Source organism: Salibacterium halotolerans (genome assembly GCF_900115625.1).
In the GTDB taxonomy this organism is placed as follows: domain Bacteria; phylum Bacillota; class Bacilli; order Bacillales; family Marinococcaceae; genus Salibacterium; species Salibacterium halotolerans.
This window is the reverse complement of record NZ_FOXD01000019.1, coordinates 1-57,671: the sequence shown is the minus strand read 5'-3', so window position 1 is coordinate 57,671 and position 57,671 is coordinate 1. Positions and strand designations below refer to the sequence as shown.

45 protein-coding genes (1 of these 45 running past the window's edge) are annotated in these 57,671 nt (G+C 47.5%); 31 read left to right on the top strand and 14 right to left on the bottom strand.

Going from position 1 to position 57,671, the window contains the following annotated elements:
* The 13 genes from BM124_RS14380 to BM124_RS14320 form a co-directional block, all read left to right on the top strand.
* Positions 1–1,093: the 3' portion of a mandelate racemase/muconate lactonizing enzyme family protein gene (locus tag BM124_RS14380; protein WP_093338561.1), read on the top strand. Its footprint begins 74 nt before the window's first position; the window shows 1,093 of its 1,167 coding nt (coding positions 75–1,167); the start codon falls outside the window, past its left edge; the stop codon is at positions 1,091–1,093.
* A gap of 440 nt (positions 1,094–1,533) precedes the next feature.
* Positions 1,534–2,883: an ABC transporter substrate-binding protein gene (locus tag BM124_RS14375; RefSeq protein ID WP_244504354.1), complete on the top strand. Its 1,350-nt coding sequence runs from the start codon at positions 1,534–1,536 to the stop codon at positions 2,881–2,883.
* 179 nt (positions 2,884–3,062) lie between these two features.
* Complete coding sequence (locus tag BM124_RS14370; protein ID WP_244504353.1) at positions 3,063–3,914, top strand: carbohydrate ABC transporter permease; 852 nt, start codon at positions 3,063–3,065, stop codon at positions 3,912–3,914.
* 18 nt (positions 3,915–3,932) lie between these two features.
* The gene (locus BM124_RS14365; RefSeq protein WP_093338542.1) at positions 3,933–4,781 is read left to right on the top strand and encodes a carbohydrate ABC transporter permease; all 849 of its coding nucleotides are present in this window, start codon (positions 3,933–3,935) and stop codon (positions 4,779–4,781) included.
* An 82-nt stretch (positions 4,782–4,863) separates the two neighbouring features.
* A complete protein-coding gene (locus BM124_RS14360; protein ID WP_093338541.1) occupies positions 4,864–6,168 on the top strand; it encodes a Gfo/Idh/MocA family protein in 1,305 nt (434 codons plus the stop codon).
* Between the two features lies 1 nt (position 6,169).
* The gene (locus tag BM124_RS14355; protein WP_093338538.1) at positions 6,170–6,823 is read left to right on the top strand and encodes a YesL family protein; all 654 of its coding nucleotides are present in this window, start codon (positions 6,170–6,172) and stop codon (positions 6,821–6,823) included.
* A 75-nt stretch (positions 6,824–6,898) separates the two neighbouring features.
* Positions 6,899–7,873, top strand: a complete 975-nt coding sequence (locus BM124_RS14350) for a bile acid:sodium symporter family protein (RefSeq protein WP_093338537.1) — start codon at positions 6,899–6,901, stop codon at positions 7,871–7,873.
* Between the two features lie 15 nt (positions 7,874–7,888).
* Positions 7,889–11,014: a histidine kinase gene (locus BM124_RS14345; RefSeq protein ID WP_093338535.1), complete on the top strand. Its 3,126-nt coding sequence runs from the start codon at positions 7,889–7,891 to the stop codon at positions 11,012–11,014.
* Entirely contained in the window at positions 11,007–12,560 is a 1,554-nt protein-coding gene (locus tag BM124_RS14340) for a response regulator (protein WP_093338533.1), read from the top strand. Before BM124_RS14345 ends, BM124_RS14340 begins: the two co-directional genes overlap by 8 nt.
* A 115-nt stretch (positions 12,561–12,675) precedes the next feature.
* Positions 12,676–13,749 carry a Gfo/Idh/MocA family protein gene (locus BM124_RS14335; protein WP_093338560.1) on the top strand — a complete coding sequence of 358 codons (1,074 nt, stop codon included), beginning with the start codon at positions 12,676–12,678 and terminating at the stop codon, positions 13,747–13,749.
* Between the two features lie 16 nt (positions 13,750–13,765).
* On the top strand, positions 13,766–14,959 hold the full coding sequence (locus BM124_RS14330; protein WP_093338531.1) for a Gfo/Idh/MocA family protein: 1,194 nt from the start codon (positions 13,766–13,768) through the stop codon (positions 14,957–14,959).
* Positions 14,960–15,218: 259 nt separating this feature from the next.
* Positions 15,219–15,977, top strand: coding sequence for a futalosine hydrolase (locus tag BM124_RS14325; RefSeq protein WP_244504351.1), 759 nt, complete (start codon positions 15,219–15,221; stop codon positions 15,975–15,977).
* 1 nt (position 15,978) lies between these two features.
* Positions 15,979–16,818 (top strand): 1,4-dihydroxy-6-naphtoate synthase, encoded by an 840-nt coding sequence (locus BM124_RS14320; RefSeq protein WP_093338529.1) that lies wholly within the window; start codon positions 15,979–15,981, stop codon positions 16,816–16,818.
* A gap of 601 nt (positions 16,819–17,419) precedes the next feature.
* Here BM124_RS14320 and BM124_RS14315 read toward each other — a convergent pair.
* The 4 genes from BM124_RS14315 to BM124_RS14295 form a co-directional block, all read right to left on the bottom strand.
* Entirely contained in the window at positions 17,420–18,778 is a 1,359-nt protein-coding gene (locus tag BM124_RS14315) for a PTS ascorbate transporter subunit IIC (RefSeq protein ID WP_093338527.1), read from the bottom strand.
* Positions 18,779–18,813: 35 nt separating this feature from the next.
* Positions 18,814–19,080 carry a PTS sugar transporter subunit IIB gene (locus BM124_RS14310; RefSeq protein WP_093338525.1) on the bottom strand — a complete coding sequence of 89 codons (267 nt, stop codon included), beginning with the start codon at positions 19,078–19,080 and terminating at the stop codon, positions 18,814–18,816.
* A gap of 1 nt (position 19,081) precedes the next feature.
* Positions 19,082–21,190 (bottom strand): BglG family transcription antiterminator, encoded by a 2,109-nt coding sequence (locus tag BM124_RS14305; protein WP_170841163.1) that lies wholly within the window; start codon positions 21,188–21,190, stop codon positions 19,082–19,084.
* Between the two features lie 511 nt (positions 21,191–21,701).
* Complete coding sequence (locus tag BM124_RS14295) at positions 21,702–22,214, bottom strand: MogA/MoaB family molybdenum cofactor biosynthesis protein (protein ID WP_093338520.1); 513 nt, start codon at positions 22,212–22,214, stop codon at positions 21,702–21,704.
* A gap of 129 nt (positions 22,215–22,343) precedes the next feature.
* Between BM124_RS14295 and BM124_RS14290 the strand changes: the two genes are divergently transcribed.
* From BM124_RS14290 to BM124_RS14270, 5 genes are all read left to right on the top strand, one after another.
* On the top strand, positions 22,344–23,042 hold the full coding sequence (locus BM124_RS14290; protein WP_093338519.1) for an AIM24 family protein: 699 nt from the start codon (positions 22,344–22,346) through the stop codon (positions 23,040–23,042).
* A 90-nt stretch (positions 23,043–23,132) separates the two neighbouring features.
* Positions 23,133–23,882, top strand: coding sequence for an SDR family NAD(P)-dependent oxidoreductase (locus BM124_RS14285; RefSeq protein WP_093338517.1), 750 nt, complete (start codon positions 23,133–23,135; stop codon positions 23,880–23,882).
* 83 nt (positions 23,883–23,965) lie between these two features.
* Positions 23,966–24,712 carry an SDR family oxidoreductase gene (locus tag BM124_RS14280; protein WP_170841162.1) on the top strand — a complete coding sequence of 249 codons (747 nt, stop codon included), beginning with the start codon at positions 23,966–23,968 and terminating at the stop codon, positions 24,710–24,712.
* 311 nt (positions 24,713–25,023) lie between these two features.
* A complete protein-coding gene (locus tag BM124_RS14275; RefSeq protein ID WP_170841161.1) occupies positions 25,024–25,917 on the top strand; it encodes a TetR/AcrR family transcriptional regulator in 894 nt (297 codons plus the stop codon).
* Entirely contained in the window at positions 25,898–27,382 is a 1,485-nt protein-coding gene (locus BM124_RS14270; RefSeq protein WP_244504350.1) for an MDR family MFS transporter, read from the top strand. The genes BM124_RS14275 and BM124_RS14270 overlap by 20 nt, the downstream gene beginning before the upstream one ends.
* 322 nt (positions 27,383–27,704) lie before the next feature.
* Here the strand turns inward: BM124_RS14270 and BM124_RS14265 are convergent, their stop codons facing one another.
* Complete coding sequence (locus tag BM124_RS14265) at positions 27,705–30,242, bottom strand: rhamnogalacturonan lyase (RefSeq protein ID WP_170841160.1); 2,538 nt, start codon at positions 30,240–30,242, stop codon at positions 27,705–27,707.
* A 284-nt stretch (positions 30,243–30,526) separates the two neighbouring features.
* Between BM124_RS14265 and BM124_RS14260 the strand changes: the two genes are divergently transcribed.
* From BM124_RS14260 to BM124_RS14205, 12 genes are all read left to right on the top strand, one after another.
* Complete coding sequence (locus BM124_RS14260; protein WP_170841159.1) at positions 30,527–32,605, top strand: sensor histidine kinase; 2,079 nt, start codon at positions 30,527–30,529, stop codon at positions 32,603–32,605.
* A gap of 213 nt (positions 32,606–32,818) precedes the next feature.
* The gene (locus tag BM124_RS14255) at positions 32,819–33,973 is read left to right on the top strand and encodes a M24 family metallopeptidase (RefSeq protein ID WP_093338510.1); all 1,155 of its coding nucleotides are present in this window, start codon (positions 32,819–32,821) and stop codon (positions 33,971–33,973) included.
* A gap of 12 nt (positions 33,974–33,985) precedes the next feature.
* The gene (locus BM124_RS14250; protein ID WP_093338509.1) at positions 33,986–35,497 is read left to right on the top strand and encodes a BCCT family transporter; all 1,512 of its coding nucleotides are present in this window, start codon (positions 33,986–33,988) and stop codon (positions 35,495–35,497) included.
* A 49-nt stretch (positions 35,498–35,546) separates the two neighbouring features.
* Positions 35,547–36,245 (top strand): TetR/AcrR family transcriptional regulator, encoded by a 699-nt coding sequence (locus BM124_RS14245; RefSeq protein WP_093338507.1) that lies wholly within the window; start codon positions 35,547–35,549, stop codon positions 36,243–36,245.
* Positions 36,246–36,322: 77 nt separating this feature from the next.
* Entirely contained in the window at positions 36,323–36,844 is a 522-nt protein-coding gene (locus BM124_RS14240; protein ID WP_093338505.1) for a M15 family metallopeptidase, read from the top strand.
* A gap of 121 nt (positions 36,845–36,965) precedes the next feature.
* A complete protein-coding gene (locus BM124_RS14235) occupies positions 36,966–37,961 on the top strand; it encodes a dienelactone hydrolase family protein (RefSeq protein WP_093338555.1) in 996 nt (331 codons plus the stop codon).
* A 38-nt stretch (positions 37,962–37,999) separates the two neighbouring features.
* The gene (locus tag BM124_RS14230; RefSeq protein ID WP_093338504.1) at positions 38,000–38,644 is read left to right on the top strand and encodes a YesL family protein; all 645 of its coding nucleotides are present in this window, start codon (positions 38,000–38,002) and stop codon (positions 38,642–38,644) included.
* A 75-nt stretch (positions 38,645–38,719) separates the two neighbouring features.
* A complete protein-coding gene (locus tag BM124_RS14225; RefSeq protein ID WP_093338502.1) occupies positions 38,720–39,544 on the top strand; it encodes an aldo/keto reductase in 825 nt (274 codons plus the stop codon).
* 51 nt (positions 39,545–39,595) lie between these two features.
* A complete protein-coding gene (locus BM124_RS14220; RefSeq protein WP_425288594.1) occupies positions 39,596–39,904 on the top strand; it encodes an HU family DNA-binding protein in 309 nt (102 codons plus the stop codon).
* A 270-nt stretch (positions 39,905–40,174) separates the two neighbouring features.
* Positions 40,175–41,644 (top strand): catalase, encoded by a 1,470-nt coding sequence (locus BM124_RS14215; RefSeq protein ID WP_093338499.1) that lies wholly within the window; start codon positions 40,175–40,177, stop codon positions 41,642–41,644.
* Between the two features lie 88 nt (positions 41,645–41,732).
* Positions 41,733–42,194 (top strand): gamma-glutamylcyclotransferase family protein, encoded by a 462-nt coding sequence (locus tag BM124_RS14210; protein WP_139217137.1) that lies wholly within the window; start codon positions 41,733–41,735, stop codon positions 42,192–42,194.
* Between the two features lie 122 nt (positions 42,195–42,316).
* On the top strand, positions 42,317–43,066 hold the full coding sequence (locus BM124_RS14205) for an SIMPL domain-containing protein (RefSeq protein ID WP_170841158.1): 750 nt from the start codon (positions 42,317–42,319) through the stop codon (positions 43,064–43,066).
* A 91-nt stretch (positions 43,067–43,157) separates the two neighbouring features.
* Here the strand turns inward: BM124_RS14205 and BM124_RS14200 are convergent, their stop codons facing one another.
* The 9 genes from BM124_RS14200 to BM124_RS14155 form a co-directional block, all read right to left on the bottom strand.
* Positions 43,158–43,784, bottom strand: coding sequence for a LysE family translocator (locus BM124_RS14200; RefSeq protein ID WP_093338496.1), 627 nt, complete (start codon positions 43,782–43,784; stop codon positions 43,158–43,160).
* Between the two features lie 476 nt (positions 43,785–44,260).
* Entirely contained in the window at positions 44,261–45,076 is an 816-nt protein-coding gene (locus BM124_RS14195) for a hypothetical protein (protein ID WP_170841157.1), read from the bottom strand.
* 115 nt (positions 45,077–45,191) lie between these two features.
* A complete protein-coding gene (locus tag BM124_RS14190; protein WP_093338492.1) occupies positions 45,192–46,172 on the bottom strand; it encodes a sugar phosphate nucleotidyltransferase in 981 nt (326 codons plus the stop codon).
* 206 nt (positions 46,173–46,378) lie between these two features.
* On the bottom strand, positions 46,379–48,211 hold the full coding sequence (gene glmS / locus BM124_RS14180) for a glutamine--fructose-6-phosphate transaminase (isomerizing) (protein WP_093338489.1): 1,833 nt from the start codon (positions 48,209–48,211) through the stop codon (positions 46,379–46,381).
* Positions 48,212–48,240: 29 nt separating this feature from the next.
* Complete coding sequence (locus BM124_RS14175) at positions 48,241–49,599, bottom strand: nucleotide sugar dehydrogenase (protein WP_093338487.1); 1,359 nt, start codon at positions 49,597–49,599, stop codon at positions 48,241–48,243.
* 46 nt (positions 49,600–49,645) lie between these two features.
* Positions 49,646–50,464 carry a response regulator transcription factor gene (locus tag BM124_RS14170; RefSeq protein ID WP_170841156.1) on the bottom strand — a complete coding sequence of 273 codons (819 nt, stop codon included), beginning with the start codon at positions 50,462–50,464 and terminating at the stop codon, positions 49,646–49,648.
* Positions 50,465–50,483: 19 nt separating this feature from the next.
* On the bottom strand, positions 50,484–51,914 hold the full coding sequence (locus BM124_RS14165) for a glycosyltransferase family 2 protein (RefSeq protein ID WP_093338552.1): 1,431 nt from the start codon (positions 51,912–51,914) through the stop codon (positions 50,484–50,486).
* A 15-nt stretch (positions 51,915–51,929) separates the two neighbouring features.
* Entirely contained in the window at positions 51,930–53,096 is a 1,167-nt protein-coding gene (locus BM124_RS14160) for a HEAT repeat domain-containing protein (RefSeq protein WP_093338484.1), read from the bottom strand.
* Positions 53,097–53,115: 19 nt separating this feature from the next.
* Positions 53,116–55,260, bottom strand: coding sequence for a glycoside hydrolase 5 family protein (locus BM124_RS14155; protein ID WP_093338482.1), 2,145 nt, complete (start codon positions 55,258–55,260; stop codon positions 53,116–53,118).
* Between the two features lie 374 nt (positions 55,261–55,634).
* On the opposite strand from BM124_RS14155, the gene BM124_RS14150 reads away from it, so the two are divergent.
* Complete coding sequence (locus BM124_RS14150) at positions 55,635–57,335, top strand: hypothetical protein (RefSeq protein ID WP_093338481.1); 1,701 nt, start codon at positions 55,635–55,637, stop codon at positions 57,333–57,335.
* Positions 57,336–57,671 lie beyond the last annotated feature (336 nt).

Below are 57,671 nucleotides of genomic sequence, written 5' to 3'. Positions count from 1 at the left end.
TAAAATGACAGCTTCCGTTGTGGCGGTGGTGACTGATGTTGTACGCGATGGAAAACGGGTGGTCGGCTACGGTTTCAACTCCAACGGCAGGTACGCTCCGAGCGGCCTGCTTCATGAGCGGTTTATTCCGCGGCTGCTTGAGGCTGATTCAGATGACGTGGTGGATGAGACGGGGGAGAACCTGGACCCGTATAAAATCTGGGACATTTTGATGACAGGAGAAAAGCCGGGCGGCCACGGGGAGCGTTCGGTGGCTGTCGGCACGATAGATATGGCGGTCTGGGACGCAGTGGCCAAAATGGAGGAAAAGCCGCTTTATCAGCTGCTTGCGGACCGGTATCGTGGCGGACAGGCGGATGACAGCGTGTTTGTTTATGCCGCCGGCGGCTATTACAAACCGGGAAAAGGGTATGATGCGCTTCAGGAAGAAATGAAGCAGTATCTGGATTCCGGCTACTCGGTCGTGAAAATGAAAATCGGCGGGAGTTCGCTTGAAGAAGACCTGCGCCGGATTGAGGCGGTTCTCGAGGTAGTGCCGGACGGGCAGTCGCTTGCGGTGGATGCCAACGGCCGCTTTGATCTCGAGACAGCGGTGCGCTACGCAAAAGCGCTGGAACCGTATCATCTGTTCTGGTACGAAGAGGCGGGAGACCCGCTTGATTTTGAACTCCAGAAAGAACTGGCTGACCACTATGCGCCCCCGATGGCAACCGGGGAAAATCTGTTTTCGATGCAGGATGCGAGAAACCTGATCCGCTACGGCGGGATGCGCCCGGAAAAAGACTACCTTCAGTTTGACTGCGCGCTTAGCTACGGACTCGTGGAGTACCGCCGGATTCTTTTGATGCTCGAAGAACACGGCTGGTCCCCGCGTAACTGCATTCCGCACGGCGGCCATCAGATGTCGCTGAACATCGCGGCTGGACTCGGACTGGGCGGAAACGAGTCGTATCCCGGCGTATTTGAACCATTCGGCGGTTTCGCAGATAACCAGCCGGTCGAAAACGGCCGCGTTTCGCTCCCGGACGTACCCGGCATCGGCTTCGAAGCCAAATCCAACCTGTACCAGCTGCTGAAAACTGTTGCGCAATAAAGGTGCAGGGATACGTTCATCCCAAATAATTGAAAAACGCTCCGGATGTCTTGTATGACAGCGGGGCGTTTTAGGTCTGTCCACTATCAGGTGAAAATCAGAAATTAGTGTCCACCGAAGCTGCGTCGGTGGATACTATACGCTCTCCCCGTCCATATAGTGTCCATACCCGCACCAGCAACTAATCCCATACCACCGCACTCACGACCAGCACCCATACCAACCTAAGACGTACAACGCCGGAAGCGGCAGCGGTTCCACGATTTCCCTTTTTCCAAACGCCTTTACGATTAAAAAAGCTCCTGAGCAGTTGTGTCTGATTTTTGAACATAAATGTCTGAATTTTTTATTACAAAATATAAACGGATACACTAACATGGTTATATGAACAGAAAGCGCTTTCAAATTTAAAGAAGGGGAGAGTGAAGCATTTGAAAAAAGTGTGGTTGCTGCTGTGTGCTGCTCTTATGATTGTATTTATTGCTGCCTGTGCCGGAAGCGGCACCGGCGGGGGACAGGAAGCCGGAAGTGACTCCGGCAGCTCCGGTGGAAGTTCGGACAGCGGAGGCGGATCGGATGAAGGCAGTTCCGAGGGCGAGATTGAACTGAGAATGTCCTGGTGGGGATCGCAGACCCGGCACGACATGACAGAAGAGATTATTACGATGTACGAAGAACAGAATCCAAACGTCACAATCAATACGGAGTTTTCCGGGTTTGACGGTTACTTTGAGCGGATGGCTGCCCAGGCATCCGGCGGCAATCTGCCGGACATTATGCAGCAGAACTTTGGAGAGTACGTAAACCAGTATGCCGCCGAAGGACTTCTTGCCGATCTCGGACCGTTTATTGAAGACGGCACCATCAACCTGGAAGGGGTGGATGACACGGTCATCGAGAGTGGCCAGGTAAACGGCACCCAGGTTGGGATACCGACCGGGACCAACGCTATGATGGTGGCATATAATCCTAAGCATTTTGAAGGAACAGATGTTGAAATGCCGTCCAATGACTGGACGTGGCAGGAGTATCTGGATATCACCTCAGGGATTTCCGAAGCAACCGGTCATTACGGCGTGAGTTACACAGAGCCTGACAACTTTTTTGAATACTACCTGCGCGAAAAAGGAGAGTCCTTGTTCAATGAAGATGGTACAGGGCTCGGTTATGAAAATGATCAGCTCCTGGCCGATTATTTCTCGATGATGAAGCAGCAGATTGATAATGGAGTAAGCCCGGATTACAGTGTTGTCGATCAGATTCAGGGACTTGAAGATGAATTGATTACAAGAGGCGAAACTTCCATTCATATTAAGAACTGGTCGAACCAGTTCCAGACATTGCAGCAGACGGCTGGCACACCGCTTGAAATTGCCATGCTGCCTGGCAAAAACAATGATCAGGGCATGTTCCAGAAGCCGTCCATGCTGTGGTCCATTGGGGAAAACTCCAAGCACAAAAAGCAGGCGGCGGACTTCATCAATTTCTACACCAACACCGTGGAAGTATTTGAAGTCATCGGAGGGGACCGCGGCGTTCCGATTAAACCGGATGTGCGGGAGGCACTGAGAGAGAATGGTTTAAGCGAAGCCCAGGAGAAAATTTTCGACTACCTGGATGTCGTAGCTGAAAACAGTTCAGCGCCTGACACCAACTTCCCGCCATCTGCATCGGAAGTACTGCAGGCTCTGAAAGACACGGATGAAATGGTCATGTACGGAGAAATGACACCGGAGGAAGGCGCAAAGCACTTCAGAGATGAAGCAGAGTCCATATTGTCTGAGCAATAGAGGGGAAAAAGGAGGGGTCCTGTACTCCAAACAAGTTCAGGACCCCTTTTCATTTACTGATGAAAGGAGTGGCATAGATGCAGGAGGCACACACAGAAGACACCAGGTTTCAGAATAATCCGCAGCCCAACCCCACATCGAAGAAGAGAAAGAAACCGGTTAAAGATATAGACAATAAGATGGGGTATCTGTTTCTTAGTCCGTTTATTTTCGGAACAATAGCATTTATGCTGTTTCCGATGGCGTATTCACTGTATCTGTCTTTCACGGATTTTAACCTTGTCGGCACACCGCAGTGGGCAGGGCTTGCGAATTACAAAGAAATGTTCACAAATGATCCGGTGTTCTGGGAGTCGATGAGAGTTACATTCTTCTATGCCGGAACGGCTGTACCGTTCAGGCTCATCTTTGCCCTGTTGATCGCCCTTGTTTTAAACAGAGTGGTGGAAATGGTTGGTGTTTACCGGACCCTCCTGTATCTGCCGTCCATCGTCGGCGGGAGCATCGGCGTATCGATTATGTGGAGACAATTGTTCGGCAATGACGGTGCGATTAATTCCATGCTGGAGAGCATTGGTCTTTCGGGCCATTCCTGGCTGGGGGATCCAAATACAGCGATTTGGACACTTGTTATTCTTTACGGCTGGCAGTTTGGGTCATCGATGATTATCTTTCTGGCAGGTCTCCGCAATATTCCTGGTATTTATTATGAAGCCGCAGAAGTGGACGGCGCGACACCGCTGCAGAAGTTTTTCAAGATTACGATACCAATGTTGACACCGGTTATTCTATTTAACGTCATCATGCAGGTGATTCACGGATTTATGGCGTTTACACCGGCCTTTATCATTACCGAGGGCGGGCCAATCAACAGCACCCTGCTGTATGTCCTGTACATGTACCGCCAGGCCTTCCAGTTCTTTGATATGGGCTATGCGTCTGCACTTGCCTGGGTGATGCTCTTGATCATTGGTATTTTCACAGCGATTATTTTCAAAAGTTCCGACTACTGGGTGCATTATGATGGGTAATATCAGGGGGTGTAACGCATGACGTACAAAACAAAGAACCGACTGAAAAAAATCACACAGCATACGCTGCTGGGACTGTTTACACTGGTTATGCTTTATCCTCTTATATGGATGCTGGCCAGTTCCCTGAAAGAGAGTTCGAATGTGTTTGTGAACGCCCACAGTCTCATTCCGCAGTCCTGGGAATTCTCAAACTATGTGCAAGGATGGAAAGGTTTTGCCGGAATTTCCTTTACTACTTTCTACAAAAACACCTTTATTATCGTGGGTATTTCGACCATAGGGAGTATTATTTTCTCGGCGGTAGCTGCATATGGATTTGCCAGGATTAATTTTACGGGGCGGAAAGTATGGTTTGCTCTCATGCTTATGACGATGATGCTTCCGTTTGAAATGGTGATGATCCCGCAGTATATCATGTTCAACTGGTTTGAACTGATTGATACGTATCTTCCGCTCATTCTGCCGACCTTTTTCGGGTATCCGTTCTTTATCTTTCTGATGATACAGTTTATCCGGACGATTCCGCCGGAACTCGATCAGGCGGCGCGTATTGACGGCTGTAACACGATTTCGATTTTTATACGCATTATCGTTCCCTTGATTGTTCCGGCGATGATGACATCAACCATCTTCTCTTTCTATTGGCGCTGGGACGACTTTATGGCACCGCTTATCTATCTGCAGACCCCGGAAAAGTACCCGGTTTCACTGGCGCTGAAACTGTTCTCGGACCCGCAGGCGGTGACGAACTGGGGCGCGTTGTTTGCCATGACAACATTAAGTCTGCTGCCGATTTTTCTTATTTTCTTTTTCTTCCAGCGCTATATCGTGGACGGCATCAGTACCAGCGGCCTGAAAGGGTAACCTTTTATTGACTTTCATTTGATAACGCTTACAATAAAAGGGGATAACCGTTTACTTTAAAAAGCAGAATGAGGTGTGTGATGTGAAACGATATGTAGTCTGCGGCATGAGTAACCGGGCACTCGGGATGTTTATCAAGCCGATGCTCAAGACATTTTCGGACTCCTGCCAATTGGCAGGAATGCTCGATGTGGATGCGGTGAGGTTTGACGTGTGCAGAGAGCAGTATCCCGAGACAGCTGAAGTTCCTGCATTCGGCGCGGGGGAATTTGACCGGATGGTGGAAGAAGTCCGACCGGATGCGGTTATTGTGACGAGCCGGGATGATACGCATGTGGATTTTATCGTTCAGGGGCTCAAGAATGATCTGGAAGTGATCTCGGAAAAACCGATGGCAGTCACAGCGGATGAATGCCGGCGCATCATGGAAGCGGAAGAAGAAAGCAAAGGGCACGTCAACGTCACGTTCAACTACCGTTACAATCCGTATCACATGAAGATCAAAGAATTGATTGACGCGGGAAAAATCGGACGGGTAACGTCGGTGGATCTGAACTGGTACATTGACACCTACCACGGGTCCTCCTATTTTCAGCGTTGGAACCGGTACCGCGAACACTCCGGGGGATTGTCCATCCACAAAAGTTCGCACCATTTTGATCTTGTGAACTGGTGGCTCGATCAGCAGCCCAAAGAGGTTTTTGCGTATGGCGCTTTGAATTATTACGGCAGTGAAAGTGTACACAATCCCCGGAAAGAAGACGGCAGACACTGTTCGACGTGTGATGTGAAGCTTGACTGCCCTTATTACATGCGGTGGAACACAAGAAGTAACACAGCTTCGGTAGAGGATGACCATATCAACGCGGATATGAAAAAAAGGGAAGGCTATACGGGATACCGGCCGGATAAGTGCGTGTTTGATTCGGACATTTCGATTGAAGATACGTATACGGCGGTCGTGAAATACAGCGGCGGGTCCCTTTTGAACTACTCGGTGAATTTTTCCGTGCCTTATGAAGGCTACCGTCTGGCCATTAACGGCACAGAAGGCCGTCTGGAAACGATGGAATATCATGCACCGTCGCGTGTTCCTTTCCCTGTGCCGGAACAGACGATTGACTATTTCCCCCTTTTTGGCTCCAAGGAGACGATTCATGTTGTCGAGCGGGAAGGCGGTCACGGCGGGGGTGATCCGGTTCTTCAGGAAGACATTTTTCTCGGGGAGAATCCGAAGCGCGAGTACACTATTCTGTCCGGAAGCAGGGACGGCGCACTTGCTGTCGCAGCGGGGGAAGCAGTCTGGAAATCAGCACATGAGAACCAACCGGTCCGGGTGGAAGATCTGCTGACTGCAGCCGGTGGGATAAAGGAAGGGGGAGATTGACGTGAAAAAAGACGGTCTGTTGTTCATGTTCATTATTTCTTTCTGCCGCTGGGTTTGTTACTTTTTCTACTTGAACGTGATGTGGGCGGCCTGTACGCTGCTCGGCGGCGTTGTTTTTGGTATCGGTCCGAGCACGGCGGCGCTCTTTTCCGTGGCGCGCAGGACCTGTCTTGGCGAGGAGGAAGTGAAAGTTTTCCGGACGTTCTGGAAAAGTTACAAAGCAGAATTTTTCAAGGCCAATGGTCTCGGGCTTTCATTAATCGGATTCGGACTGCTCTGGTATTTTAACCTGAACTTTTTCCGAAGCTATGATGGTGCTTTGTTCACAGGACTGAACGTCTTCATGACCGTTATCGGCATTGTCTTTATCTTTATGCTGCTCTATATTTTCCCAACGTACGTCCATTACAGAATGAGATTCTTTCAGTATATTAAATATTCCATCGCGCTCAGTTTCCTCAATATAGCCAATGTGTTACTGATTATTATTTCGCTGCTCGCAGCCTACTATTTTTTCATTTCGTTTCCCGGATTCATTCCCATCTGCGGGGTTAGTCTGCTTGCCCAGATTAACATGTGGCTGGTCTATCAGTCTCTGAAAAAAATGCAGGTGGAAAAAGCCGGCGGTACTTCTTATGAACACGTGCCGGCCTGATAGGACTGTAAGATAAAACGGCAGGACATAAAAGCCGGGATATATACGATCGATGTTGCAGGAAGAAGGGATGTTGTGTATCAACAAGTGAACCAATACCTCGAGAAAGCTCTGCCGTTTTTGATTCCTGCCGTCCTGCTGCTGGGTATCACGGTCTTGTCCGGTGCACAGGTGCTTTCGGACTGGGTGAAATGGATTTTTGCTTTTATCAGCTTTTCCAGCTGCCTCCGGCTCAATCTGCAGCAGATGAAAGAAGCCTTTCTGCGGCCGCTGCCCCTTATTACGGCCATGGTCCTGCTGCAGGTGGTGATGCCTGCAGCTGCGTACGGCGCCGGGGTTCTGCTTTTCATGGATGATATTCTTGTCATTACGGGACTGGTTTTGGCGTTTTCCATCCCCACGGGGGTCATCACTATTATGTGGAGCGGCATCTTCGGTGGCAATACCGGATTGACCGTAGCTGTCGTTATTATCAATACACTGGTTTCTCCGCTTCTTGTCCCTTCCATACTGGGTATTTTCGTTGGAACCGACGTGGCGATGGATGTTCCTGGGATTATGCTCGGACTGTTATGGATGGTCGTCGTTCCTTCTGCGGCCGCTGTTTTGTTCAACCGGATGAACGAAAAACGGGCCCGTCAGGCCGGCGCCGCAGCTGCTCCTTTTTCCAAAATAGGAGTGCTGTTCGTGATTTTGATAAACAGTGCGGTCACCGCCCCGTACTTTCAAACGATGTCGATGCGTTTGATTTTTTTGTTTTTCGTTGTGTTTCTCCTCGCCTGTGCGGCGTACGGTCTCGGATTCTGGTCCGCCAGGCTGTTTGGGTGGACGCGTGCCACGGCAGTCAGCCTCATGTATAATACAGGAATGCGTAACACCGGAGTCGGAGCCGCGATTGCTGTCACCTATTTTCCACCGGCGGCCGCTCTTCCTGTCGTACTGGCTGTTATTTTTCAACAGTTTCTGGCGGCATCCGCCGGCAGATTGGTAGGCAGAAACAATAAGGATGCAGACGGCAGTGGCATCCGTCTGCAGCAGCCAGAACCATAGAAGAAGGGATGCTTCGTGAGAAAGGAATGTTCCAGCCTGACGTATAAGACGCTTGCCGCTTTTTTTATTCCACTCGGCATTTCCTCCAGCTTAACCTCTCTGACCCATATTATTATTAACGGTACACTGAGCAGGGCGGACAATGCGGCCTTCATGGTAGCCTGTTATGCGGTCGCCTTTTCGATGTTCGGCATTGTGGAAAAACCGATGATTGTATTCAGACAGACAAGTTCCGCTCTTGTCCGGGATAAAAAGATGTTCCGGCCGCTGTTTATCGTGTTCCTGTATGTGACGGCTGTCATGATGACCATCAGTATGATCATCAGTTTCACTCCGCTTGGAACGTGGATGTTTATCCAGTTGTTTAATGCCGATGAAAATATGGTCCACACGATTTCGCTCACCTTCTTTGTTATCACGTTTGTCATTATTTTTTCAGGGATACGGGGTATCTATCAGGGTGTCATCATCCGGCATCTGCAGACGAAATGGCTCACGATCGGGGTGATTGTAAGAGTCGCCGCCATGTTTCTCATGGCCTGGTGGTTTACGGCGTCCGGCAGCATTACGAGCATGGCTGGTGCGGTCATTTTCCTGACAGGGATGTGTATCGAGTGTGCGTTCAGCGTCTGGAAAGGGCATGTCATACTGAAAAAAACACCGGAAAGCGGCTGGTCCCTGTACAAAAAAGAAATCATGCCGTTTTATCTCCCTATGGTCGTATACTTTTTGTTTCAGACGATGCTGCAGCCGCTCGTCTATATTTTTTTGGCCCAGAGCCGGGATATGGAACTTAGTATCGCTTCATTTGCGCTGGCCTTTACGATTTCCCAATTTCTGCTGAGTTTTTTTATGTATACCCACCAAATTGTGCTACAATTTTATCAAAGGGATCATTCCAAAGTATGGACGTTCACGATCGTCCTGAGTGTGATTCCGGTACTGCTGCTGCTCGCCGTCACGCTCACTCCGGCCGGAGGGTGGTTCATGAACGTGGTGATGGGGGCTGAACCCGGACTGGCTGGTCCCACACTGATTGTGCTGCAGTTCTTCATCGTGAAAGTCCTCGTGTTTCCGTGGGTGGACTTTTTCAACGGATTTATCATGCTTGAACGAAGGACACCGAGAATGATGGTCAGTCAGACCGTGAATATTGTTGTCGTATGTCTGGTTCTGCTTTTTCTTGTAAACGCTTTCCCTGAATGGAATGGAGCAAATGGAGCAATAGCTGCTTCAATTGGTGAGATGGCGGGACTGATTACGGTCATCTGCCTCGTTTACACACAGAAAAGCAGCAGCAGAACAATGTCCGGCAGCATGTCATCGGATGGGAGGGGGTCGATTCGGATAGGTACAGGGCGCAGACACAGGTTCCATCGATTAAAAACGTGGCTGAAACTATTTCACCCCACCACGATTTTTAACCAGTTCACCAAAATACGAAACAAACTGTTTTCTCTTACGTTTCTATTGATGGCTGTTTTCGGGGTGATCGGACTTTCTATTTTTTATTTATTATCGGAGATTTACGAAAATAAGATTTATGAAGAAGCAGCAAGCAACCTTCATCTGGCATCCAATGTACTCGATAACGAGTTGAAAAACATGGAGGATTATACTTTTCAGATTGTTACCAATCCAACCATACAGCTTCATATGGAACAGCTGAATGCAGACAATAATGATTACAATGCTTACCGGATACGGATGGAACTGATAAACCGGTTGAATCTGTACCTGAATCAGGAATCCTACATCTCTTCTATGCTTGTGGTGGATGGAAACGGCAATATCATTAATGCCGGATTCTCTCCGGATATTAATCTGAATATGGAGGAATTGATCAGCCGGATTGAAGAAGAGGGAGGAGGGAATGTGTGGAAGGGTTTTCCGGAGGAAGAAGTCCTCGTCTCCGCCAGAGAGATACGCAAAAAAGAAAATCTGTCTCTCGACCACCTTGGCTATATGATTACCATGATTGACCTCGAGGCGATGATTAACCGCACCCTCAACATCACGTCGGATAAAAGCTTTGTCATCACAAATGAGAGCGGAATTCTTCACTCGGATACATTCGAATCAGATACTATTGATACGTTTCTTGGTATCTCCGGTACAAGGAATTATGCTGTGACTGATGTGGGCAATGAAGAATTTTTTGTTACGCACGAACCATCCCGCTATTATGATTTAACATATTATAATACGCTTCCGTTTGAAGACGTAGACAGCCAGAAGAGCTTGATTTATCAATTGATGGCCGGTTATACGGTGCTGGTGGCGGCTATTACACTCTTTATCAGCCGGCAGTCGGCGAAAGCTATTTCAAGACCAATTGAAGAGCTGACCCGGCGGATGAAAAAAGTGCAGCAGGGTAATTTTGATCAGGTGGAGAACAGGGAACCTGCTTATCTTCGTGATGAAATCGGCGATCTGCAGCGCAACTTTCACATCATGCTGAATAAAATTAACGACTTGATCAAGGAGAACTATACGAAACAGCTTGTGATTAAGGAAACGGAGTATAAAGCGCTGCAGTCGCAGATTAATCCGCATTTTCTTTACAACACTCTGGACTCGATTCATTGGATGGCAAAAATGAGGCAGAAGACACAAATTTCGCAGATGGCGGAAGCTTTGGGGAACATGATGCGTAATATTATCAGCAAAAAGAAGCCGATGATTCAGGTGTCGGAGGAGCTTGAAATCGTGGAGAATTATATTACCATCCAGAAGTTCCGTTACGGGGAGCGGCTTCAGTTTTCGCTCGATCAGGAACCGGGGACCGGGGAATTAAGCATCCCGAAACTGACGATTCAGCCAATTGTGGAGAATGCCATTCAGCACGCTCTGGAAGAAATGATGGATCCATGCAGCATCCGTGTGGCAATCGCCCGGAAGCAGGAGGCGCTTGCTGTCATGGTGCGTGACAGCGGCCCCGGCATCGATGAAAAGAAAATCCGCCAGATCCATGACGGGGTGGTGAAGCCGAAAGGGTCCGGTATCGGCTTATACAATATAAACGAGAGGATTCATCTCATGTTTGGAGAAGATGGTGGTGTGACGATTGAGAATGCAGAAGAAGGAGGAACGGTTGTTACGATTACACTGCCTTATATAAGGGGGGAGCAGGATGTATGAGGTAATGGTCGTGGACGATGAATTGTTCATTCTTGAAGGTATCGCCTCCATGGTGGACTGGGAAAAATGCGGCACGCAAGCACCTGTTAAAGCATCCAACGGCCGGGAGGCGTATGATTTGATTCAGAAAAATCCTCCGGATATCGTGCTGACCGATATTAAAATGCCCGGCTTAAACGGCATTGAGCTCATTGAAAAGGTGCACGGCGTCTTCCCGGACGTCCGGTTTATTGTACTCTCGGGCTACGATGAATTCGAGTTTGCAAAAACAGCGATGAAATGCGGGGTGAAGCATTATCTGCTGAAGCCGAGCAATGAGGAAAAAATCGAAGAAGCCGTGGCAGAAGTCGTGCAGGAACTTGATCAGGCAGGGGAAAAAGAGGCGTTCATAGAAAGTATGAGAGACCATCTGAACAACGTCATCCCTAAGGCAAAGGAACAGTTTCTCCGCGAATTCATCATCAATAAAAAGTTTGATATAAAAGAATGGAAGTACTACCAGGAGTTGTTCGGCTTCGAGAAACAGTGGAACGCCTTCCGCCTTCTCGGGTTTGTTCTGGATGACGATGTGGAGTACGAATCCCTGTTTATGCTGAAAGAAATGCTGACAAGAGAAATGGCGGAGTGTCAGGACATTCTTCTTGCTGCGATTATTTCGGACCGGATCGTACTGCTTGTTGAGGACAGCGGGGTGGAGACGCTCATTGATCATATCAAACAAGTGAAAGAAGACTGGGAGAATCTGCAGCAGCCATCGTTTACGACGTCGGTCACGAGCACAGGCGGCATCACCGATCTTCATCTGCTCTATCAGGAGATTCTCGAAGGACTGTCGCACCGGTTTTATCTCGGAAAAGGCGGGATTATCACCTCCGAAGATATAAAACACGACAACTATGCATTCAAAGGACTGATGATGGACCACGAATCCCTTCTCATTGCGGTGCGAAGCGGTAATCAGGACGAAGTGTCGGAGTACCTGGACTATTTTTTTCAGGCTGTCAGGGCATGCAGGTTCGATGTGCAGGTCTTGCGCTCCCACTGCCTGGAGTTATACATGTCGTTGATACGTCAGACCGACAGTGCCTCCATGGAACAGTTATTTGATCATGTGCCTAAGTTTCATTCGTTCACCACACTTCCGGAATTGGAGACGTTTCTGAGAGATACAGCGGTTGGCATTGCCCAATCGAATTACAAGCAGCAGAAAAACACCCAGAATCAGCTTGTCAAAGAAGTGATGGAGTACGCAAAAGAGCATCTGCATGACGAGGCTCTTTCCATCTCAAGCATGGCCTCCGATGTGTTTTACATGAACTCGGATTACCTCGGCAAACTGTTCAAAAAAGAAATCGGAGAGAAGTTCTCCACGTATTTGATGAAAGAGCGGATGGAGAAAGCGAAAGTCCTCATGAATCAAACCGGGGAGGTGAAAATGTTTGAAGTCGCAGAAAAAGTCGGCTTCGGCAACAATCCCCGCTATTTCAGCCAGGTATTTAAAAAACATACCGGCCATACGCCTTCCGAATACAAAAAGGAAGGTTGAAAAGAAGCTTCCGAAATTGAGAATCAGATAATTCTTTAATAAGACAACGACTGGGAAAGAGTGTAGCATTCAACTATATAACCTTCGTGAAGGAAAGAAGGAGAGATCGGGTATGATGAATCATTCGGACACTCTTCATTTCGAACCGGAGCCAAAGCCTGAAGCCGCTGCCGGACCGGGAGAGTTCACAATCGCAGCCATCGGGCTGGAACACGGGCATATCAATAACATGTGTGCAAAACTTAAGCAGGCCGGTGCTGAAGTGAAATGGGTATATGACCCGGATACGGAGAAAGTGAAAGCGTTTCAGGAGAAATTCCCACAGGTGCAGGCGGCATCTTCCAAAGCGGAGATTCTGGAGGACGAGGAAGTACAGCTTGTGGCCGCCGCGCCAATAACATCCGAACGCGGAGATTTGGGGCTTGAAGTACAGGATGCCGGCAAACATTTTTTCACGGCGAAAGCGCCGTTTACGACGATGGAACAGTTGGAAAGAGCCCGGGTGAAAACCGCAGAGACCGGGCTGAAATGGGCCGTGAATTATAGTGAACGGGTGTCTGTGGAAAGCGCTGTCTTTGCGGAACAGATTATCAATAAAGGAGCGGTCGGCCGTGTCGTTCAGGTCATCGGCACCGGTCCTCACCGCCTGAATGCTCCCGCGCGTCCGGAATGGTTTTTCAAAAAGGATCAGTACGGCGGGATTTTGTGTGACATCGGCAGTCATCAGATTGAACAGTTTCTGACATTCACCGGGGCCAGGGATGCAAAAGTGCAGGCGAGCAGAACGGCCAATTACACCAATAAAGACTACCCGGAAATGGAGGACTTCGGGGATGCCACTCTGACAGGAGATAATGGAGCCGGGAGTTATTTCCGCGTCGACTGGCTGACGCCGGACGGTCTGCGTTCCTGGGGGGACGGCCGGACGATCATTCTCGGCACGGAAGGATTCATCGAACTGCGCAAGAATATCGATATAACCAACGATGAAAACGGCGAGCACTTGTTTCTTGTGAACCAGGCGGGAGAGAAGCATTATTCCCTGGCAGGAAAAGTCGGTTTTCCTTACTATCACAATCTGATTCTTGACTGCCTGGAACATACCGAACGCGCGATGACGCAGGCTCATGCGTTTAAAGCGGCGGAACTCTGCCTGACAGCCCAGGAAAAGGCGGTCCGCATGGAATAACAATGAGGAGGAGCTTATGGAACAATCGGTTTCGATCGTACTCGTCGGCATCGGCGGCTACGGCAACAATTACCTGAAAGTATTGTGGGAAGAGTTTATGTTTAACCGGATTCAGGGGGTTGTGGACATTGCCCCGGAGAACAGTGACTATCATGAACAGCTAAAAGAGGCGGACATTCCGGTATTTTCGTCGATGGAATCCTTCTATGAGAAATATGACGCGGATCTGGCCGTTATCTCCACACCGATCCATTTTCACACCGCGCAGACGATATGCGCACTGGAGAACGGAAGCCATGTGTTGTGCGAGAAGCCGATGACTCCTTCTCTGGAGGACGCGGAAACGATTATCCGGTTGAAGCGGGAGAAAAATGCGTTTGTGGCGATTGGATTTGACTGGTCTTTCAGCCGTGTTATCCAACAGGTGAAACAGGACGTTACGGCTGGGAGGTTCGGTGAAGCCCGGCGTATGAAGACGCTCGCACTCTGGCCGCGCACGGAAGAATATTATGAACGGGCTTCCTGGGCGGGGAAAAAATACGCCGCTGACCGGACACCAATTTTTGATAGTGTCGTCAACAACGCGACGTCGCATTTTCTCCACAACATGTTCTACATTCTCGGCTCCCGGCCGGAACGCAGCGCACCTTTGAAGGAACTCACAGCGGAACTGTACCGTGCCAACGATATTGAAACGTTTGATACGTGTGCATTAAAAGGCGAAACCGAGGGCGGCGTCCCGGTTTATTTTCTCGCCTCCCACGCCGTCACAGAGGAGATTGGTCCAATCATCTGCTATGAATTCGAACACGCCGTGCTGACGTACGTTCATCATGAACAGGAGCTTAAGGCGGAGTTTACCGATGGCACGGTGGTGACGTACGGCAATCCGGAAAACGAACGGAGTTTCAAGCTGTATCACTGTATGGAAGCGGTGCAGGAGCAGCGGACCGAAACACTATGCGGCCCGGAAGCAGCACTCAGCCACCTTCATGCCATCAACGCCCTGCATGAATCAGTGCCGGAAGCAGAACGTTTCCCGGAAGAAATAACAAAGTATGATCCGCAGACGCGGCTGCACTACGTGGAAGGTCTGGATGAACTGCTGAAGCAGTGCTACGAAGACTGGCAGCTGCCAAGTGAAAAAGGAACGGAAACTTGGACGAAGCAGGGCCGCACGATTTCCATCCCGGCAAACAGCCTTTCGTAGGAAGAACATGGAAAGAAATATATACGTTATAGAAACATCCGAACTGCAGGCTTTTCTGCCATCGTTCGGGTGTTTTCGTGTGTTTTTCGGCTTTTGGTCGTTCGAACGTGTGCAGCAAACCGGGCAGCTCGTGTCATGAGGCACTTTTTTCATTGACGGGCCGGACAAACGTCGTTATGAATCGTTCCCAGTTACGTTTAGGGCAGGTTGTTTTCTCGCAAACGTCACCAGGAACCTGCCATGGTTACGTTTGTTCCAAATGAAACAAGACAAACGTAACCATGACCGGCTTTTTGCTCCGGCAGGACAGAAAGAAGGATTCCGTGATAGGATAAAAGAGCAGCCCATCAGCAGCAAAGGAGTTCACATCATGGAAGAAGGAAAGATTCTGATTGTCACAGCGGTGGAAAAAGAAGCGGAAGTGCTACATAAAGGATTAGAGAACGATCCGCGTTTTGTCGTGGAAGCGGGGGGAGCCGGACTGGCGGAAGCCGCCGTCAGTACGGCGTCCGCTCTGCAGCGTGAAAAGTACAAAGCTGTTATTAACGCAGGGATTGCGGGAGCTTTTCAGGAATCGGAAGGTATCGGGGCCATTGTCATTGCAAACGAAATGGTTGCTGCGGAGGCGGGAGCGGAGGCACCGGATGGTTTTCTTTCGATGGAACACCTCGGTCTAGGAGCGTCCCGTTACCACTGCGATCCGGCAATGGTAGAACAGATGCGGCAGAAGGCGGAGGAAGCCGGCATGCATGCGTGTACCGGGCCGGTTTTGACGACTTTGACCGCCACTGGGACCTATGCCACCGCCGACAGGCTCCGCGATCGTTTTTCCGGTGCCCGCGCGGAAGCGATGGAAGGATTCGGCGTGGCCGCCGCGGCGCGCAGGCAGAACATTCCTGCCTTTGAAGTCCGCGCCGTATCCAATCCCGTCGGCCCGCGCGACCGCGATAACTGGGATATCCCCGGAGCACTTGCAGCACTCGAACAGATGAGTCCGATTTTACGGGAGGTTTTTTAAAATGAATATTGCTTTTTCTTCATGTCCAAACGATACGTTTACATTCCACGCCCTTGTCCACGGCCTTGTCCCGGATGCGCCTCCGGTGGAAGTGACGTATGCCGACATAGACCAGACAAACTACTGGGCCGCGAATCAGGAAGGGCCGGAAGTGATGAAAATATCTTTTGCCGCGCTGCCGTGGGTGCTCGATCATTACCGTCTTCTCTCCTGCGGAGGCGCTCTTGGAAGAGGATGCGGTCCGTTGGTTTTGACGAAAGAAGGCGGGCAGAATCCACGGTTTCTCGAAGGGCGCACGGTGGCGGTTCCGAGTGACCGATCGACTGCGTACCTGTTGTTCCGGCTTTGGACGGCCCAGAACCTGCATGAAGCGGTTGGTGACATCCGGATTATGCCGTTTGATGATATTATGCCGGCCGTTCAACGCGGCGAGGTTGATGCCGGTCTTGTAATCCACGAAGCCCGTTTTACGTATCACACGTACGGCCTGCACATGCTTCAGGATCTCGGGGAATGGTGGGAGGCTGACACCGGCTTTCCGATTCCACTCGGCGCCATCATCGCCCGGCGGTCCGTGGATTATGAAAAAGTGGAAAAATGGATCCGTGAATCAGTCGACCACGCCTGGTCGCGTCCCGAAGATTCAAACGACTATGTCATGGAACATTCCCAGGAGATGGCGCCCGAGGTCGCGCAGCAGCACATCGATTTATACGTCAATGAATTCACAAGGGATCTCGGAGAAGACGGGTGTGCAGCCGTCCGCGTCTTTCTCGAACGAGCCACCGACGCAGGACTCGTCCCCGATTTTCCAAGAGAAGCATTGAGGGAAAAAGAATAACCGTCCCAATCAGCATTCCAATACGGGGTGTTGATTTTTTCAAAAAATTTAATGTGAACTATTCTAACGTATGAGACGGTGGAACAAAGGGGGAGGCTGAACAAACGTCTCATAAGGTGAAAAAACAGAAAAAAGCCTGCTGTAAAGGGATACAGAAAGGAACCAAAATAAAAGTGTATTGCACAAAGAAAAAAATCCAACCCTGTTGCACTTGATATTACAATCAGTCGAAAACCCCATTCAGTTTTGAAGAATCCGGGCAGGGTATCCTTGGAGTCATTGAAACGGTTGTATGTGAAACATTCGGTTGTGCAGAGCAGGATATAAGAATACGAATTGGGACACGACGAAAGCACCTCCCACTGGATCGACGACGGCGTCTTTTGATTTTCCGGTGAAACCGGATGAGGTGGACGGCAGTCATTATTTATACACCTTCGCCGCGGCGCGCAGCGGAAATGACAAACGATTAGAAAAGAGGGGGGGTTCTTTTCTCCGGATCCGGACGCCAACTTTCTGTTTTTTCTGAAAATAAACCAAAAAACGCTTCCGGCTCTTCTGCACGATAACCGGAAGCGTTTTGTACCATTTCCACCATTACTTACGAAGTGCTGCTCTCCTGTTTCTTGTAGGATCTCCAGCCGGCAGCAAAGCAGATGGCGAGAAGCAGCAGTACAATAATGGCAAACAGCATATTGGATGACACAATATTGCTTATATTTCCAAGAATCAGACCAACAACGCCGAAATCGGCATCCCCGAATGTCGTACTTTCAAATCCGAGTGTGCCAAGGACGGGAAGCAGCAAAGCCGGAAGAAAGCTGATCATGATACCATTGGCGGCGGAACCGACAATCGCTCCAGCACGACCGCCTGTGGCATTCCCGAATACACCGGCAGCCGCTCCGGTAAAGAAGTGCGGCACAAGGCCGGGCACAATTACTGCGAGGCCGAAAACCGGCAGCAGAAACATGCTGATTAATCCAGCCACAAAACTGATCATAAATCCGAGGATCACGGCATTGTTGGCAAACGGGAAAACAGTCGGGGCATCCAGAGCCGGCTTGGCGTTTGGCACCATTTTATCCGCAATCCCTTTGAAGGCAGGTACGATTTCTCCAAGAATCATACGGACTCCGGCAAGAATGATGTAAACGCCGGCAGCAAATGTGAGGCCCTGCATGAAGGAAAATACGAGAAAGTTCTGCCCGCCGCTCAATTCGCTTTCAATAAAGGAACTGCCTGCGAATCCGCCGACAACGAGGAACAGAATCACCATCGTCAGCGAAACGGCCACCGATGTGTCCCTCAGGAAACCAAGGGATTTCGGAACATTGATTTCTTCGGTGGATTTGGACTTGTTCCCGATTCTTCTACCGATGAACCCGGCCACAAAATAGCCCATGGAGCCGAAGTGTCCGACGGCGAAATCGTCTGATTGTGTGATTTCTCTCGTGTAGGGCTGCAGCAGTGCCGGGAACAACACCATAAGAGAACCGAGAGTAACAGCTCCGAGAACGATCATCGAGAAGCCCGACATCCCTGAAGTAGTGAGAATAACGGCGATCAGGCAGGCCATAAACATAATATGATGCCCGGTCAGAAAGATAAATTTAAAAGGCGTCACCCGTGCCAGAATAATATTTGTAATCATGCCGAACAGCATAATCATCGCTGTTTCTGTACCAAAAGAGTCCTGGGCGACCGCGACAATCGCCTCATTATTTGGAATCACGCCATCTACGTTAAACGCGTGATTGAACATGCTGCTGAATTGGCCGAGCGACCCTTGAATAACTGAAGCGCCGGCCCCTAAAATGACAAAACCAAGAACGGTTTTTAATGTTCCGGAAATGACATCCGAAAACATCTTCCGTTGTACCAAAAGACCAATGAAAGCGAACAGACCGACTAATATCTCGGGCGTACCCAGGATATCATTCATTAAAAGATCAATCATTTCTAATCCCCCTTCTCTCCTTTATGACACGCTGTTTATAATCTTTCTTCGAGCACACGGCGCAGTTCTTCTTTATCCAGCAGATTGTTCAGCAGGGCGATATTGCGGCTTCCGTCATCCAACGAGCGGAGTATATCTTCCGACCCGATGAAAAGGTCCGCCTGCTCTGTCTTGGCTGTAGTTAAATCTGTGTGGGAGACGCCGGCTTCGGTGTTCATGTCCTTGAGGATACTGTTTACGTTCATTTCCACCATCATCGAACTTCCCAGTCCATTTCCGCATACAACGACAATCTTTTTCATGTTATTGTCCTCCTTGTAATGAATAGTGAGTCACGAGACTTAAGATATCTTCTGCTTTCTCAGCTTCCAGCAGCTGTTCGGTATTTCCGGCGTCTGAAAGCATTTCCGTCAGTTGGGATAGTGCCTGCAGGTGTGTTTCGTTATCAACGGCGGCGAGTACAATCACAAGTCTGGCCTGGTGCTTCTCCTGATCCGAAAAGAACACCGGATGTTTTAAATGCAGCAGACTCATGCCAAGCTTATCCACCCCCTCTTCCGGTCTGGCGTGGGGAAGTGCAATATGAGGCGCAATGACAACATAAGGGCCGTTTTCCCGGATGTTTCCAATCATGGCTTCCACATAGTCCTGCTGGATATGCTCCAGCCGTAGAAGCGGATCCGAAGCAAGCCGGACGGCATGTTCCCAGTCCTGCACTTCCTGTTCAAACTGAATTGTCTGTTCGGTTAGTAATTCATCCAGCATAGGTTTGTACGTCTCCTTCTTAACCGAATGGCGGCTTGATAAGAAGCTCTCCAGTTTTTCCTGCAGCGCCTCTTTATCATGAATGTCGGTATGGTGATCAATGATATTCATCAGACCCTCTATATTGTGAAATCCAGCGGCGTCGGGTTTTAGACATTTGCGTGCCCGGTAAACGACGGATTCTCTGTCCGTTTCGTTCAAAATGGTCGGCAGATAAATGATAGGAGTCTGTTTCTGTTTAATAAACGATGTCGAAAAAACAATATCGGTCTCAACCGGCTGATTGTTGTACTCTCTGATGGAGAGCGTGTCTGTAATCATGATCTCGGGAAGCAGGGATTCCACCTGCGCTCTTACCATTCCGGAAGCGGCGATGCCGTTTTCGCAGACTACCACGCCGCGGTATTTTTTTACACTTGTCTGGTTTTCCCTGCGGAGCCAGCCCCCGAAGTGCATGGCAATATAGGCTGTTTCCTCTTTCGGGATGGGGCTGCCGATGAATGATTCCAGGTGGGACAGGGAACGTTTTGTTAAATCATAGATGTCGGGGTAATGAGTCTGAATATCCCTGTAGTAATGATTGTTTAAAGAAAGTCCGTATTTCAGACGAAAGTACGTCGGCTTTAGGTGCACAAACAAATTGTCCTCAAGCTGTTTTCTTTCTTCGAAAATAATGCAGGCTGTTACCTGGAAATCATCCACAATTTTCTTGATGACCATCCGCAGCTGCTCCATCGCCTTTGTATTGGAGCCCGTTCTTGGGTCATAATGAACCCTGGAACCAAGAATCTGAATCGTTAACAGGTGAATCTCCTGTTTGGGAAGCGGTTGGAACCCTTTTTCGCGGAGGCGGTCATTTAACTGCCGGGCTGCTTCAAAGGCACGGGTGCTCTCGAGAATCTTTTTTTCTTCTTCGTCTACGGCCAGAGAGAAATCATGGGATTTTCTCTGGACAGCGATCATAATCTGCAGAATGAGAAGCTGGAACATGTCTTCGGTGAAGGAAACGTCCAGCACGTCTTCCAGCGCCGCGATTTCGTCCTGAATAATGGAAAACAGGTTCGTTTCCTCTGCCGGATCGGAAGGGTGGAGTATATGATTCAGCTTCTGTTTTATATGGTCATTGTTATTGTCCGTGAGCAGAGTGGTCATTGTATCGCTCATCATTTGTCTTTTCTCTTTTTCCTGTCCCTGTACGACATAACCTGTGTTCTCATGGGCAAGGGTCAGGCCTCTGGCATCCATATCCCTGCTGATTTTCTGCAGATCGCGGAAGATGGTGCCCCGGCTCACCTGCACGTTATTTTTCAGATCCTGCACAGGGACAGGCTTATGCTGCGTCAATAACGTCAGTGTGGTGAGTCTGATGCGCTCTTCCGGTGAAAAACGGTAATCCCATTCATCCTGCAGTGTCAGTTTATCCGGCAGTACCTCAGCGGTTTGTTTTGTCAGAAAAAAACCCTGACCGTACGGTTTTTGAATAGGTTCCAGCTGTTCCTGCCGGAGCCATCCGTTGATCTGATCGATGTCATAATAAATAGTCCGCTGGGAGACCCCGAATTGTTTCTTGAGCTGCTCCATTTCTACTTTCCTGTTTTGTTGATAAAGATAATGAAGCAGCGATATTCTGCGTTTATCGAGCACCATGGCCAACCCTCCTTTTTGCAGCATTTGATTTTGCAATGTGATACTTTATGCTGGATATATTATTATGATATACCGTTTTCACCTCTAATGTAAGGGGTTTATATGTTCAATGTTTGTATGAATGGAATTTGCAATGTGGGACTTTATGACGTCTGAACAAGAAAGTTTGTTCAGGTAAGATTTGGGGATGGATGGGGAGGGATAAGCGGAATAGTTAAAAACACCAGGAATGTATATTATGATGGGAAAAGGAAGAAGGAAAGGAGACAGTATGATGTTGTTTGGAAAGACTTGTGGCATCTGTAAAAAGAAAATCCGCGGATACAAGCCGCGTTATTATATTACTCCTTCCAGTGGAAAAAAGGTACCAGTGTGCAGAATGTGCATGGAATACGCAGAACGCCGGGCGTGGCCGAAAGCGTGAGCACCAGTGCATGAAAGCGCGGGTGATCTGTGACCTCCAGGATACGGACGTACCGGTTTTTCGCACGTCCGTATCCGTGTGCTCTGCTTAGAGGTCCTTCTGGATTTCACGGATGACGTGGCCGAGCTCCGGGAGGATCAGCCGGTTCAGTGCCAGCCGGACGGCACCGGAAGAACCGGGCATGGAGAAAACAGCCGTGTCTTTGTACACACCGGCCACCGCCCGGCTTAATATGGCGGCAGTTCCGATATCTTCAACAAAACTTAAATACCTGAACATCTCCCCAAATCCCGGCATTTCTTTATCCAGCAGCCCGTGAACCGCTTCATATGTAGTGTCCCTCTTTGCTATTCCCGTCCCTCCATTGAGAAGCACAGCATCAATGGCTGCATCGGCCCCTGCTTTCTGCAGCAGGAACTGGATCCGGTTATCGTTATCTTTAACAATCCGGTAGTCTATGACGAGGTGCCCTTCCCCTTCCAGCTGCTCCTGAATGAATTTCCCGCTTTTGTCCTGCGCGGCGGTTCTTGTGTCCGAGACGGTAATGACCATGCATCTCACCTGTTCCGGTGCTTCCTGTTTATGCTCATATGTCCCCATAGGTTTCGCTCCTTTCGGTGGCTGTGAGGTTTATTATAACATCACCAGGGGAAATAAAACCGCGTGAAACGCAATTTCGGAATTTTACGTATGACAAGGCATACTATCATCTGAAAGGAGTTTGGAAACATGAGCAAATATTCTATCCAGGAGTTAATTCAGCAGACGAAACAGGATGATGCGGAGAGGGAATTTTTCGAACTGGAAACGCCGAGAATTCTGGAAGTCAATTTAAATGGTGATGTGTGGGCAAAGACAGGATCGATGGTGTCCTATACCGGGGATATAAAATTCGAACGGGAAGGCATCATGGAACATGGGCTCGGCAAGTTCTTTAAGCAGGCCTTCTCCGGCGAAGACACTTCCTTAATGAATGCGAGCGGGACGGGGAGGCTGTATCTGGCTGAGCAGGGCAAAAAGGTGACCATCATCAATCTGCAGAACGAATCGCTGACGGTGAACGGCAATGACCTGCTGGCTTTTGACAAAAACCTGGACTGGGATATCAACATGATGAGAAAAGTGGCCGGTATGATGGCAGGCGGTATTTTTAATGTGTCTCTTGAAGGAACGGGCAGTGTAGCGGTCACTTCCCACTATGAGCCGCTGACTTTGATGGTGCGGCCGGAAGAGCCTGTTATCACGGACCCCAATGCGACTGTCGCCTGGTCCGGCCACCTGGAACCGGAATTCAGGACCGATATCAATGTGAAAACGTTTTTCGGACGTGGCAGCGGGGAGTCGGTGCAGATGGAATTCAAAGGAGAAGGCTTCGTCATGATTCAGCCTTATGAAGAAGTCTATTATTCTTCGTCCAATAAAAGCTGAAAAAACGGATGAAAACATTTCTTTATGGATAAAAGACATTTTTAACAATAATAATAACTCCAGGTCATATAACCTGAGGAGGCGTTAAAAATGAAATTAAGTAACAGAACTGCTGTTGTCACCGGAGGCGTAGCAGGAATCGGGCTGGCTGCCGTGGAACAGTTCTGCCTGGAAGGAGCCCGCGTCGTCATTGGTGATGTGAGCGAAGAGCAGGGATATCAAACAGAGGAACGGCTGAATGGAGAAGGATACTCCGTTACATTTATGAAGGCTGATGTCAGCAGTGAAGCTGATGTGGAAGCGCTTATAAAGAAGGCTGATGACACATACGGCTCCGTCGACATCCTGTTTGCCAATGCCGGCATCGGTGATACTACCGCCGCACACGAGCTGGAATTAGATAAGTGGAACAAGTTAATGGACGTAAACCTGAACGGAGTCTTTTTAAGTAACAAACATGCGCTTCAGTACATGCTTGAACAGGAAAATGGGGGTGCGATTATCAATAACGCATCGATTCTCGGTCATGTCGGCCAGGATTCCATCACGTCTTACTCTGCAGCCAAAGGCGCAGTGGTCAATATGACAAGAACTCTCGGTGTAACATACGCACAAAAAGGAATCCGTGTTAACGCTGTTTGCCCGGGTTACGTGGAAACACCGCTTCTTGGAGAAAGTATGGATAAAGAGGCAATCAATCAACTAGCTCAGGCTCATCCCATCGGACGTCTCGCTCAGCCGGAAGAGATAGCGAAAGCCGTCACATTCCTTGCCAGTGATGACGCCTCATTTATGATCGGATCGAGTATGATGGTGGACGGCGGATATACCGCACAGTAAATAAAGGCAAAAGCGTTTCTTTTTGGATAAGGAACGCTTTTTACTATAATGAAAATGAACCACATAATAAAGGAGGAAATGTTTTGTCTAACTTAAAAGATAAAGTAGTCCTTATGACCGGGGCTTCGAGCGGTATTGGAGAGGGTACGGCGAAAGAACTCTCCGACAATGGCGCGAAACTGGTCCTCGCCGCACGCCGGGAAGAGCGTCTTCAGGAGTTGACGGATGAAATCAACCAAAACGGCGGCGACGCTGTCTACAAAGTAACGGATGTTACGTCACGTGAACAGCTGCAGGAACTGGCGCAGAAAGCACTGGATCAGTACGGCCGCATTGATGTGCTCGTCAATAATGCCGGGTTGATGCCGCTTTCCTTTATGGACAAGCTGAAAATTGATGAATGGGACAAGATGGTAGACGTCAACATAAAAGGCGTTCTCTACGGCGTCGCAGCTGTACTGCCGACGATGCGCGAACAAAAGGCAGGACATATTATCAACATTTCTTCCGTTGCCGGACACACCGTAGGACCCGGCATGTCCGTTTACAGCGGAACGAAGCATGCGGTGCGTACGATTACCGAAGGACTCCGTCAGGAAGAAGCACTGGCAGAAAGCAATATCCGTACGACCATCATTTCACCGGGAGCTGTAGCAACCGAGCTGCAGGAAACTATTACCGATGAAGATGTGCTGCAAGGGTTAAAGAGCAGCAATATGACACCGATTCAGTCGAAAGATATCGCAAGCACCATCCGGTATGCGATCGAGCAGCCGGAAGAAGTAGCTATCAACGAAATTCTCGTACGTCCAACGTCCCAGCAGGGTTAAATAGTAGAAAAAGCTGTCCATCCGGGCAGCTTTTTTTTGAGCAGAGAAGGGGAGTGCTGAATAATGGAGGGTAACCGCTGAAAAAAGCAGGAAACTTTCTTCATCTGTCTTCTTCTGATAGGGTGAAACGCATGGTCTGCAGCGCGGCATCCAGTTTCTCAGGAAAGACAAAAGGTCGGCTGTACAGGCTTCGTTCCTGATAAAAAGATCTTTATGCGCATCCGTTGACGAAAGGATAAAAAGGGTCTAAGATGTACGTTGTGACTCAATAATTACTTTTTATGACTGGTTGGTCAGAAGGAGGGAGAGTGGTGAGTGATAAGAAGCAGGAAATCATGGACACGGCCATCGAGTTGTTTTCCGAAAAAGGATATTATTTCACCTCGATTCAAGAGATCACAGAAGCCTGCGGGATATCCAAAGGTGCGTTTTACAGGCACTTTGCTTCCAAAGAGGGCATGATGCTCGCCTTACTCGAAAGCCACCAGAACACCCTTCTTCGCGAAGCGGAATTATACAGTTCCGGCAAGGATCTCCCCGCTCACGAACAACTTATATCAAAAATTCGTCTTGAGCTTGAAAAATCGGTGGAATACCGGTCTTTTTTTCGGATTCTTTTCACCGAGTTCATGCCGACAGAAAACAGTGAGGTCAACAAGAAAATTAAAGAGTTCCAGACCGTACTGCGCAGCTGGCACCAGCAGTCTTTGGAAGATGCGTTCGGCAGCGATATCGCACCTTTTCTTCAGGATGTAACGGCCGTGATGGAAGGTGTGCTGAAAGAATACGTGATGCTGATAATGTGGTACACCCAGACGGTACCGTTATGGAAGGTGGCTTCGTTTATCTTTGAAACCGTGCATGCTTTAGTACGGCAGCTCCCACATCTCGAACCTGCCCTTCCAGCCGGTATAGAAGATACGCTGGAAGCTTTCTCGGGCAGAGATGGGATGAAACGGCAGATGCAGCTTCTACTGGCGGAAGTGAGCAGCCGCTATGCCGAGGAGAAGATTCGTCAGGATAAGCAGACGATGGAGCTGGTGCTTGAAGAACTGGAACATGACCACCCGCGTGTGTTTTTAATTGATGCACTGCTGGAAGCTCTGCAGCAGCGATCCTACGTATCAGGAAGAATAGAGGATATTATTCATATCTGGAAAGAATGGAAAGGAGATGTATTGAATCATGACTTCACTAATGAATGATTCCTGGAATTTACCGCCGCTCAAAAAGTGGCTGATGGTTGTGTCCCTGATGGCCGGGGCGTTTATGGGTATTATCAACGAAACGCTTCTTGCCACAGCGCTTCCGACCATCATGGATGTGTTTTCCCTGGAAGAAAGCACTGTACAGTGGCTGACAACCGTCTTTCTGCTGACAAACGGAATTATGATTCCTATATCCGCGTTTTTGATTGAACGCTTTACCACAAGAGGTCTATTTTTAACGGCCATTGGTTTATTTGGTCTGGGCACATTGATCGCAGCCATCGCCCCGACCTTCTCAGTGCTTGTGCTGGCACGTGTCGTGCAGGCCGCAGGTTCCGGTATTATGCTGCCGCTTTTGATGACTGTGCTGCTCGCGGTTGTACCGCTGGAACGGCGCGGCCTTGCGATGGGGCTTGCCGGTATTGTCATTTCATTTGCCCCGGCTATCGGTCCGACGCTGTCAGGCTGGCTGCTTGAACACTTTGAATGGAGAGCATTGTTCTATACCGTGCTGCCGATTGTGGTTGTAACGATTACGCTGGCCTATCTCTGTGTTCAGAATGTGACAGAGCTGACGAAGCCGAAAATTGATGTCCCGTCCATTATCCTGTCTTCGTTTGGTTTCGGAGGGATTCTATACGGTTTCAGTAAAATCGCGGAAGGTGGATCAGGTGGAACGACCGTTGTGCTGAGTATTTTGGCCGGCCTGGTTATTCTGTTCTTCTTTATCCGCCGTCAGCTTCGTATGAACGTTCCGATGCTGGAGTTCCGGCTGTTTCAGTTTCCGATCTTTTCAATATCTGTTGTGATTACCATGGCAGCTCTGATTTCCATGATTGGCGCGGAGACCCTGCTTCCGCTTTACATGCAGAACGTACTCAACTTCACGCCATTTGAGTCCGGACTTATGCTTCTGCCGGGAGCGGTTGTCATAGGTATCATGTCGCCGATCACCGGGCATCTCTTTGACAAATTCGGAGCGAAGTGGCTTGCCATCACCGGTTTGACCATAGTTACGATCACAACATTTCTGTTTACCAATATTACGCTGGATACATCGTTTGCGTATCTTGCAACCATCTATGCCATCCGCATGTTTGGCCTGTCCTTTGCGATGATGCCGGTTGTCACTTCCGCATTGAACCAACTGCCGCAAAAATGGTATTCACACGGCTCAGCCATGATGAACACGATGCAGCAGATTTCCGCATCGCTCGGAACGGCTATGCTTGTTACGATGATGGGAGTCGGCACCGCACGGTACGGAAGCGGCTCTGGAGCAGGAGCGGAAGCAGGTTCCCAGATGATGAGAATGGCACAGCTGAACGGTTATCAGTGGGCCTTTATGGGAAGTACAATTCTGGCTTTCGTTGCCCTCGTGCTGTCTTTCTGGCTCCGTTCGAGAAAAGACGAAAAGGCTGCCAACTACGATCAGGAACAGCATCAAGCAGCTTCCAGCTGAGGGATGGGGATGAAATAAAAATCTGAACCCGGCTGCTTCGGTCTGGATGAGAAAAAGGCTCCCGATTATCTTTTGTGATAAGCGGGAGCCTATTATTTTTTGAAAACATTTAGGTTTTCTATGCAGCCTCGTCCCTCAGCAAAAATAAATGGTAGAGTAGTGTCCGAAAGATACAATCTATGGGACACTACAATGCCCGCGGCAGACAATAGTGGCTGCAAGTGGCGTCCGGGAGCCGCTAATGGTCTGCGGTAGATGGATAGTGTCTCATAGAACAGGCTTAACGGATACTAGAGGCTGTTTTTGAACATGTAGTGTCCACCTAGAGTTGATCTTCCCACGAGCGGATAACCGACATGGCTTGTTGTCTCAATTCATCTGCGGCTTCTTCGCTGATATGGTTTTCGTTGTTCGGCGCCATCAACTGGGAGGTGAATTTATACATGAAATGACGCGCCTGTTTGATATTTTCTTTTTCAGCATGATGTTTTGCCTGGCGCAGTTGGTTCCCCAACTTCTGCTGCATAGGTTTGTTGATTTTTCCTTCTTGAATGTAGGTCCTGAACGTGTCCTCGAGCTGTTCGAGTGGATTGTCCGGCTGGACGTCAGGGACCGGAACGTCGGCCCAGTTCATATCCGAACCGAAATAGAAACTTGGATAAGCCGGCTGGTTATATCCTGAATTCTGCCAGGATATCCCGGTTCGGTACTGTGGATCGTGCATCAGCGTATAAAGTTTGTGGTCTGTCACTTCCGTGTTCATATACATTCGGATGGCGGAACTGTCTGTGGTGCGGACAAGCATTTCTTCACGCCAATCTCCGAATACGTCAGCCACCAGACTTGGATTTCCCTTCGTATAATTATTCGTTCTTGTTCCCTCGGCGGTAAGGACCGTACCTTCCTGCCAGTCGTTAATAACCGGTGTTTCCTCAATGGCACCGTCTATGATTTGAGTCGTCATATCGGCGGACCATTTGATGTTCATGTTTGTTCCGGGCATGTCTTCGCTGATACGTCTTCCATCTGCGGTCCATAATCCTTCCGCCCATGTTTCCAATCCTTCGTATTCAGGATTGACATCTCCAATCATGCCGCGTCCGGTGTCCTCTCCGGTATATTCCCCGTAGATAACCTCTCCGTTCTCTGCATCCCGCAGCACATATCCATACGGAGCGTAGGCGCCGGGTTCATGAACCGTGAAAATCTCAAGACCTTCCCGGTCCGGGTCGATGTCAGCAACATGCATCGCATCTCCGTGACCGAAACGGACATTTGCTCCCGGGTCCGCGCTTTCTTCGGGCAGTGTATCAAAAGAACTGTAAAGCAGGGAGCCGTCGTGGTCAATGGTCGCGGATCCGTAAATGATTTCGTGTTTTCCATCTTCATCTACGTCGGCCGTGCTGAAGGAATGATTGCCCTGTGAGGTGATAGAGCTGAACTCTTCATTCGTTCCCGGTGTGCCATGTGGACTGTCGTTAAATGGATTGTCCATCGGAGTCCAGCCGCTGTCCACGTACCAATGCTCCCGTAATTCCTCCCCGTTCCAGCTGTAGGAAACGAGAGAAGTTCTCGTGTAATAGCCCCGGGCAAATACGGCATACGGCTTTTTACCATCGAGATAGGCGGTACCTGCCAGTAATCGATCTACCCGGTTTCCGGGCTCGATACGGCTCATAGCATAGTCCCCCCACATCAATCCGTCATCATGACGAGCGGGCTTATAATCCACCGTGTCCATTTCTTCACCGGTTTCTCCATTGAATACGGTGAGATATTCCGGCCCTTCCAGGATAAATCCTTCAAGTTCTCTCAAATTGTTGCGGTCACTGCGTGATGGTGCATATTCGTCCATAAAGTAATCCGCAAGACTTTCTGCGTCTTCTCTGGATAATGGATATTCATACCGCGGTTCAATGCCGAAGCTTTCTTCCAACGTCTCCGGCCAGCTGCCGTTTACGACTTCTTCGTGCTCATGCCACCCCATAAACATCTCAACGATATGATTGTAGTAATCTTCGCTGCTCATCCGGTAATCGTCAGAATGGCTGTAGCCCGCTTCTTTATCCTCTTTAGGCATCGTGATGTATTCCTCTGACTCCACATCCCCGTTTTCATCATAATGTATCACTTTCGTTCCGGGAGCGGTCTTGAACATCAGTTCCGCTTTGCCGCTATTGTCAAAATCACTGACAAGAAACTGGGTGTAATGGGCACCTGACCGGATATTTCTGCCTAGGTCAATCCGGTAAAGCAGTTCTCCGTCATAGGTATACGTATCAATGTACGTATTGCCGGTGTACCCGTTCTGGGAGACATCCTTGGAGTTATCCGGGTCCCATTTCACGACGTATTCATATCGTCCGTCGCCGGTAACATCTCCGACACTCATATCATTGGCATGATAGGTGTACGTTTCGCCGGCCGGTGTTACTCCATCATCCGGTTTTTGGAGCGGCAGTTCATAATAGTTTTCCGCCCAGGGTGTTACTGTTTTACTTGTGGATTCCACGGAACCATCTGTCACGGCTTTAACAACGTATTCGTCATCAACTTCTCCGTCTTCATCTAAATAGTTGGTGCTGTTCTCTACTTCAGCGATTTTTTCTCCATTTCGGTAAACATGAAAATTGGCACCGGTCAGCCCGGTGTCCGAGTGTCCGGTGACTTCTCCTGCAAGAAGACGCCAACCCAAAAAGACACCATCAGCGACATTTACGGCTTTCAGTCCACGATCGAGATTTTCCAATTGTACCGGTGCCTGTTCCGCGGCTGCAGCATTTGAAGCAGCAGTCGGTGCATGTGGTACCGTCCATGCACAAATTAAAGCAGCGGTTAACATAACGGGAAACTTTTTCATAATAATCCTGTCCCTTCCTTTGTAGTAAGCGCTTACAAAATGAACGTAACTTTATCGTACAATAGATGGCTGAGAAAAATAATATCGTAAATGTTAAATACCTTTCGAAAATCAACAATCTGTAAAAGGAAAAACAAGGGCGTGTGTCTAAAGTTGTAAATGAGTGGAGATAGAGAAGAATAATAGGTGTTATCGTTGTATATTGATGAGTATGGATAGGTCGTTTGTATGATAAACTTTAATAGAAGTAAAACGGAAAAACTCCGTACATGGGGCGGTGCAAAATGAAAACGATAATCTACACGCTTTTTCTTATACTGGCATCGGGGATCGCCGGATGTGGAAGTCCGGCTGTGAGTAATGATTCAGCCGCTTCAAACGGGGTGATGACTCTTCCGGAAGACGGACAGGGGGAAGAGGTATACACACTGGATGGTGAATGGGAGTTTTACTGGCAGCGCTTTGTGTCTCCTTCCGAGGTATTCGGAAGCGGAACGGATGCCCTGCATGTTCAGACTCCTTCCGCCTGGTCTGATATCCAAACAAAAGGCGGTACGCTCCCTGATAAGGGATATGGAACCTATCATCTTGAAATGGAACTTCCGGAAAACCTGGCGGACGATACAGCCGGTATATACATACCTGAAATCGCGACGGCTTATACGTTGTGGGTGGATCAAAAGGTTTTAGCTGAAAATGGAAAACCTGGTGTGAACCGCAGCAGCATGGAGCCCGAGCATCATCCGCAGACGGCGTATTTTAAACCGGAATCGGATGCGATCGACCTTGTGCTGCAAGTATCGGAGTATTACCAGCGTAAATCCGGGTGGTGGGATTCCTTTTATATCGGATCGGCAGAGGACATTCAAAGCATGAGGGACTACAATATATCCCGGGAAGTGTTTCTCGTTGTCAGTCTGCTTGTGATGGGACTTTATCATTTTGGTATTTTTGTACTGCGGCCGAGTGACCGCGCCCCCCTTTTCTTCGGCGGGCTCTGCCTGGCTGTGGCGGTGCGGACCCTGCTGCTTGGGGAAGTTCTTTTTCTCCGCTTTTTCGCAGGTGTGCCGTGGGAATGGATGCTGAAATTTGAATACTGGAGTTCGTGTCTTGGCATCGTGTGTGCCATGTTGTTCATCTATACACAGTATAAGAACGATATGAACATATTGATACGGAATTCATTTTTGACAATTTTTTCATTAATGGCATTAGGTATTCTCGTGACGCCGGCCCTCATTTTCACAGAAGGTATGCTTTATCTTCAGAGTGCGGCGGTTCTTGGGCTGGTTTACATTAATATTGTGTTATGGACTGCGCTCGTCCGCAGGAGAAAAGGAGCGCTTGCTCATACTGCCGCGACGTTTATTCTGCTTGTTTTCGTTGTGAATGACACGCTGCATTACAACCACGTCATTAATACAGGAGAGACGGTTTCCATCGGTGTGTTTGTTTATCTGTTTGCCCAATCTTTTATTCTGGCAAGCCGTTTCACGAGTGCGTTGACCCAGTCCCGTCAGCTGTCCGACCGGCTGGAAAAAGCCAATCAGACCCTGGAGGACAAGGTGGAGCGGCGGACACGCAAACTATCGGAGACGAATCAGGAGCTTGAAGATGCCAATCACAGGCTGGAACGCATGTACCGTGCCAGACAGGAGTTGATGTCCAATATTTCCCACGAGCTGGGCACGCCGATGACGTCCATTCAAGGTTATATCAAAGGGATGCTCGACGGAGTGGTTGACCGCGGAGATCCGACGTATCTTAAGCTTGTCTACAACAAGACGCTCCTTCTTCAGAAGATAACGGATGACCTGCGGGAACTTGCCAAACTCGAGTCCGGCGGCATCACGTATACGTTTGAAGAACGAAATATGAGGGACTATGTGGAAACGATATATTTCATTTATAAAGAAGAAATAGAGCGGAAAGGTATATCGTTTACATGGGAAGATCATCTCCCGCCCGAACGGAACGGCGTCGTATCCATCGATCCGATCCGTATGGAGCAGGTACTTTCCAATCTGCTGCTGAACGCAAGAAAGTTCACACCTGCCGGCGGCACGGTCACTCTCGTCGTGCAGGAAAATGAAAGCCGGGATTCGATTATCATCGCTGTCAGAGATGATGGTCCTGGAATCGAAGAAGAAGAGCTGCCTAATGTATTCAAGCGTTTTTTCAGAGGCGGGGCCAATGTCGTGAAAACAGAAGAAGGGGTGGGCCTTGGTCTTGCCATCTCTGCTGAAATTGTTCGGTCCCACGGAGGAGAAGTGGGAGTGGAGAGCAGAAAGGGAGAGGGCAGTCTGTTTTACTTTCTCCTTCCAGTTTCAGGAATAAAATCTATCAATCATACGGAAGAATAAAGAAGGTGCGGACGTATGAGGTTGTATATAACAATCTCATGCTTTTTTTCATTCGATGTGAAAAGAAGAGAAAGAAATAACAAAGTATATTTCATTATATCGTTGAAATACGCGAAATTTTCAAAAAAGTAGTTGAAGCTGTATACCCTTATTGTTATCATGTTTTTTATATGAACATGTTCATATAAATTATTTAGTACTTGGAGGTAAATTATGAGTATTCCAGCGGAGAAAGTACGGGAACGGCTGCACGCTTTGCGCTCCCGGATGGAAAAAAAGCACATTCAAACAGTTATATTATGGGATCCGGACAATCAATATTATTTTAGCGGATTTAAGGCCATATCGTATTCCCGTCCCATTGTCTACTGGATTTATGAGCAGCAAACAGCTTATATCATTCCGGAACTGGAAGATCTGCACGCCGAAGAGAACGCCTATACCGATTCTTTTCATGTGTACCATGAACGATATAACAAAGGCAGCAATGACACATCGTTTCTGGATCCATTCATACGACTTCTTCAGAACCTTCCATCTGATACCAGAATAGGCGTTGAATATGAAGTCATGCCCGCTTACGTTTATCAAGCTGTTCTTGATCACGGCCATGATGTGGTGGATATCGGCGAAGATATTATTGACCTTCGGAGCGTCAAAGACGAGGAAGAAATAAAATGGCTGGACGAGGCGGGAAGGTTATCGGATGTAGCGCTGGATGCCTCATTCCGCCATCTCAAGACCGGCATGAGTGAACTGGAATTTGATTCGTACGGAGATCAGGCTTTTCTTCAGGCTGCGTCAGAGAAATATCCCGAAGTGGTAGTGGGGTATGAAAATTGGACGTGCTCCGGGATAAGACGAAGCGCGATGCCGCATCTTCATTCCAGTACCCGGACATTTGAAAGCGGAGATCCGGTCGTGCACAGCAGGCAGGTATGGATTAATGGATACCGTGCTGAAAATGAACGAACGTTTTTATTTAAAGATCAAGCTACAGAAGAACAAAAAAAATTATTAAAACTGGCAGTGGACGCGCAGCAGGCAGGTATGCAGGCCGTTAAGCCCGGTGTCCGCGCGTGCGATGTGGATCTGGCTGCCTATGAGGTAATTAAGGAAGCGGGTTTTGAGGACTATATTGACCACCGTATCGGGCACGGTCTTGGTTTATCGGAACACGAAGAACCTTATCTGCGGTTTGATAATGAGCGGATTCTCAAAGAAGGAATGGTATACACAATTGAACCAGGAATTTATGTGCCGGGAGTCGGTGGATTCCGTCATTCAGACACCGTCATTGTCACAGCAGATGGTTCCCGCAGCATCACCCACTATCCCCGTTCTTATGAAGAAATGCTGATAGAATAATAAGGAGGTATTATGAAATACAGCAAAATAGATCATTCCATCTTCTGGCCTTCTGTTATCATCACCGTGCTCCTCACGTTAACCCTGGTTATGTTTCAGGAGAGTGCAGGACCGGTATTGACCAATATATTAAACGATTTAACATACCGCCTGGATTGGGCGTTTGAATTTCTGACGGTAGGACTGTTTATCCTGCTGCTTTGGCTTGTTTTCGGAAGGTTCGGCAAAGTGAAAATGGGGGACCCGGATGACCGCCCCGAGTTTTCAAGGTTCAGCTGGGGAGGCATGTTGTTTTGTGCAAGCATGGGAACAAGCATCATGTTCTGGTCCATTGTTGAACCCCTTTATTATTACACCGGCCCGCCATTTGGTATAGAAGGAAAAAGCACGAAGGCTGCAGAGTGGGCGGTGGCCTACGGCTTGTTCCACTGGGGGATATCCGCATGGGCATTGTACGCGCTGCCGGCTGTAGTAATAGCCTACTCCTTTTTTGTGAGAAAAGATCCTTCGTTAAAAATCAGTTCAGCCTGCCGCGGAATTCTTGGAAAACACGCGGACGGATGGCTTGGAAAAGTCATTGATATTCTGGTGATCTGGAGTATGATCGGCGGACTTTCGACATCACTGGGCTTAGGCGTTCCGATGGTTTCTCATGTCAGTGCGGAACTGCTCGGAATCGAACCTTCTCTGCCGCTGAGTATTGCTATTATTGTCGTTTGGACCATTATTTTCACCGCCAGTTCCTATTTAGGCCTTTACAAAGGCATCCGAAAGCTTAGTGACTGGAACATTTATATTGCAATTGCCCTGGCGGTTTTTGTTCTGATTACAGGTCCGACGTTATTTATACTGACTTACTTCACGGATAGTCTTGGATTAATGCTGAACAATTTCATGCGGATGAGTTTATATACCGATCCTATTAACCAGGGCGGCTTTCCGCAGGCATGGACCGTTTTCTACTGGGCGTGGTTTGCGGCGACGGCTCCGTTTATCGGATTGTTCGTAGCACGAATCTCCAAAGGTCGTACCATTCGGGAGATGATCACTAATATTCTGCTTTGGGGATCGTTTGGAAGCTTTTTATATTTTGCCGTTTTTGGCGGCTATGCGATCGATCTTGAACTGGGAAATGCCGGAGCACTAACTTCTGTCCTGGCAGAAAGTGAACCCCAGGTCATTGTTGAAGTGTTGAAATCACTCCCGTTCTCCACCTTTGTTATGATCTTTTTTACCATTCTCGGGTTTATCTTTTTGGCAACATCACTGGATTCAGCGACCTATGTGATTTCGGGTGTTGCGACCACCGATTTACAGGAGGGGGAAGAACCGGCACGGTGGCAGCGCCTGCTGTGGGGTATTATTCTTTCCGCTCTCGCGATTTCTCTTACTATTGTAGGGGGACTTAATGTTGTGCAGACCTCTTCGGTCCTCGTTTCGGTGCCTGTATTGATCATGTATGTTCTGCTGGCCGCATCGCTGGTTAAATGGCTGAAAGAAAGGGAACAACCTGTGAAAGAATAGATGTTTTCGATATAATAGAGGGAACAGGAAGTCAGAAAGAGGGAAAAAGATGAACGGGAGCACAAAAAGAAAAGAAATACAGCGCAGACGGATGTGGCACTATTTTATTGATGCAACAGCAGCCCTTATCGAAGAAGAAGGGATGGAGCAGGTCACTATTAGAAAAGTGGCGGAACGGGCAGGCTTCACAAGTGCTACAGCCTATAACTATTTTGATGAACTGTCCCATTTGATATTTTTTGCTTCGATAAAGTTTATGCAGGGATACGTTCAGGAACTCCCCTCCTATATGCAGCAGGGAAACAATACGGTGGAAACCTGGCTTCATGCGTGGCGCTGCTTTGCAAAGCATTCGTTTCGCAACCCCCACACCTATGCAGCTGTGTTCATCGACAATCTCGGCGCTGTGCCGGGTGAGATGCTTCAGGAATACTATAGTCAGTTCAGCAGTGAATTAATTGGTATCCCTGAAGAGATTGCCCCGTTTATCATAGAACATAATCTGGAGAAAAGAAGCAGTATTTACCTGCAGGGCGCGGTGGAGGAACATCTTCTTTCGTCTGAAAATGTAGATATGATTTCAGATGTTACCCTGATGATCTGGCGTGGTATGATGACGACCCTGCTGAACAACCGCCGGCATGTCACACCTGATGAAGCAGAAGAACGAACGATGAATTATGTGATTCATGTAACGCTTCAGGCAATGGAACCCGGCACGCAATCCTGTATTACGGAGACGTTCTGAACACAGCATTTCTTTTTTGACATATTTGGACCTATGCCGTATTTTCTCTTGTAAACACCTTTAGAAAGGAATAGATTATGACACTATATTCCGGCTGGGATCTAACATTAATCGGCGTTCTTTCTATCATTCTACTTGCAGCTTGGCAGCAGGATAGACAAGACCGGATAGAAGAGATGGCGGCCCGGTCCAGCCTGCATCCTGAAGTGGAAGAAATGAAGCAGGAATTTGTGGAGCAGACGGCAGAGCAGGGAATAGATGTTGTCATTACGCAAGGGTACCGTTCAAAAGAGCAGCAGAATGACCTGTACGCCCAGGGACGCAGTGACGAAGGCAGTATCGTCACCTATGCAAAAGGCGGTGAATCCTATCACAATTACGGATTGGCTGTCGATTTCGCCTTGAGGAAGAACAACGGGGACGTGACATGGAATACAGAATATGACGGGAATGAGAACGGCGAACCGGATTGGCAGGAAGCAGGAGATATTGCCAAGCGTATCGGATTTGAGTGGGGAGGCGACTGGCAGCAGTTTCAGGACTTTTCCCATCTTCAGTGGAATTCGGGAGTGAGTGTGGAAGCATTGCAGAATGAATAATAGAACCCCCTTTTTGGCGTCTGCAGCTGAAAAGGGGTTTTTTTGGACAGGAGAAAGTCAGGGACAAAGAAGGAATAGAAGGGGAGGGCGTCGAAAGAATACAGCATGGAGAGGAATGCTGATGAATTATAAAACAGACGAATACTTTCATAACGTGTATCAGGAAGCGGAAGAAAGCCGGGAGACGCAGTCTGTGAATAAAGCCGCTTTGGCCTCGATGCTTGGTGATTTCCAGGAAAAGAAGTCGGGCCGGCCGCCTGAGATGTTGGAAACAAAAGAGCTGTCCGCGTACCGGCGGGAACGGTATGTGTTCCACTACACAGATGACCGGCCGGGGCCGGTGTATGTTCTGACCCCGAAAAACGGGGAAGAGCGGCATCCGGCTGTCCTGGCTCTCCACGGTCACGGGTACGGAAGCCGCGAGATTGCCGGTCTGACAGAAAATGGGGAAGAGGATGAAGAAGGAAGCGGCATTCACCGCCAATTTGCGGCGCTGCTTGCCTCCAGGGGCTTTAAAGTATTTGCGCCGGAAATCATCGGCTTCGGGGACCGCAGGCTCGACGAAGACAAGCGCCGCGACCGCCCCAAATCCTGTTACAAAATGGCGGCGCAGCTGCTGTCCGTGGGAAAAACACTGGCTGGTCTCCGCGTGCAGGAAGCAAGACTTCTTCTTGATGATATGGCCACCTTTCCCGACGTGAACGAAAGCGGCCCAGGCATCATGGGGTTTTCGGGAGGCGGACTGATTGCAGCCTATACGGCTGCGCTGGATGAACGGGTTCAGGCGGCGGTGCTTTCCGGATTTGTCAATATATATAAGGAAAGTCTATGGCCGATGGAACATTGTCTCGATAACTATGTTCCCGGTCTGTTAAGCGGTGCAGAGCTCCCAGCCTATATCGGCTTAGCAGCGCCGCGTCCGTTATTTATTGAATCCGGACAAAGAGATCCCATTTTCCCTCTTAAAGGGGCCGAAAAGGCTGTGGAAATGCTCCGGGATATCTATCAGAATCAACAGGCAGCCGGAGAACTGGAGTGGGAACCGTTTGATGGTGCCCATGAGGTCAGAGCAGTCCGCTGTGTGTCGTGGCTGCGTGAACACCTTTCATCTCACTGACAGCAATGTATGAATGAGCAGCAGGAAGGAGGAGAAAGATGAATAGAACAAAGGCAGGTTCCGTGTTTCATTCGACGCTGGACTGGATTACCAGACTCGCCTATGTCAACGTGCTCTGGGTTCTGTTCAGTCTTGCAGGGCTCATTGTGGCGGGACTGTTTCCAGCGACAGCTGCGATGTTTGCGGTCGTGCGGAAATGGCTGATCGAAGATGAGGAGATTGCCGTCCTCCCGACGTTCTGGCAGTCTGTGAAAAGCGAATTTTTACGATCAAATGCAATCGGTTACATCGCTCTCGTACCGGCCTATGTATTTTATGTCGACTTTCAGTTTTTTTCTTCCATCGAAGGGATTCTGTCCTTTGTATTGATAACCATATCCGGGAGCCTGTTTTTACTGTACGTCATAACCGTACTGTTTTTGTTTCCGGCCCTGGTGCACTACCGGATGCGCATCCTGGAATATTTCAAACAGGCATTTTTTATTGGCGCCGGGTCTCCGCTCGGTGTCATCCTCTCGGCTGCTGCATGTGTCATCACGGCGCTTCTTACAGCCTGGTTTCCAGGACTTTTATTCTTTTTTGCCGGAAGTGTGCCAGCATATGTTATCATGTGGAGCACGTTACGAACCACCCGGATCATGGAAGAAAAACATATGGAAAGAGGAGGGGAGACCGAACCTTAATTGTGGGAAGAATGATGAACAGGCCGGGACCATATGGTAGTGGTATGCTATAACTACGTGAAGGGTGGAAAGGAAATGAAGGAAGTAACGTTGAATAATGGTGTAACGATGCCGCAGCTTGGTTTTGGTGTGTGGAAAGTTCCGGAAGACGAAGCCGTACCCGCTGTCAAAAAAGCGCTCGAAACCGGATACCGTTCCATTGATACGGCAGCTTTTTATAATAATGAGCAAGGTGTTGGGCGGGGCTTGAAAGAAAGTGGCATACCAAGGGATGATCTGTTTATCACAACGAAAGTATGGAATGGGGACCAGGGTTATAACAGGACGCTTGAGGCGTTTGAAAGAAGCCTCGATAACCTGGGCCTTGATTATCTGGATTTGTATTTGATCCACTGGCCGACGCCTGCTTATGATAATTATGTTGATACGTTCAAAGCGATGGAGAAGCTTTATAATGACGGGCGTGTGAAAGCCATCGGTGTCTGTAATTTCGAAGAAGAGCACCTGCAGCGCCTGCTGAATGAATGCGGCATCAAGCCGGCTGTGAACCAGGTGGAGTGTCATCCTTATTTCGCCCAGACAAAAATGAAGAGGTTCTGCCGCGGCCGTGACATTTATCTGGAAGCATGGAGCCCGCTGATGCACGGAAAGGCGGTACTTGCGGACAATGTGGTTCTGGAACTCGCAGAAAAGCATGGAAAAACACCGGCCCAGGTCGTCATCCGCTGGCATCTTCAGCATGATTCCATCGTCATTCCAAAATCCGTGACCCCGTCGCGGATCGAGGAAAACTATCACGTCTTTGACTTTGAATTAAGCCAAAGCGATATGGAACAGATGGATCAACTGGACTGCGGTGACCGTCAGGGAGCGGTTCCGGGAGAAATGAATAAAAGATAATGAAAAAAATTCTGCCGAGCGGAAGGTATATTTTCCTCTTGTCTTGAAAGAATAGTAGCAGCAGAAAAACAAGGAGGTACTACAATGAATAAAACAGATCTTATTAATGACGTGGCAGAAAGAGCAGAATTGAGCAAGAAAGACAGTGAAGCGGCGGTGAATGCTGCACTGGAAACGATTGAAAGTTCACTGAAGACCGGAGATAAAGTTCAGCTTATCGGATTCGGCAATTTTGAAATCCGTGAACGCGCGGAACGCGAAGGACGCAACCCTCAGACCGGCGAAACGATGAAAATACCGGCAAGCAAAGTACCTGCATTTAAACCCGGAAAGGGCTTAAAAGAAGCAATTAACGAATAACATAAAGCTGTTTCCCCCCTCGGGGGAGCAGCTTTTTCTATTATATATACAATCTTTATTATCAATCATGGCAGGTAATTGATGATAAATTCCACCTCATTTTCCGCACTGCACCGGTAGATTTTTTGTCTTTTTTAAATGCTGAAAGAAGGCAGAGGAATATTGGAAGTATTTCCAGTTCACTATTTAAAATTATTATAATCTAGTATTGATTTTTCTATGATAAGTGTTATCATAGAAATATAAAATAATTCAATGAGGTGATCATGGATGAGTGAAGATAACCGTAAGAATCTTACCACTGGCTCAGGCATGCCGGTCGGCGACAATCAGCATTCCATTACAGCCGGTTCCAAAGGACCGACTGTCATTCAGGACGTGCATCTTCTGGAAAAACTCGCCCACTTTAACCGTGAGCGTATTCCGGAACGTGTTGTTCACGCTAAAGGTGCCGGTGCGCATGGCTATTTCGAAGTAACGAACGATGAAATCTCCAAGTACACCAAAGCGGACTTCCTCAGTGAAGCCGGCAAAACGACACCGATGTTCATCCGTTTCTCCACCGTTGCAGGGGAAGCAGGTTCCGCGGACACGGTACGCGATCCGCGCGGTTTTGCTGTGAAGTTCTACACCGAAGAAGGAAACTATGACCTTGTCGGAAACAATACACCGATCTTCTTTATCCGTGACGCGATCAAGTTCCCGGACTTCATTCATACGCAGAAGCGTGATCCGAGAACACACCTGAAGGATCCGAACATGGTATGGGACTTCTGGTCTCTTTCCCCTGAATCGCTCCATCAGGTTACTTACCTGCACGGCGACCGCGGTCTTCCGGCAACGTACCGCCATATGAACGGGTACGGCAGCCACACGTTCAAATGGGTGAATGCGGATGGAGAAGCATTTTGGGTAAAATATCACTTTGTCAGTGAGCAGGGTGTGAAATCCCTGGATCAGGCGACATTTGACAAAATTGCCGGTGAAAACCCGGACTATCATACAGAAGATCTCTTCAATGCGATTGAAGACGGCGACTTCCCATCCTGGAAGCTTTACGTCCAAGTCATTCCGTATGAAGACTACAAGCACCACAAATGGGATATCTTTGACGTCACAAAGACCGTGCCGAAAGAGGAGTATCCGCGTATCGAAGTCGGCCGCATGGTGCTGAACAAGAACCCGGACAACTATTTCGCAGAGGTGGAGCAGGCTGCGTTCTCCCCCGGTCACTTCATACCCGGCATTGAAGCGTCACCGGACAAAATGCTTCAGGGCCGCCTGTTCGCGTACTCTGATGCGCATCGTTACCGCGTAGGAGCCAATCACGAGCAGATTCCGGTCAACCGTCCGGTAAGCGGTGCGGACAATTATCAGCGTGACGGCTTCATGAGAACGGACGGCAATGGCGGCGGCACAGTCAACTATGAGCCGAACAGTTTTGACGGCCCGACCGAAACCGACCGCGGCAGAATCGATCCGTTTGAAGTGGAAGGTCAGACCGACAGCGTGAACTATGACAGTGAAGACCACTATACGCAGGCCGGCGACCTTTACCGCCTTATGGAAGAAGATGAAAAGCAGCGTCTGATTGATGCCATCGTCGGCGATCTCGGTGCTGTGAAGAAAGATGAAATCAAACTCCGCCAGATTAAGCATTTCTACAAAGCAGATCCGGATTACGGCCGCCGCGTCGCAGAAGGCATCGGAATGCACGTACCGGAAGAGCAGGAAGTCTAAAAATCTCTGAAACACTGAATCTCTCAATTTATTCTCATAAACAAAACGGGCATCTGTCTCATGCGGCGGGTGCCCGTTTTGTTTTATAATGTCCATAAAGAAGGGAGAGATGGTATCGATGACACGTCCTGTATTTGTATACGGCACGCTCCGCCGCGGTCTTCATAATTACGAACGTCTTCTCAGCGGTCGCACCGAGGAAGAACGAAGAGCGGTGATAACAGGCCGGCTGTACGCGGCCGATCATGGACGTTTTCCCTGCCTTGTAAAAGAAGGAAACACGATTGTTCAAGGGGACATCATGTACATACAAAACGACAAGTACGACGATGTACTGGAGGATCTGGACAGGCTCGAAGGATACGATGAAGGTGATACAGCCGGCAGTGAGTACGTCCGTGACATCGTGACTGTCACGGACGAAAGAGGCCGTGAAATCGAAGCGCACACGTACTACTGGAATCAGCCGGCCGGGCTCGGCGAGCATATTACAAGCGGCGACTGGGTGACCTGGCTGCAGCAGAAACACCGCAAACCGTCAGGCTTATAACGTCGAAGTGTGAAAATAATTAAAACTTGTAACATAACGGTATACTTCCCGACATTAAGGGTAGAAGGAAAAGACAGCACGAAACCACTGCGATGTATAAAATCAGAAGGAGGAATACAATTATGTTCAAAAAACGTATGAAGAAGGCAGCAGGAGCGGTAGCAGTTCTCACGGCAGGAGGATTTCTGTACGCCGCGGTATTGGGCACAGCGTCCGCCGACGCAGCGGAGGCCGCAACATCCGAAAGCAACGTGCAGACCGGGACTATTGTCGTGCAGGGAGAAGCCAGTGTCAGCGTAGAACCGGATACGGCACAGCTTCGGCTCGGAGCCGAAGTAACCGACGCATCCGCCAGCACCGCGCAGCAGCAGGTCAGTGAACGGATGAGCGCCATCCGTGAAGCCATCAATCAATATGACATTCCGGAAGAAAACATCGAAACTTCCTATTTCGGCGTGAACACCGACCACGCGGCAGAAGGGGGAGAAGAACAATTCCGCGCCCGCCACATTCTGTCCGTGGAATTCAGCAAGATCGACCAGGTCGGCCAGCTGTTGGATGACGCTGCTGCTGCCGGCGCCAACCAGATTCAGCAGACCCGTTTCACCCTGCAGGACCAATCTCAGTATGAACAACAGGCTCTCCGGCAGGCTGTCGAAAACACAGCCGCTAAAGCCGAAGCGATGGCCGCCGGCGCCGGAAAATCAAGCGGAGCCGTCCTCCAGATTTCCGAAAACGGTGCTCGGGTCGACCTGCCCACCGGAAACTACACCCGCGAAGAATCGCAGAGTGCTGCCGATAACAGTACCTCCATTGAACCCGGCCAGGTTGATATCACCCAGCGGGTTAGTGTGGTTTATGAGTTGAATTAAAAGCATGTCGCAAAGTGTTGAATACGGCGGCATGCAGACTAATACCCGCTCGATACAAACAGCCTTTGGTGCAGGGCACCAGGGGCTGTTTTTATTTTTCTCCGAGCACCAGCTGCACTCCGATGATTGTAAACAACAGGGCCTGCACGAGATTCATTTTCCGCGCGGCCCCGGGGTGATTCGCGAGCAGCCGTCCGGCCTGATGGGCGAGCAGACTGACCGTACCAAACACGAGAAAGGCCTGCGCGATAAAGATGCCGCCGAGCACTGTCACCTGGAGGGCGGCGGGGCCGGAACCGGTGTGGATGAACTGCGGCAGAAGGGCGAGAAAAAAGAGCGCTACTTTCGGATTGAGCAGGTTCATGATGATTCCTTTTCTATACAGGCTGAGGTAGGAGGCTCCGCTGTGCTCCGGCATGTCGAGGCCGGGCTGTTCCCGGTCGCGGAATGCTTTCCAGGCGAGGTAAAACAGGTACAGGGCGCCGGCGTATTTCACGATCGAAAACGCGAACGCGGACTGATAGATGACAGCGGAAATCCCGGCTGCCGCGGCCGTCATATGTACAAGAAGCCCGGTGCAGAGTCCGAACGCTGTTACCACACCGGCTTTTGCGTTCTGTGCTATGCTTTGCGCGGTGACAAATAAAATGTCGGGACCGGGGCTCAGAGTGAGTAGAACCGCGGTTCCTAAAAAAGCGAGCAGTAAAGCAATATCCATGATGACTCCCCTTTGTACGATGCTGCGGATGAAATGTCTTCCTCTCATTGTTCTAATTCCTTTGTTTATCGTATCATAGGTTAGGAGAAAAAATCCCGGCCATTCATACAGTCCGATTTTTCCTGTTGGGATTCAGATTTGTATGTACCATTTTAGTACTTTAAAGCATTTTGGCTCGAGGCTGAACCACTATTATTTTTAAGGAAGCTGGAGCATTACGAAGTCCATTCTTCCTGGAAATCGTAACATTTGCACCTCATGAACAGATATAAAAAGCCATAGATGCTTCGATCAAAGAAGAACGTGCGAATAAAGACCCGAACATTCCATCGTTTGAGTGAAAGAAGCAAACAAAATAAGTCAAAATACGAAGATTTCAGTACAAATGGGTGTATAAAAATTCCGAACGATTCATGAGAGAATCGTTCGGAACTTTTTATCTCTTGATGGTTTTGTCCAGCTTCTTTAGAGAGTTTTTACCCGTTTTGACTTGACTTCCAGTATTGATAATCGTGAACGGCAACTCCACCGTATCCCGGGTGCCCGGAGAAACGGTTTTCGAGAAGATTTAATTCGTGGTTCATGTAATTTAAAGAGTTGTCGTGGAAGGTCGTGTGATTACCTTCGTCTGTTTCAATAACATTCACCGCGACAATGACCGATTTGCTCCGATTGGCTGCCTGTTCTACGAGAGGAGAAGCAATACCTTTTATTCCATTTTCTCCTTCTGTCTGGTCCCTGTAAGCCATTACCGTGATAGAATCCAGCGAGGAGATCATCCAGTCTCCCATATCTTTATTTTCCCCTGGTATTTCCACCTGATTTATCCAGAAAGGTACATCTCCGCTGATTGCGAGTTCTGAATCTGTTTTCACCTTATTTTTTAAATATTGAAGGTTACTGATCCACTGGGTCACTATGTTTTCTCTCTCGGATTTCCAAGCGGGCAGCAGGTAAGGCTCAATATCAACATGGACGCCCTGGAATTTTTCTTCTTCTGCTGACTGCTGATTGTAGTCTTTGACAATAGAAACAAAGGTATCCAGGCTTTTTTGATTTTTGGTTAACGCCCAGTTTGGATCACCACCAAGCGCGTAAACGTCAATATTCTTTTTGGACGCGAGCTTAATGAAGGATTCAAACCTTTCCGTGTTAACATTCTCGAAGTCGATATGCAGATAGACTAAATTGACTCCTTTATTGTTTAGAAAGGAAACCGTCTCTTCCTGGTTTTCTTCCAGATCATCAAGGTCCCATATCCACGTTGCTTTCACGTGATTTTCCTGTTTCATAAAAATCCCCAATGATACGAAGGCTGCCACCAGTATGCAGGAGGCAATAATTCCTTTTTTTGTGCCAAATAAAGATAGAGCAAGCATTTTGACTGTTGATTTTTTCCCCCGCCCCTCAGTGGACATATGGTTTGGCATGTGTATCATCTTTTATAGGAGAATGGTGAATATGGGTACGGTCGGTTACCTTATAATTTATCAAGTCAACATCGGGTCCAACTGTACAATCTGCTCCGATTTGAGTACGTCCTCGTAAGCTCGTACGAGGTTCAATGTTAGTATGGGGACCAATGGTAACTTCAGCCTCGATTAAAGTAGTAGATGGATCGCTGATTGTCACGTTACGGTGTTGATGGAAATCAATAATCCTTTTTTGACAAATTTCAGCCGCCTCATTAAGCTGTGTTCTATCGTTAATTCCGAAGCATTCTTCCGTATGCTCGGCCGGGAAAGCGGATATTACTTCCCCTTCACGTTTTAAGATTTCAATGACATCCGGGAGATAATATTCCTGCTGCTTGTTATCCGTGGATACCTTCTCCAGAGCTTGAAACAACAGAGTATTATCAAAACAGAAAATGCCTGAGTTGACTTCATGAAGCTGTAATTGTTCCTCTGTTGCATCTTTATGCTCGACGATCCGTTCCACCTGATTTTGTTTGTTCCGGACGATCCGCCCGTAACCTGATGGATCGTCCGGGGTCATGGTTAAAATGGTAGCTGCTGCATTGGTGCGTTGGTGATGATCCAGGCAGTATCTTAACGTTTTTTCCGTAATTAAAGGAGTATCCCCGGTAAGAATAAGGGTGGAACCTTGCTGTTTTTCCAGTTTGCTTTGACACATTTTCACAGCATGAGCCGTACCAAGCTGCTCTGGCTGAAACGCGTACTCCGAAAAAGAGCCCAGCTGCTGTTTAATCATGTCGGCTTTATGACCGACCACTGTAAGAATTCGTTCTACAGACATGTTCTGAAGCTGATCGATAACATGCTGCACCATCGGTTTGCCGCATACGTGATGAAGAACCTTGGGCTGCTCTGACTGCATTCGTGTTCCTTTGCCGGCCGCTAATACCACGGCAAATGTACGGGTCACAGGCGATCCTCCTATTCTCTGTTGTTGGTGTTGGAGGAATGGATCAGGGGTTTTAGTCCATTCCTAACCTCAGCCATTAACTGCTGATCTGTTTCAACGGTTTGATCTTCTACTCTGTGAAAAATATGGAGCATAAGGTCTTTTAATTCCTTCTCATTCCAACTTGTGTCCTGTCGCTTTAGTGTCTTCATTACCAGGTAATCCTCCTATTCCACCGTCACACTTTTTGCAAGATTTCTAGGTTTATCCACATCGTTACCAAGTGCCAGTGAAGTATAATAAGAAATTAACTGTAACGGAATAACTGTCAATAATGGAGTTACGAGGGATAAAGAGTCGGGAATGTAACACCCTTCGTCCACGTATTCCAACATCTCCATATTTTCTTTCATTGACACCCCAAGGACATGACCTCCCCGCGCTTTTACTTCTTTTATATTCCCCAGCATCTTTTCGTTTACTTCTTTCTGGGTAATGAGAGCAATGATGGGGGTTCCTTCTTCAATTAAAGCAAGTGTGCCGTGCTTTAACTCGCCGGCAGCATAAGCCTCGGAATGAATATACGAAATTTCCTTGAGTTTCAGTGATCCCTCCAGCACAACGGCATGATCCAGACTTCTTCCAATAAAAAATACGCTTGATGCATCTTTAATGGATTCACTATAACGTTGGAGTGCTTCGGAATATTCGAGTAATTCTTCCATTTTATTTGGAATATCAAGTACCGCTTCAAGCAGCTGTATGCGGTAGTCTTTTGTTATCTTTTGTTTTAAATCAGCAAGATAGATTCCCAGCAGATAGAATACGAGAACCTGGGTCGTATATGCTTTGGTTGAAGCAACTGCAATTTCGGGGCCTGCCATGGTCAATATCACTTCATCGGCTTCCCGGGCAATAGAGCTTCCTACCACATTTGTAATGGCGAGCACATTGGCGCCAAGATGCTGACTTTGCCGGAGGGCTGCCAGCGTATCCGCCGTTTCTCCAGACTGGCTGATAACAATCACCAAGGTTTTCTCATCAATGATTGGTCTGCGGTATCGAAATTCAGAAGCTACCTCTACATCAACGGGAGTACGTGTTAGTTCTTCTATGACGTGTTTTCCTATTAAACCGGCATGATAGGCGGTTCCGCAGGCAATGATTGTAATTTTATCCCATTGTTCGACGCGTTCCAGACTCCACTGCAGTTCTTCAAACTGAACCCTCTTTGTTGCCTGGTCCACCCGTCCGGCCAGTGTTTTTTTCAATGCTTCCGGCTGTTCATGAATTTCTTTCAGCATAAAATGGTCATAACCATTTTTCTCGGCTTGTTCTACGTTCCAATCTACTCTGAAAATCTCCCGGTTCAACGGCTGCCCCGTTTTGGTCTGCAGAAGTGTGATATCATTTTTCGTCAGGACAGCCATTTCTCCATCTTCCAATATATAAATGTCACGGGTGTGCTCCAGAACAGCAGGAATGTCAGAGCTGATCAATGCTTCTTCCTCTCCGGCTCCAATAATCAACGGGCTCGCTTCCCGTACTGCATACAGGCGGTCCGGCTCATGTTTGGAGACAATTCCTAATGCATAAGCTCCTTTTAACCGCTCCACTACTTTTTGAATAGTTTCCGTCATGTTTCCTTCATATAAATAGTGGAAAAGGTGAGAGATGACTTCGGAATCTGTTTCTGAAGAAAAGGTATACCCTATTTCTGCAAGATCCCGTTTGATCTCTAAATAGTTTTCGATTATACCGTTATGAACAATGGCAAATTCATTCCCCGCGTCCGTATGAGGATGAGAATTTTGATCCGAAGGAGGGCCGTGGGTAGCCCATCTTGTATGGCCGATGCCCATCCGGGTTGAAAAGGGGGATGGTTCCAGCTGATGATGCAGCTCGTCCAGTCTTCCTTTTGATTTGTTTACTTGCACAGCATCTCCATGATGAACCGCAATGCCTGCAGAATCGTAGCCGCGGTACTCTAATTTACTCAGCCCTGCCGTTAACACCTGTTGAACATCTTTTTCTCCGATATAACCAATGATTCCGCACATTTTAATACCACTCCTTTATTTTTTTCTATTTATAATGCAAGGGAAGCATGTTGGTTCTTGTGCACTTTTGATGCCGTTCCCAGCTTGTGAATATGAGGCAGGTCATATTCTTTGAAAGCATTCCGGGTATCTACAATCGGTACACCGAGGTGGGCCAATTCGTCATAGTCAAAATCGCTGTGATTCGTTACCAGCACTATGCAGTCATACTTTTTCAATGTTTTTTTGCTGTAGGTAATCGATTGAACCACATTCTCCTCACTATCCAAAAAGCTGTGGGCATGAGGATCATAATAATCCACGTCGGCACCATGTTCTTTGTAGAGTTCATAAAGGTAAAGGCCGGGAGATTCCCGTAAATCGCTGATATTTGGTTTGTAGGCCATGCCTAATATAAGAATGTTGGAACTGTTAATCGATTGTCCATATATATTCAGAGCTTGAGATGTTTTGTTGACGACAACATCCGGCATATTATTATTGATAGACTGGGCAAGGTCAATAAATTTGCTGTAGAAACGGAAGCCTTTTGCTTTCCAGGATAGATACATAGGATCCAGTGGTATGCAGTGGCCGCCAATTCCAGGACCCGGCTGGAATTTCATGAAGCCGAACGGTTTTGTGGCAGCTGCATCTATGACTTCCCAGACGTCAATATCCATACGTTCACTCATCATCGCAATTTCATTGACAAATGCAATATTGATACTGCGGAACGTATTTTCCAGGAGCTTGGACATTTCTGCAACTTTTGGAGAAGAGACCGGTACGACATGTTCAATATAATTGCTGTACAACAGTTTCCCGACAGCATTACATCTTTCTGTCATGCCTCCCATCACTTTAGGCATATTATGCGTTTGGAATGAATCATTGCCGGGATCTACTCTTTCCGGGGAGTAACAAAGGAAGATATCTTTCCCGGCCTCGTATCCCATGCGCTTCAATTCTTTTAAAATCAATTCTTCTGTCGTCCCTGGGTACGTGGTGCTTTCTAACGTGACCAGCATTCCTTTTTTAAGAAATGGTTTGATGTTTTCCATGACCCGGGTGATGAAAGACGTATCTGGATCCTGATTTTCACTAAGAGGAGTTGGGACACAAATGCTGACAGCATCCAGTTCCTTGACTACGCCATAGTTAGTGGTGGGAAAAAAACGACGTGTGGTTAACCCCTGCTCCAGCTCTTGATCAGAAATGTCATTTATATAAGAACTGCCGTCCCGCAGAGAGTTGATTTTTTCCTCATTTAAATCTATTCCGCAAACGGTAAATCCTGCCTTCACCATTTCCATGGCAAGTGGAAGCCCGACATATCCCAGACCGATCACACCGATGCGTGCTTCTTTCATTTCAATTCGTTGACTTAGCTGTTCAAAATACCCCATCATAACATCCCTCTTTTCATAGAATTTAATATGATACTATAAATCATTATTCTGTTACTTCAACAAGACGTTTAATCCGTGCTTCCAATTCAATCAGAGAGAATGGTTTGGTAATATACTCTGCTGCTCCGTGTTCAAAGGTGCGTTTAATATCTTCTTCCAGGTGCTTGTTGGTCAGCACCATAATTTCGGAATGATTGTTGGTCTTTTTATCAATAGTTTTGATCTGGTTTATAAATTGATGCCCCCCGATACCGGATAAATTAATTTCTGTAATAACCAGATCAGGAAAAAGTTTCTGGTACTGTTCCAGTCCATTTTTTCCATCCACTGCTGCATACACAATATAGCCTTTGCGCTGTAAATAATTCGTTAAAAGATGGAGGATGCTATTATCATGATCGACGATTAATATTGTTTTCTTATCCGTGTTCTGTATGGTTTCATTATCAAACACGCGGATTTCCTGCTGATTTCTCTGATTAATCATCATTTCATTCATCATGCGGTAGAGCATCCACTCTGCGTGGTCACTATTTTCAGGAAAATTCCCTACAACCATTTCTCCTAATAATTGATTTTGTTCTTCCAAATAATCTTTCACGTGTAATGCGTAAAAGTGGGTATACCCAAGGTCGCAGTCATCCAGTAGAATCCCAAGGATGTGATGCTCTGTGTCATAACTGACCTGGAAGGCAGTAGAAGGTTCCTCTTTTTCCAAATATGTTTTGAGTGAATGGATACCCTTCTGATCAAGGGATGCGTAAACAATAATGAGCCCGCATGGTAAGTTACTTGCTTGATAGTATTGAAGAAAATTGTTGAATGAATTGATAATACTGGAACTCATGTGCGTGTCAGACATTTTGTAATCCTCCTTTGTGTTATGCAGCTTCTTCTTTTTTCTCATCCTCATTCCAACTTGTTCTTGTCATCGTTCCCCATGAATTGTTTTTGCGGAAAAATTGAATATGTCCCAGAAACCTCCAAAGTATCCCAAGCTGGCGGTATCCAAAGAACATTAAAATCGTATAGAGCACCATTTTGAAATAATCTCTGATTCTTGGGAACCTTCGGAACGCCAACTCCTCGATAAGAAGAGAACCCATTCCAATTAATGTTCCATACAGTACGTTAATGAGCATGAAGATAGCTACGATATTCCAAGCAGTCATATCTATCAAACTATAGCCAACAAGAGCCAGAAAACCAGTGATTCTAAAATAGGGGCTTAATGTTTCAAATATGATATTGTAAGGGACGGTGAGCCAGCCCATTACTTTATATCTGGGACGCATGAACATCTGTGTTCCTAATTCCAGCATGTTTTTTAAATTGCCTCTGCCCCAGCGTTTACGCTGACTCCCAAGGATTTTGAATGTGTCAGGCGCCTGCGTCCAGCATACAGCATCCGGACAAAAGTCGATTTTATAAGGAAGTTTATGATCCAGCATGTATTGATGGAGTTTCATAATGATGTTCATATCTTCGCCTGGATATCCTCCTCGATAGCCTCCTATTTTCAAAACGTAATCTTTTCTGAACACCCCAAAGGCACCGGAAACGATGATTAATCCATTAATATCACTCCAGCCGATTCTTCCTCCCAGAAAGGCTTTTACATACTCAACTGTTTGAAGCATGGGTAGCAGCTTCTTGGGGAGTCTGACTTTCTGCACCATGCCGTAGGCAATACTGCATCCATTGGCAATTCTTACATTTCCACCGATAGCTACGTATTCCTCCGGATTTTCCATATATTTTCTTGCAATTCGAATCAGTGCATCATTCTCCAGCAGCGAGTCCGCATCAATAGAAGAAACAAGTGGATAGTTTGAGAAGTTAATACCCACGTTTAAGGAGTCCGCTTTTCCGCCATTTTCTTTATCGATAAGATATAATTTTGGAAATTCAGGATTGTAATAGACTCCTTTGACCTCAGCAGTAGGAAGTGTATTTTGCTCTGCCGGTATTGGTTTATAATAATTTAAGCGGAATTCATCAATTAATACTTTGGTTGTGTTATCTCCAGACCCGTCGTTAACGACAATTACTTCATGTTCGGGATAGTGTAGAGCCAGCAGCGATTGGACGTTTTCTTTAATAGTCAACTCTTCGTTAAATGCCGGTACGAGAATCGAAATAGGCGGCATGTGTTTAGAGCCTGAAAGAAAGTCATATTTGGAATAGAATGTTTCCTTCATAATGCGGAATATTTTTCGGAAGGAAAACATAATAATCCCAAAATAAATCGTATTAATCGTTATCACGTAATAAATGGCAAATATCCCGTAAATTAAAAGTAGATCTCTCACCATTGTTCCTTCTTTCTATAGAGCATTGATCAAATCATAACTTTTTCCAAAATACTTTTGATACATAAATACTTTTTGGTTGTATTCAGTAATGTCTTCCACTTGTGAAAGGTTATCGATGGTTTGTTTTAGTTTTTCCTTTAAATATTCTTCAGCTGTTTCTCTTCCTCGTTCTCCGTGAACCCCGGCCGCTGTTTGACAGAGAATCTCAAAACCGTGTTCTCCCAATTGAGCAAGGCTTTTTGCAGTTGTGCGGGAAACAATCCAATTGGAGTCTTGAATTCGTTCTTTTAATAATTCTGTATATTGAATCAGGCCGGAATAACCGATCCAATCTGCAAACAGATTGCGAATCTCCCAATCGGGAAATTGCAGATAGTACTTAACATCCTTTTCTGTTAAAGCCATAGCGGACATACATAGTTGCAAGGCAAGCATCCTTATTTCTTTATCCTCAGATTTTATGGATGAATGTACAATTTCGGGAATTTCTTCGTTAACTTGCTCTTGAAGGCCGATCAACCCGATTTTATTTAACTTTGAATTATCCTCATAAAGAAATTGGATGTATACCGGCCTTAAATCCAACGAAGATTCTTTAGAAATATCTGCAATTAAATGGGGGTGTTGTTTTCCATTGTTCACAAGATAGAGCACGAGATCTTTTATTTCACCTGGGTTATCTGAGGTTTGAGCTATCGAGCGTGCGATAATATAAACGGAAGAATCAAAATTGCTGCGATATAACAAGGACATTAATTGGGATGTCACCTCTTGGTCCCGAAGTATCCCGAGGTTGTATGCAGCATCAAGACGAACCATGGACCAAGGGCTCTGCAATCGTCTTTTGTTATAATGATTTAATCCAATGTCTTCGCATAAAGTAAGAAGTTTTTCCCTATGAACTCCTTTCAAACGCTCTATCCATGGTAATAGCGTATTTTGCAGCACCTTCTTTTCAAAAGAAGACAGTGTTTTTTTAGGCGGTCTTAACATGGCTTGATTATCCAGCTGAACCTGAAGATAATAAAGATAACTATGGAAGTCGTCCAGACAATCGTTTTCTTTTTTTGCGCTTAGTTTCTTATTCACTTTGATGCCGAGCGTAATACCCATGAGTATTATCATTAGAGTGATTAAGACGGCTATCATCCAATAAGCAGCTTGTAAATTGATGAACACAGATCCCCCCCCCCCTTCCTTAATCTTTGATATTTTTGAAGACGTCTTGTACGATATAGTAGCTTTGTTTTAATTCTTCGTCATAGTCTACCTCCTGCCAGTTCTGCCAGTCATAAAGCGGATAGTCTTGTACAGAAACCGGGGAAGATTTATTTTTCAACCCATGCACCGTATTGGAATCATCAACGATCCATGGAATGAAGCGGATCCCATTACTATTTTCAGAAGGCATTTGCTGCGATTGTTCTTTTACAGGACCGTAACTTACCACCTTCTTGGTACTGGGATCTGAGAAGCCAAGCAATGCCCACGGAATTTTCATTTCGACAACATTTCCCTGATAGTCCCAGGAAGCGCGGGAATTCTGAGAGGAAGATGCCTGCTCCATGCTGCCCGCCGATACTTCCTCAAAGGGCAGTACTTCATTGGATTCAGGAAGTTCCAGCTCATGACTTACGGCCAGCTGCCAGGAGTTCATGCTGCCCTCTTGAGCATCACCGGCTTTGCTGCCATACAGCCGTTGATGAAAATCATAGCTTGGGGCAATTAGTACCTCGCTGTCGGTTTCTTCACCTAACCGAACCACTGTCTCCACTCCTTCATCCAAACGTTTCCCCGGCAGAACGTCTGGATTTTCCATTCCTCCGGCAAGGGTATGAGCACCGAGGTAGAAGGTATCTGTTGATAAATCTATTGATTCAGGAAGTCGGGCGGCTGCATAGATATACCCTTCGTCTTTGGTTATCATCAACTCCGTCAAAGGTGTGGAAAGTTTTTTGACTTCACTATCTTCCAAATTACCCCAGTCTTTTGTGGATCCATCCATAGTGAGTTCTTCATGTTTACTTGGATACATTCCCAGCAGCCCGTAGGACGTTTCCGCTGACAAGGTATTGAACCAGTAAGGACGCCGCCCTGGATTTTCAAACGGCATGGTGTTCCAGGTATTTTTGAACCATTCATCCTGCCATGTGAAGACGATGGCCCCGGCGTAATTTTCCTGGTAGATGTGCCGCAGCATATCGGCGTTGTGTTTTCCCTGTTCTGTTTCCGTATGACCTCCCTGATCCCGTCCAAGCGGTCCCGGATGGGCGTTTCCGCGGGAAGAAGGAACCCCGAACTCTGTAATCATTATCGGCATATCTTTGTGATAATTTTTCAGCTCTTGAAGGTAGCCCTTATATGTATCAATTTGCCCCTCCTTATTTTTGACATCATCGTACTTATCGGTGACTCTCAAGAAATCCGGATAATAAGGATAAGCGTGAAAAGAAGCGAAATAACCGGCTTCACCTTTTTTTCTTTGAATGTTAGTGGCATCGACACTCACCGCGTCCTCCATATCCAGCGGCTCACTTGGATGAGTAAGCGGATCCGTCGTTATCCAATTCGTAAAGGTGATAGGGTGCTGCCAGCCCTTTTTTTTCGTATTTGCTGCCGTGTAATTCATAAGTTCAGCCAGCCAGCTTTCAAATGCAGAAGCATCCGGAGAAGTTTTAAAATACTTGCCGTCGAAATCCGTATCATTGTGCTGCTTATTTGTGTTTTCCACGATTTTGGGATCCCATTCTGTGCCAAGGTGCCAAGCCGCCAGATAAGAGCTGGCATCAACGGTGTACTCTCCACTGGCTTTCCCATTTGCAGTCGGCAGGACGCCATCTCCGCTAATGGCATCTATTGCGCGGGATATTTCTTTTTTGAATTGCTTTGTTACTCGAGGTGATTTGGCGTCCTTTGTCTCTGCCAGTTTGTTCACCGGCGACCAAATCCCCTGCATAAAGTAGAGGGGGTGACCTGGATTGTTTTGATTGTGCTCTACTAAAGCTTCGTAAAATTCGGGTTCGTGAATTGTGTAAATGCGGATCGTATTAGCTCCCATTTGTTGTATCCTATCGAACCAGCGAAGGTAATCTTCTTTTTTAATGGAGAGTTCCCCTGGAAAATGTCCTGGTAATGAAGCTCCTACACTTACTCCTTTTACAAAAAAAGGTTCCCAGGTGTTTTCTTTATATATTTCAAGCTGGTTTTTATTGGTTCGGAATTTTATTTGAGAACCATCGTCCGTTTGTGTGCTTTCCACCTGTTTCATGGTTTCAGATGATTCACACCCCGCCGACACGAGAAGCAGAAGGAGCATTAGAAATACGGTATTGTTCCGATTCATTCTTTCAATCACATCCTGTGTAACCTTTTTTTAGTTTGAGAAAAGAAAACTATTTTCCTGGTTGAATATTCAAGGTTTCCATGATTAAATAGCGTTGTGTTTTTGCTCTCCACATTTTTTAAACTAACATGAGGGGGTTCATTCTTCATCGAAAACTGAATTTCGGAGGTGCGAATTTTTCTTTCGGTACCCCTGGATTATGTTTAGACAGGAAGCATTTGTTTTTAGTTTTGCGAATGTTTGGAACAAGAGGTTGGAAGCCTTACGTAAACTGGAGAAAACCAACGTCGAAACATCCGCAGAAATTTTGCGGAAACCACTGGAAACCCCGGGTTTTATTCGGGAAATAGAGTATAAATATGGGAGGATTAAGAATGAAGAAACATTTGTTATTCTTTCTGCTGAGCGTTACTGTCTTTTTATTGTTAACAGGGTTTTCGGGTTCTGATGATTCCAAAAAGGCAATGTGGGTAGAGAATACGGACATAAGTGAAAACAGAGAATCGATTCTGACGAAAGCGAAGGAAAACGGCGTCAACGTACTGTATGTGAAGATAGAGGAGGAGACATCTTCAGCTGCTTATTCCAGTCTTATTCGTGAAGCAGCTCAGAGTGAAATTGAGGTTCATGCTTTAGGGGGAGAGCCTTCGTGGGCTCTGGCGGAAAATCAGCAGCAAATACTTGATTTTATAGAACGGGTCGAAAGTTACAATAGCGGCATGGCAGAAAAGGAGAAGTTTCAGGGTGTACACCTGAAAATACAACCGCAGTATCTACCTGAATGGTATGAAAATGAAAATGCCGTTCTAAAGGAGTGGAAGGAAAATTTGAACACTGTGTTGGATCGCTTCTCTGAAGATACTCCACTTGAATTAAGTAGTTCTATTCCTTTCTGGCTGGACGAAAAAAGTACGCCGGGGGCACCGGACACACCATTTAGTACTTGGATCATCCGCCATTTCGATCACACTGCGATTTTAGCCTACCGTGATACTCTGGAAGGTCCAAACGGTATTGTTCGTTTAACAAAAAATGAATTGGAAGCAGCCGATAAACTTAATAAACAAATCTTAATTGGAGTAACGGTGGCAGATACGGGTCAGGATCATACTACCTTTTTTGAAGAAGGGGTATCGGACATGAATATGCACCTCAATCTTGTGGATAAACACCTCGGTACGCATGATTCCTATAAAGGGACAGCAGTGGATGATTTTTCTGGTTTGGTGAGACAGGAGAACCAGTCCACCGGGACTTCGGAAGAAAACAAAAATTACCGGGGGACCTATATCTGGGAAGCTGAGACCCTGATAAACGAAGAAGACAGCATTATTGAATTTGCCAAAGAGAAAAATATTAATCTTCTGTATACACGATTAGATCTCAGCCGCCCTCACAGTGCGTATTCAAACTTCGTGGAAAAAGCAAACGCCGAGGGTATTGAAGTACATGCCATGGGAGGCCATCCCTCCTGGGCACTCAAAGAAGAAGAATCCCGGATGCTGAACCTCGTGAATTATGTAAAAGAGTATAATGATTCGGTAGAGGAGGGGCAGAAGTTTGCTGGAATTCATCTTGATATCGAGCCGTATACCGAGCCGTCGTGGGCAGAAAACCAGCAGGATATTCTTTCCCAATGGATGGACAATATCGAATTATTTGTAAAAGAAACCAAACGGGAAACCAATTTGGAAGCCAGTATGGATCTGGCTATGTGGTTTGATACTACAAAAACACCCGGACAGCCTGATAAATCCTTTAGCGAATGGGTCATTAGTAAAATGGATCACACCTCTGTGATGGCTTTTCGGGATAAGGCGGAAGGATCCGGAGGTATTCTGGATATGGCCCGGAATGAAATAGAATATGCAGAAAGTGTTAACAAAGAAGTTATTATTTCAGTGGAAATAAAAGAAAATGAAGCGAACCCCCAAATTTCATTTCATGACGAGGGAGCCTCTTTTATGGAAGCACAGCTGGACATCGTCGATAATAGGTTAACTTCTTATTCCTCCTACCAGGGCTATGTCGTTCACGCATACCGCTACTGGAAAAACCAAAAAAATAATAGTTGACTAAAAAGAGTCTGGGACAAAATAAAAATAGGCGGAGGAAAACACGAATGTCTTGCGGCTTTGTTCAAGAGCCGCATAGCAGCGGAGTCCAAATGCTCCGGCTCCTGCTGAGAAAAGCACGAGTCACGGGTACCCTGCAGGAAGCAGGGTACCCGTGACGTACTTCCACAGGATAAGGGCGTTTAAGGCGGCACCGGATACTCTAACGTGCCTTATGACTTTCACGCAGCGACGCGGGCTTTTTGTTGCGTCGGCCCGTTCATTTTCCCGCTAAACGGAACCTGGATTCGTTCATGACGACGTTTACGGGGGAACGAAACCCTCTAAAGTGCTTTA

What these genes read in the sequence shown, in the direction of transcription:
- BM124_RS14370 (WP_244504353.1), top strand. Translation starts at nt 3,063, where the DNA reads ATGGGGTATCTGTTTCTTAGTCCGTTTATTTTCGGAACAATAGCATTT.
- BM124_RS14365 (WP_093338542.1), top strand. Translation starts at nt 3,933, where the DNA reads ATGACGTACAAAACAAAGAACCGACTGAAAAAAATCACACAGCATACG.
- BM124_RS14340 (WP_093338533.1), top strand. Translation starts at nt 11,007, where the DNA reads ATGTATGAGGTAATGGTCGTGGACGATGAATTGTTCATTCTTGAAGGT.
- BM124_RS14335 (WP_093338560.1), top strand. Translation starts at nt 12,676, where the DNA reads ATGAATCATTCGGACACTCTTCATTTCGAACCGGAGCCAAAGCCTGAA.
- BM124_RS14330 (WP_093338531.1), top strand. Translation starts at nt 13,766, where the DNA reads ATGGAACAATCGGTTTCGATCGTACTCGTCGGCATCGGCGGCTACGGC.
- BM124_RS14325 (WP_244504351.1), top strand. Translation starts at nt 15,219, where the DNA reads ATGAAACAAGACAAACGTAACCATGACCGGCTTTTTGCTCCGGCAGGA.
- BM124_RS14320 (WP_093338529.1), top strand. Translation starts at nt 15,979, where the DNA reads ATGAATATTGCTTTTTCTTCATGTCCAAACGATACGTTTACATTCCAC.
- BM124_RS14315 (WP_093338527.1), bottom strand. Translation starts at nt 18,778, where the DNA reads ATGATTGATCTTTTAATGAATGATATCCTGGGTACGCCCGAGATATTA.
- BM124_RS14310 (WP_093338525.1), bottom strand. Translation starts at nt 19,080, where the DNA reads ATGAAAAAGATTGTCGTTGTATGCGGAAATGGACTGGGAAGTTCGATG.
- BM124_RS14305 (WP_170841163.1), bottom strand. Translation starts at nt 21,190, where the DNA reads ATGGTGCTCGATAAACGCAGAATATCGCTGCTTCATTATCTTTATCAA.
- BM124_RS14295 (WP_093338520.1), bottom strand. Translation starts at nt 22,214, where the DNA reads ATGGGGACATATGAGCATAAACAGGAAGCACCGGAACAGGTGAGATGC.
- BM124_RS14290 (WP_093338519.1), top strand. Translation starts at nt 22,344, where the DNA reads ATGAGCAAATATTCTATCCAGGAGTTAATTCAGCAGACGAAACAGGAT.
- BM124_RS14285 (WP_093338517.1), top strand. Translation starts at nt 23,133, where the DNA reads ATGAAATTAAGTAACAGAACTGCTGTTGTCACCGGAGGCGTAGCAGGA.
- BM124_RS14270 (WP_244504350.1), top strand. Translation starts at nt 25,898, where the DNA reads ATGACTTCACTAATGAATGATTCCTGGAATTTACCGCCGCTCAAAAAG.
- BM124_RS14265 (WP_170841160.1), bottom strand. Translation starts at nt 30,242, where the DNA reads ATGAAAAAGTTTCCCGTTATGTTAACCGCTGCTTTAATTTGTGCATGG.
- BM124_RS14260 (WP_170841159.1), top strand. Translation starts at nt 30,527, where the DNA reads ATGAAAACGATAATCTACACGCTTTTTCTTATACTGGCATCGGGGATC.
- BM124_RS14255 (WP_093338510.1), top strand. Translation starts at nt 32,819, where the DNA reads ATGAGTATTCCAGCGGAGAAAGTACGGGAACGGCTGCACGCTTTGCGC.
- BM124_RS14250 (WP_093338509.1), top strand. Translation starts at nt 33,986, where the DNA reads ATGAAATACAGCAAAATAGATCATTCCATCTTCTGGCCTTCTGTTATC.
- BM124_RS14245 (WP_093338507.1), top strand. Translation starts at nt 35,547, where the DNA reads ATGAACGGGAGCACAAAAAGAAAAGAAATACAGCGCAGACGGATGTGG.
- BM124_RS14240 (WP_093338505.1), top strand. Translation starts at nt 36,323, where the DNA reads ATGACACTATATTCCGGCTGGGATCTAACATTAATCGGCGTTCTTTCT.
- BM124_RS14235 (WP_093338555.1), top strand. Translation starts at nt 36,966, where the DNA reads ATGAATTATAAAACAGACGAATACTTTCATAACGTGTATCAGGAAGCG.
- BM124_RS14230 (WP_093338504.1), top strand. Translation starts at nt 38,000, where the DNA reads ATGAATAGAACAAAGGCAGGTTCCGTGTTTCATTCGACGCTGGACTGG.
- BM124_RS14225 (WP_093338502.1), top strand. Translation starts at nt 38,720, where the DNA reads ATGAAGGAAGTAACGTTGAATAATGGTGTAACGATGCCGCAGCTTGGT.
- BM124_RS14215 (WP_093338499.1), top strand. Translation starts at nt 40,175, where the DNA reads ATGAGTGAAGATAACCGTAAGAATCTTACCACTGGCTCAGGCATGCCG.
- BM124_RS14210 (WP_139217137.1), top strand. Translation starts at nt 41,733, where the DNA reads ATGTCCATAAAGAAGGGAGAGATGGTATCGATGACACGTCCTGTATTT.
- BM124_RS14205 (WP_170841158.1), top strand. Translation starts at nt 42,317, where the DNA reads ATGTTCAAAAAACGTATGAAGAAGGCAGCAGGAGCGGTAGCAGTTCTC.
- BM124_RS14200 (WP_093338496.1), bottom strand. Translation starts at nt 43,784, where the DNA reads ATGGATATTGCTTTACTGCTCGCTTTTTTAGGAACCGCGGTTCTACTC.
- BM124_RS14195 (WP_170841157.1), bottom strand. Translation starts at nt 45,076, where the DNA reads ATGAAACAGGAAAATCACGTGAAAGCAACGTGGATATGGGACCTTGAT.
- glmS (WP_093338489.1), bottom strand. Translation starts at nt 48,211, where the DNA reads ATGTGCGGAATCATTGGTTATATCGGAGAAAAAGATGTTCAACAGGTG.
- BM124_RS14175 (WP_093338487.1), bottom strand. Translation starts at nt 49,599, where the DNA reads ATGGGGTATTTTGAACAGCTAAGTCAACGAATTGAAATGAAAGAAGCA.
- BM124_RS14170 (WP_170841156.1), bottom strand. Translation starts at nt 50,464, where the DNA reads ATGTCTGACACGCACATGAGTTCCAGTATTATCAATTCATTCAACAAT.
- BM124_RS14155 (WP_093338482.1), bottom strand. Translation starts at nt 55,260, where the DNA reads ATGAATCGGAACAATACCGTATTTCTAATGCTCCTTCTGCTTCTCGTG.
- BM124_RS14150 (WP_093338481.1), top strand. Translation starts at nt 55,635, where the DNA reads ATGAAGAAACATTTGTTATTCTTTCTGCTGAGCGTTACTGTCTTTTTA.